The 49,473-nt window shown below is 74.1% G+C and carries 46 protein-coding genes; 28 read left to right on the top strand and 18 right to left on the bottom strand.

Annotated elements, in window-relative coordinates:
* Nucleotides 1–198: 198 nt before the first annotated feature.
* Complete coding sequence (locus ACIA6B_RS31685) at nt 199–852, bottom strand: NADPH-dependent F420 reductase (RefSeq protein ID WP_396779029.1); 654 nt, start codon at nt 850–852, stop codon at nt 199–201.
* A gap of 139 nt (nt 853–991) precedes the next feature.
* Between ACIA6B_RS31685 and ACIA6B_RS31680 the strand changes: the two genes are divergently transcribed.
* Nucleotides 992–1,570 (top strand): TetR/AcrR family transcriptional regulator, encoded by a 579-nt coding sequence (locus tag ACIA6B_RS31680; RefSeq protein WP_396779027.1) that lies wholly within the window; start codon nt 992–994, stop codon nt 1,568–1,570.
* Nucleotides 1,571–1,615: 45 nt separating this feature from the next.
* Here the strand turns inward: ACIA6B_RS31680 and ACIA6B_RS31675 are convergent, their stop codons facing one another.
* A complete protein-coding gene (locus ACIA6B_RS31675) occupies nt 1,616–2,422 on the bottom strand; it encodes a hypothetical protein (RefSeq protein WP_396779025.1) in 807 nt (268 codons plus the stop codon).
* A 74-nt stretch (nt 2,423–2,496) separates the two neighbouring features.
* Here ACIA6B_RS31675 and ACIA6B_RS31670 point away from each other — a divergent pair, with 74 nt between their 5' ends.
* Both ACIA6B_RS31670 and ACIA6B_RS31665 read left to right on the top strand, forming a co-directional pair.
* Nucleotides 2,497–3,441, top strand: a complete 945-nt coding sequence (locus ACIA6B_RS31670; protein ID WP_396779023.1) for a Ppx/GppA phosphatase family protein — start codon at nt 2,497–2,499, stop codon at nt 3,439–3,441.
* 76 nt (nt 3,442–3,517) lie between these two features.
* Nucleotides 3,518–4,324 carry a sugar phosphate isomerase/epimerase family protein gene (locus ACIA6B_RS31665; protein ID WP_396779022.1) on the top strand — a complete coding sequence of 269 codons (807 nt, stop codon included), beginning with the start codon at nt 3,518–3,520 and terminating at the stop codon, nt 4,322–4,324.
* 21 nt (nt 4,325–4,345) lie between these two features.
* On the opposite strand, the gene ACIA6B_RS31660 is transcribed toward ACIA6B_RS31665, so the two are convergent.
* The 3 genes from ACIA6B_RS31660 to ACIA6B_RS31650 are packed head-to-tail and all read right to left on the bottom strand — an operon-like array spanning nt 4,346 to nt 6,372.
* Nucleotides 4,346–4,912, bottom strand: a complete 567-nt coding sequence (locus ACIA6B_RS31660) for a CGNR zinc finger domain-containing protein (RefSeq protein WP_107160407.1) — start codon at nt 4,910–4,912, stop codon at nt 4,346–4,348.
* A 19-nt stretch (nt 4,913–4,931) separates the two neighbouring features.
* Nucleotides 4,932–6,098: a glutathionylspermidine synthase family protein gene (locus tag ACIA6B_RS31655; protein WP_396779020.1), complete on the bottom strand. Its 1,167-nt coding sequence runs from the start codon at nt 6,096–6,098 to the stop codon at nt 4,932–4,934.
* Nucleotide 6,099: 1 nt separating this feature from the next.
* Nucleotides 6,100–6,372 (bottom strand): hypothetical protein, encoded by a 273-nt coding sequence (locus ACIA6B_RS31650; RefSeq protein ID WP_281938321.1) that lies wholly within the window; start codon nt 6,370–6,372, stop codon nt 6,100–6,102.
* A gap of 130 nt (nt 6,373–6,502) precedes the next feature.
* Here ACIA6B_RS31650 and ACIA6B_RS31645 point away from each other — a divergent pair, with 130 nt between their 5' ends.
* A complete protein-coding gene (locus ACIA6B_RS31645) occupies nt 6,503–7,423 on the top strand; it encodes a proline dehydrogenase family protein (protein WP_396779018.1) in 921 nt (306 codons plus the stop codon).
* Nucleotide 7,424: 1 nt separating this feature from the next.
* Here ACIA6B_RS31645 and ACIA6B_RS31640 read toward each other — a convergent pair whose 3' ends face one another.
* Entirely contained in the window at nt 7,425–7,829 is a 405-nt protein-coding gene (locus tag ACIA6B_RS31640; protein WP_396779017.1) for a VOC family protein, read from the bottom strand.
* Between the two features lie 77 nt (nt 7,830–7,906).
* Here ACIA6B_RS31640 and ACIA6B_RS31635 point away from each other — a divergent pair, with 77 nt between their 5' ends.
* The 11 genes from ACIA6B_RS31635 (at nt 7,907) to ACIA6B_RS31585 (ending at nt 18,090) form a co-directional block, all read left to right on the top strand.
* Entirely contained in the window at nt 7,907–8,701 is a 795-nt protein-coding gene (locus ACIA6B_RS31635; protein WP_396779015.1) for an alpha/beta fold hydrolase, read from the top strand.
* Complete coding sequence (locus ACIA6B_RS31630) at nt 8,694–9,263, top strand: WHG domain-containing protein (RefSeq protein WP_357298334.1); 570 nt, start codon at nt 8,694–8,696, stop codon at nt 9,261–9,263. Before ACIA6B_RS31635 ends, ACIA6B_RS31630 begins: the two co-directional genes overlap by 8 nt.
* Nucleotides 9,260–9,595 carry a YrdB family protein gene (locus ACIA6B_RS31625; protein WP_396779013.1) on the top strand — a complete coding sequence of 112 codons (336 nt, stop codon included), beginning with the start codon at nt 9,260–9,262 and terminating at the stop codon, nt 9,593–9,595. Before ACIA6B_RS31630 ends, ACIA6B_RS31625 begins: the two co-directional genes overlap by 4 nt.
* 669 nt (nt 9,596–10,264) lie before the next feature.
* On the top strand, nt 10,265–11,533 hold the full coding sequence (locus ACIA6B_RS31620) for a hypothetical protein (protein WP_396779012.1): 1,269 nt from the start codon (nt 10,265–10,267) through the stop codon (nt 11,531–11,533).
* Between the two features lie 49 nt (nt 11,534–11,582).
* Nucleotides 11,583–12,980, top strand: a complete 1,398-nt coding sequence (locus ACIA6B_RS31615; RefSeq protein ID WP_396779010.1) for an efflux RND transporter periplasmic adaptor subunit — start codon at nt 11,583–11,585, stop codon at nt 12,978–12,980.
* The gene (locus tag ACIA6B_RS31610; protein ID WP_396779008.1) at nt 12,977–13,834 is read left to right on the top strand and encodes an ABC transporter ATP-binding protein; all 858 of its coding nucleotides are present in this window, start codon (nt 12,977–12,979) and stop codon (nt 13,832–13,834) included. Before ACIA6B_RS31615 ends, ACIA6B_RS31610 begins: the two co-directional genes overlap by 4 nt.
* Nucleotides 13,831–15,015, top strand: coding sequence for an ABC transporter permease (locus ACIA6B_RS31605; RefSeq protein WP_107162558.1), 1,185 nt, complete (start codon nt 13,831–13,833; stop codon nt 15,013–15,015). The genes ACIA6B_RS31610 and ACIA6B_RS31605 overlap by 4 nt, the downstream gene beginning before the upstream one ends.
* Before the next feature lie 191 nt (nt 15,016–15,206).
* Nucleotides 15,207–15,416, top strand: coding sequence for a helix-turn-helix domain-containing protein (locus ACIA6B_RS31600; RefSeq protein ID WP_013288759.1), 210 nt, complete (start codon nt 15,207–15,209; stop codon nt 15,414–15,416).
* Nucleotides 15,417–15,635: 219 nt separating this feature from the next.
* Nucleotides 15,636–15,737 carry a 30S ribosomal protein bS22 gene (locus tag ACIA6B_RS31595; RefSeq protein WP_007465623.1) on the top strand — a complete coding sequence of 34 codons (102 nt, stop codon included), beginning with the start codon at nt 15,636–15,638 and terminating at the stop codon, nt 15,735–15,737.
* A 119-nt stretch (nt 15,738–15,856) separates the two neighbouring features.
* Nucleotides 15,857–16,930 (top strand): NAD-dependent epimerase/dehydratase family protein, encoded by a 1,074-nt coding sequence (locus ACIA6B_RS31590; RefSeq protein ID WP_396779006.1) that lies wholly within the window; start codon nt 15,857–15,859, stop codon nt 16,928–16,930.
* A 302-nt stretch (nt 16,931–17,232) separates the two neighbouring features.
* Nucleotides 17,233–18,090 carry a lysophospholipid acyltransferase family protein gene (locus ACIA6B_RS31585; RefSeq protein WP_281938619.1) on the top strand — a complete coding sequence of 286 codons (858 nt, stop codon included), beginning with the start codon at nt 17,233–17,235 and terminating at the stop codon, nt 18,088–18,090.
* Nucleotides 18,091–18,098: 8 nt separating this feature from the next.
* On the opposite strand, the gene ACIA6B_RS31580 is transcribed toward ACIA6B_RS31585, so the two are convergent.
* The 3 genes from ACIA6B_RS31580 to ACIA6B_RS31570 all read right to left on the bottom strand — a co-directional run bounded on the left by ACIA6B_RS31580 (nt 18,099) and on the right by ACIA6B_RS31570 (nt 21,200).
* Complete coding sequence (locus ACIA6B_RS31580) at nt 18,099–18,974, bottom strand: HAD family hydrolase (RefSeq protein WP_396779004.1); 876 nt, start codon at nt 18,972–18,974, stop codon at nt 18,099–18,101.
* 102 nt (nt 18,975–19,076) lie between these two features.
* Nucleotides 19,077–19,937 (bottom strand): DUF5667 domain-containing protein, encoded by an 861-nt coding sequence (locus ACIA6B_RS31575; protein ID WP_396779002.1) that lies wholly within the window; start codon nt 19,935–19,937, stop codon nt 19,077–19,079.
* Between the two features lie 291 nt (nt 19,938–20,228).
* Nucleotides 20,229–21,200, bottom strand: a complete 972-nt coding sequence (locus ACIA6B_RS31570) for an ECF subfamily RNA polymerase sigma factor, BldN family (protein WP_396779000.1) — start codon at nt 21,198–21,200, stop codon at nt 20,229–20,231.
* A gap of 558 nt (nt 21,201–21,758) precedes the next feature.
* Here ACIA6B_RS31570 and ACIA6B_RS31565 point away from each other — a divergent pair.
* Genes ACIA6B_RS31565 through ACIA6B_RS31555 form a run of 3 tightly spaced genes read left to right on the top strand, consistent with a single transcriptional unit; the run spans nt 21,759 to nt 24,290 of the window.
* Nucleotides 21,759–23,381, top strand: a complete 1,623-nt coding sequence (locus ACIA6B_RS31565) for an AMP-binding protein (protein WP_396778998.1) — start codon at nt 21,759–21,761, stop codon at nt 23,379–23,381.
* Nucleotides 23,371–23,625: a glutaredoxin family protein gene (locus ACIA6B_RS31560; protein ID WP_396778996.1), complete on the top strand. Its 255-nt coding sequence runs from the start codon at nt 23,371–23,373 to the stop codon at nt 23,623–23,625. The genes ACIA6B_RS31565 and ACIA6B_RS31560 overlap by 11 nt, the downstream gene beginning before the upstream one ends.
* Before the next feature lie 14 nt (nt 23,626–23,639).
* The gene (locus ACIA6B_RS31555; RefSeq protein ID WP_396778994.1) at nt 23,640–24,290 is read left to right on the top strand and encodes an HAD family hydrolase; all 651 of its coding nucleotides are present in this window, start codon (nt 23,640–23,642) and stop codon (nt 24,288–24,290) included.
* Nucleotides 24,291–24,300: 10 nt separating this feature from the next.
* Here the strand turns inward: ACIA6B_RS31555 and ACIA6B_RS31550 are convergent, their stop codons facing one another.
* Together ACIA6B_RS31550 and ACIA6B_RS31545 are read right to left on the bottom strand one after the other, a co-directional pair.
* Nucleotides 24,301–24,957, bottom strand: coding sequence for a LuxR C-terminal-related transcriptional regulator (locus ACIA6B_RS31550; RefSeq protein WP_396779033.1), 657 nt, complete (start codon nt 24,955–24,957; stop codon nt 24,301–24,303).
* 115 nt (nt 24,958–25,072) lie between these two features.
* Nucleotides 25,073–26,377, bottom strand: coding sequence for a sensor histidine kinase (locus tag ACIA6B_RS31545; RefSeq protein ID WP_396778992.1), 1,305 nt, complete (start codon nt 26,375–26,377; stop codon nt 25,073–25,075).
* Between the two features lie 389 nt (nt 26,378–26,766).
* Here ACIA6B_RS31545 and ACIA6B_RS31540 point away from each other — a divergent pair, with 389 nt between their 5' ends.
* From ACIA6B_RS31540 to hemB, 5 genes are read left to right on the top strand one after another with little or no spacing between them, the layout of a single operon-like run.
* Nucleotides 26,767–27,537: a redox-sensing transcriptional repressor Rex gene (locus tag ACIA6B_RS31540; RefSeq protein ID WP_396778990.1), complete on the top strand. Its 771-nt coding sequence runs from the start codon at nt 26,767–26,769 to the stop codon at nt 27,535–27,537.
* On the top strand, nt 27,534–28,907 hold the full coding sequence (locus tag ACIA6B_RS31535; RefSeq protein WP_396778988.1) for a glutamyl-tRNA reductase: 1,374 nt from the start codon (nt 27,534–27,536) through the stop codon (nt 28,905–28,907). Before ACIA6B_RS31540 ends, ACIA6B_RS31535 begins: the two co-directional genes overlap by 4 nt.
* A complete protein-coding gene (gene hemC / locus ACIA6B_RS31530; protein WP_396778986.1) occupies nt 28,904–29,872 on the top strand; it encodes a hydroxymethylbilane synthase in 969 nt (322 codons plus the stop codon). The genes ACIA6B_RS31535 and hemC overlap by 4 nt, the downstream gene beginning before the upstream one ends.
* The gene (locus ACIA6B_RS31525; RefSeq protein ID WP_396778984.1) at nt 29,869–31,449 is read left to right on the top strand and encodes a uroporphyrinogen-III synthase; all 1,581 of its coding nucleotides are present in this window, start codon (nt 29,869–29,871) and stop codon (nt 31,447–31,449) included. The genes hemC and ACIA6B_RS31525 overlap by 4 nt, the downstream gene beginning before the upstream one ends.
* Nucleotides 31,450–31,463: 14 nt before the next feature.
* Nucleotides 31,464–32,447 (top strand): porphobilinogen synthase, encoded by a 984-nt coding sequence (gene hemB / locus ACIA6B_RS31520; protein WP_396778982.1) that lies wholly within the window; start codon nt 31,464–31,466, stop codon nt 32,445–32,447.
* Here the strand turns inward: hemB and ACIA6B_RS31515 are convergent.
* Entirely contained in the window at nt 32,441–33,019 is a 579-nt protein-coding gene (locus ACIA6B_RS31515) for an NADPH-dependent FMN reductase (protein WP_396778980.1), read from the bottom strand. The genes hemB and ACIA6B_RS31515 overlap by 7 nt on opposite strands.
* Before the next feature lie 57 nt (nt 33,020–33,076).
* Here ACIA6B_RS31515 and ACIA6B_RS31510 point away from each other — a divergent pair, with 57 nt between their 5' ends.
* Both ACIA6B_RS31510 and ACIA6B_RS31505 read left to right on the top strand, forming a co-directional pair.
* A complete protein-coding gene (locus ACIA6B_RS31510) occupies nt 33,077–33,424 on the top strand; it encodes a MerR family transcriptional regulator (RefSeq protein WP_396778978.1) in 348 nt (115 codons plus the stop codon).
* Between the two features lie 684 nt (nt 33,425–34,108).
* Entirely contained in the window at nt 34,109–34,756 is a 648-nt protein-coding gene (locus ACIA6B_RS31505; RefSeq protein WP_396778976.1) for a multiprotein-bridging factor 1 family protein, read from the top strand.
* A gap of 23 nt (nt 34,757–34,779) precedes the next feature.
* Here the strand turns inward: ACIA6B_RS31505 and ACIA6B_RS31500 are convergent, their stop codons facing one another.
* From ACIA6B_RS31500 to ACIA6B_RS31490, 3 genes are all read right to left on the bottom strand, one after another.
* The gene (locus ACIA6B_RS31500) at nt 34,780–38,052 is read right to left on the bottom strand and encodes a lamin tail domain-containing protein (RefSeq protein ID WP_396778974.1); all 3,273 of its coding nucleotides are present in this window, start codon (nt 38,050–38,052) and stop codon (nt 34,780–34,782) included.
* A gap of 94 nt (nt 38,053–38,146) precedes the next feature.
* Nucleotides 38,147–39,163, bottom strand: a complete 1,017-nt coding sequence (locus ACIA6B_RS31495; RefSeq protein WP_396779032.1) for a GNAT family N-acetyltransferase — start codon at nt 39,161–39,163, stop codon at nt 38,147–38,149.
* A gap of 72 nt (nt 39,164–39,235) precedes the next feature.
* Nucleotides 39,236–40,648, bottom strand: a complete 1,413-nt coding sequence (locus ACIA6B_RS31490) for a lytic murein transglycosylase (protein ID WP_396779030.1) — start codon at nt 40,646–40,648, stop codon at nt 39,236–39,238.
* 56 nt (nt 40,649–40,704) lie between these two features.
* Here ACIA6B_RS31490 and ACIA6B_RS31485 point away from each other — a divergent pair, with 56 nt between their 5' ends.
* Together ACIA6B_RS31485 and ACIA6B_RS31480 are read left to right on the top strand one after the other, a co-directional pair.
* Nucleotides 40,705–40,926 (top strand): zinc ribbon domain-containing protein, encoded by a 222-nt coding sequence (locus ACIA6B_RS31485; protein ID WP_396778972.1) that lies wholly within the window; start codon nt 40,705–40,707, stop codon nt 40,924–40,926.
* A 125-nt stretch (nt 40,927–41,051) separates the two neighbouring features.
* Nucleotides 41,052–43,862, top strand: a complete 2,811-nt coding sequence (locus ACIA6B_RS31480) for an ATP-binding protein (RefSeq protein ID WP_396778970.1) — start codon at nt 41,052–41,054, stop codon at nt 43,860–43,862.
* 270 nt (nt 43,863–44,132) lie between these two features.
* On the opposite strand, the gene ACIA6B_RS31475 is transcribed toward ACIA6B_RS31480, so the two are convergent.
* Together ACIA6B_RS31475 and ACIA6B_RS31470 are read right to left on the bottom strand one after the other, a co-directional pair.
* The gene (locus tag ACIA6B_RS31475) at nt 44,133–44,675 is read right to left on the bottom strand and encodes a phospholipase (RefSeq protein WP_396778968.1); all 543 of its coding nucleotides are present in this window, start codon (nt 44,673–44,675) and stop codon (nt 44,133–44,135) included.
* 175 nt (nt 44,676–44,850) lie between these two features.
* Complete coding sequence (locus ACIA6B_RS31470) at nt 44,851–46,509, bottom strand: glycoside hydrolase family 10 protein (protein ID WP_396778966.1); 1,659 nt, start codon at nt 46,507–46,509, stop codon at nt 44,851–44,853.
* Nucleotides 46,510–46,804: 295 nt separating this feature from the next.
* Here ACIA6B_RS31470 and ACIA6B_RS31465 point away from each other — a divergent pair, with 295 nt between their 5' ends.
* Nucleotides 46,805–48,301, top strand: coding sequence for an APC family permease (locus tag ACIA6B_RS31465; RefSeq protein ID WP_396778964.1), 1,497 nt, complete (start codon nt 46,805–46,807; stop codon nt 48,299–48,301).
* 90 nt (nt 48,302–48,391) lie between these two features.
* Here ACIA6B_RS31465 and ACIA6B_RS31460 read toward each other — a convergent pair whose 3' ends face one another.
* Nucleotides 48,392–49,288: a glycoside hydrolase family 43 protein gene (locus ACIA6B_RS31460; RefSeq protein WP_396778962.1), complete on the bottom strand. Its 897-nt coding sequence runs from the start codon at nt 49,286–49,288 to the stop codon at nt 48,392–48,394.
* Between the last annotated feature and the right edge of the window lie 185 nt (nt 49,289–49,473).

Raw genomic sequence — 49,473 nt, 5'->3', positions numbered from 1 at the left:
CTGAAGGGGTTGAAGCAGGTCGACGGCTGGCAGGACATGCCGCTGACCAAGGCCGCACAGACGGTGCAGGTGTCGGCCTACCCGGACGCGTACGCCCAGTGGGAGAAGCAGGCCACCGACCTGGTCAACCAGCACTGGACCAAGTAAGACACCACGAAGGCCGGCACCCCGAACCGGGGCGCCGGCCTTCGCGTGCGCTCAGCGCACGACCTTCACGTTGAACAGCGGCGTGCCCAGTCGGCCGTAGAGACGCAGCCAGATCGGTAGCAGCATCTCGGTGCCCCGCGCCGTGGTGATGTCACCCAGGTCGAGCACGTCGGTGTGGCCGAAGCTGGTGAGCAGTTCGGTGACGACGCCCTTGGCGTCGGCGTCGTCGCCCGACACGAAGACCGTGTGGTCGCCGTCGGCGAGCTGCTTGGGGTGGGCCATCAGGTCGGCGGTGAGCGTGTTGAGCGCCTTCACCACCCGGGTACGCGGGAACGCCCGTTGGATCCGTTCGCCGAGCGAGTCGTCGTTGAGCACCGAGAGGGTGGGCGGGAAGCCCTGGCTGAAGTCGAGGGGGTTGGCGATGTCGAGCAGGATCTTGCCGGCCAGGTTCTCCGCGCCCGCCGCGTCGAGGGCGGGGAGGGATCCGTCGCCGTTGGTGGCGTTCACGACCAGGTCCGCCCCGGCGGCGGCGTCGGCGTGCCCGGCCAGGGCGATCCCCGGATGACCGCTGGCCCACTCGCCCCAACTCCCGGCCCGGGTGGTGGCGACATCCCGGGTGCCGACGGTCACCTCGTGGCCCAGCTCGGCGGCGCGGGCGGCGACGGCCCGGCCCACCATGCCGGTGCCCAGTACTGCGATGCGCATTCGAATCCGTCCTCCGGTATCGGCCGAGCTTCGCGGAACGTGCTCGGTGCGACCGAGACTAACAGACAGGTCTGTCTACTGACAGGCCCGAGGAGACGTACCTGTCTGTAGACTCGGCGGCGCAGAACGAGGAGGAACCATGGCCCGCACCCCCGCCGGCGCTGCCCGGGAACGCATCCTGGAGACCGCGTTCCGGCTGTTCTACGCGTACGGGCCGCGCGGCGTCGGCGTCGACACCGTCATCGCCGAGTCGGGCGTCGCCAAGGCCACGCTCTACAAGCACTTCCCGCGTAAGGACGACCTGGTGCTGGCGTACCTGGACAAGGTCGACCTGGCCTGGTCGGCGGCGCTGCGGGCGGCGGCGGAGGCCGCCGGGGCCGACCCGCGCGAGCAGCTCGTCGGCATGTTCGACGCGCTCGGCGGAGCCTGCCGCCGGGAGGGCTACCACGGTTGCGCGTTCATCAACACCGCTGCGGAGACGCCGGCCGGCAGCCCGGTGCACGCCCGCACCGTGGCGCACAAGAACGCGGTCCGGGACTGGGTGGCCGACCTGGCCCGGCAGGCCGGCGCGGCCGAGCCGGAGTCGCTGGCCCGCCAGCTCACCCTGCTGCTCGACGGCGGCCTGGCCGGCGGCGTCCTCGACGGCGATCCGGCGATCGCCGACGCGGCGAAGCGGAGCGCCCGCGCCCTGATCGACGCGGCGCTCCCGAAGCGTTAAGCGGGGGCCCCTGCTCTACCGGAGGCGTTGAGAAGGGGCCCTTCCTTACTCGCTCGCCGGGTGGGGGGCGATCTGGCCCTGACGGTGGCGGGCGGCGCACAGCTCGACCAGCTTCGCGTACGCGGGGGCGCCGATCAGCGCGGTCAGCTCCGGGCCGTAGGAGACGTACATCGGCTCCGCGCCGACGTGCGCGTCCGTGGAGGAGGTGCACCACCAGTCCAGGTCGTGCCCGCCCGCGCCCCAGCCGCGCCTGTCGAACTCGGCAAGCGTGGAGATGAGCACCTTGGTGTTGTCCGGCCGCTTGTGCCACTCCTGGTCCCGGCGGACCGGCAGTTGCCAGCAGACGTCGGGCTTGTACTCCAACGGGTGCACGCCGTCGCGCAGCGCCTGGGCGTGCAGCGCGCAGCCGCCGCCGGCCGGGAAGTCGGCGTCGTTGAGGAACACGCAGGGCGCGTCCACATCCCGGGTGGCGGTGCGCCGGGCCGGCGTCTTGCCGTCGACCGTGTCGTTCTCGGTCCAGTTCTTGAAGCCGCGACGGAAGTGCTGCCAGGTCTCCGGCGTGAGCCGCTTGACGGCCGCCCGCACCCGCTTCTCGTCGTCGGCGTCGGTGAAGAACGCGCCGTGCGAGCAGCACCCGTCCGCGGCCCGCCCGGCGACGATGCCGTGGCAGCCCTGACCGAAGATGCACGTCCAGCGGGAGAGCAGCCAGGTCAGGTCGGCGCGGACGACGTGCTTCGGGTCGGCCGGGTCGACGAACTCGATCCACTCCCGGGGGAAGTCCAGCCCGACCTCGCGGCTGCGCGGGTCATCCGGGTCGTCCACCAGCACGCGAAGCTCGATCTGCCCTGTCACCCGGACCAGCGTACGCGTGCTCTCTCCGCCCGGCCGGCGAGCCGACGAAACGTGTTGCCCCTAGGGTCTTTCCCATGCGACTGGGTGTCCTCGACGTCGGTTCCAACACGGTGCACCTCCTGGTGGTCGACGCCCACCACGGCGCGCACCCCTGGCCGGCGCACTCCGAGAAGGTGGTGCTGCGGTTGGCCGAGCAGATCGGCCCGGACGGCGCGTTGACCGACGCGGGCGCGGACGGGCTGGTCAAGGCGGTCGGCATGGCGCGGGCGGCGGCCGACGGGCTGGGCGCCGAGGACCTGTTGGCGTTCGCCACCAGCGCGGTCCGGGACGCCACCAACGCGGGCGAGGTGCTGGCCCGGGTCCGCGACGAGACCGGCGTACGGCTGGAGGTGCTCTCCGGCGCGGACGAGGCGCGGATGACGTTCCTCGCGGTGCGGCGGTGGTTCGGGTGGTCCGCCGGCCGGCTGCTGGCGATGGACATCGGCGGCGGCTCGCTGGAGCTGGCCGCCGGCATCGACGAGCATCCGGAGGTCGCGGTCTCGCTGCCGCTCGGCGCGGGCCGGCTCAGCCGGGAGCGGCTGGCGGTCGATCCGGCCGGTCTGCTGCCGCCGTCCGCCGAGGCCGTGGAGGGGCTGCGGGAGTACGTGGACGCGCAGCTCGACCCGGTGGTGAAGCAGTTGACCGAGGTCGGCTGGGAGCGTCCGGTGGCGACCTCGAAGACGTTCCGCACGCTGGCCCGGCTGGCCGGGGCCGCGCCGTCCGGCGCCGGTCTCTGGGCCCGGCGCAGCCTGACCCGCACCGGGCTGCGGCAGGTGCTCGGCTTCGTCCGGCACATCCCGCCGGCCCACCTGCCGGAGCTGGAGGGGGTCAGCGCGCAGCGGGCCCACCAGCTCCTCGCCGGTGCGGTGGTGGCCGAGGCGGTGATGCGCCGGCTCGACGTCGACAGCCTGGACATCTGCCCGTGGGCGTTGCGGGAGGGAGTCATCCTGCGTCGGCTGGATCAGCTCGCGCCGATGTGATCCGGGGCGCTCGCTTCGGGCGCTTTGCGGGTGCTCGTCCCGATGCCTCCTGGCGGGGGCGGCTACCCTGAGGGGTGTGACTTCCCGCGTGCCGGTGCTCCTGTCCACGTCCTCGGTCTTTCCCGAACGGACCGCGGCGGCGTTCCAGCTCGCCGCCGCGCTCGGCTACGACGGCGTCGAGGTGATGGTCTGGACGGACCCGGTGAGCCAGGACGCGGGCGCGCTGCGCGGCCTCGCCGAGCACTACGGCATCCCGGTGCTCTCGGTGCACGCGCCGTGCCTGCTGGTCACCCAGCGGGTGTGGAGCGCCGACCCGTGGGAGCGACTGCGCCGGGCCGCCGAGCTGGCCGAGACGCTGGAGGCGCCGACCGTGGTGGTGCACCCGCCGTTCACCTGGCAGCGTGACTACGCGCGGACGTTCGGCGACGGGTTGGCGGCCACCGCGGAGCGGTTCGGCGGGCTGCGGTTCGCGGTGGAGAACATGTTCCCGGTGCGGATGGCCGGGCGGCAGTTCGTGCCGTACGTGCCGGGCTGGGACCCGACCGACACCGGGTACGCCGCCTACACGCTGGACCTGTCGCACTGCGCGGCCTCGCACACCGACGCGTTGGCCATGGCCGACCGGATGGGCGCCGGGCTGGCGCACGTGCACCTGGGTGACGGCACCGGCGAGGGGCGGGACGAACACCTGGTGCCCGGCCGGGGCGGTCAGCCCTGCGCGGAGCTGCTCCGTTCACTGGCCGGGCGCGGCTTCACCGGCTCGGTCGCGGTGGAGGTGACCACCCGGGGCGCGAAGAGCCGCGCGGTCCGCGAGGCGGATCTGCGCGAGGCGCTGGAGTTCGCCCGCGCGAACCTGACCGCCCCCTCCCCGGTCGACGCCTGACCTGACCCGCGTCGGTGGGTGTCAGCTCACCGGGGCGAGCGGCTGGGCCGGCACCGGCTGCTCGCCGACCGCGGCGCGCTTGCGGGCCCGGTGCGCCGCCACGTGCGAGCGGGTGGCGCAGCGCTCCGAGCAGAACCGCCGGCAGCAGTTCGACGAGGTGTCCAGGTAGACGTTGCCGCAGCGCTCGTCCGCGCAGACGCCGAACCGGGCGCTGCCGTACTCGCAGAGCCAGACCGACAGTCCCCAGACCGCGCCGGCCAGGTATTCGGCGGAGACCGACGCGCCCCGGCTGGTCACGTGCATGTGCCAGTCGGAGGAGTCGTGCCCGGAGATGCGGGGCTGCACCGGGAACGCCTCCAGCAGCGCGTTCAGCTCCGTGACCGCGTCGGCGTCGCGCCCCGACGTGCCGTACTCGAAGACGTCCCGGAGGCGCTTCTGCGCCCGCCGGAAGATCGCCAGGTCCCGTTCCGCGACCTCGTCGCGCATCCAGGCGTTCTCGTCCGGGAAGAGGGCCCGCAGGCCGTCCAGGTCGTCCAGCCGGGCGTTGACGAGCTCGACCCCGGTCCGGGCGTACGCGTCGAAGTTCACGGGACCAACGGTAGACGACTCAGCGCGGACGCGGCGCGTCGATGTAGTGGGGTAGAAACCGCGCGTAACCGTCTGTGATGAGGCTCTCGCTTTCGCGTACGCCCACGCCGGCCGAACCGCCGTCCACGACCCAGCTTCCGAGCACCACGTGGTTGCCGTCGAACTGGGGCAACGCGCGGAACTCCTGGAAGCAGAAGCCCTCGTCACCGTAGATCCCCGGGTTGGTGATCTCGGTGTCGCCGGTCACGATGCGTACCGATCCGCCCTCGCGACCGAGCAACGGCTTGGCCACGTACTCGGTCATCCCGCGAGGCGAGTCCAGGTACGCCGGCAGCAGCAGCTCGTGCCCGGGGTACAGCTCCCAGAGCACGGCCAGCAGCGCCTTGTTCGACAGCAGCAGCTTCCAGGCCGGCTCGATCCAGGTGGTCGGCGTGCCCGGGTCCAGCGCCGGCGGCCCGTACGGCTCGGCGAGCATCCACTCCCAGGGGTAGAGCTTGAAGCAGGTGGTGATCGGTCGGTCGTCGCCGTCGACGAAGCGCCGCCCGTCCCAGCCGACCCGCTGGATCGGCATGAGCGTCACGTCCAGCCCCGCCTGGCGGGCCGTCTCGGCGAGGTAGCCGGCGGTGATCTGGTCCTCGCCCGACTCCTCCTCGTTCGACCAGAGCACGTGCACGCGCGGGTCGTGCAGCCCGGCACCGATCTTGGCCCACGCGCCGACCAGCCGTTCGTGCAGGCTGTTCCACTGGTCCGCGTCCGGGTGGGTGTGCTCCAGCCAGTACCACTGCACGATGCTGGCCTCGACCAGCGCGGTCGGGGTGTCCGCGTTGTACTCCAGCATCTTCGGCGGCCAGCTGCCGTCGTAGGCGAGGTCGAAGCGGCCGTAGAGCGTCGGCGGGGCCTCCCGCAGCGAGCGGGCGACCGCCTCGGCGGCCCACTCCGGGATGCCGAACTCGGCGTGGCGGCGGCGGGCCACCACGTGCTCGGCGGCGGCCACCGACATCCGGTGCAGCTCCTCGGTCGCCTCCTCCAGCCGGAGCACCTCGTCAAGCGTGAACGCGTACGCGGCGGTCTCGTCCCAGTACGACATGATCTCGCCGTCGGGCAGCTCGGTGTCGACGTACACCAGGCCCTGGGCCCGGATGGTGTCGTCCCAGTCGGGGCGCGGCGTGCTGGCCTCGCGGCGCACGTCAGCCGCCGCAGGAGGCGAGGAAGGTGCCGAAGCCGCCGCGGTCGGGCAGCGCGGCGGTGGTCGGGGCGGCGTCGCCGCGTGCGGCGGCCGGCGCGGGGACCCGCAGCGCCACCGCGACGGTGTCACCGCCCCCGCCGGCCGGCCCGAGGGCGCAGTCGTCATCGTCGTCGTCGTAGCCGTTGTTGCAGCCGGAGAGCGCGAGCGCCAGTGCGGTCAGCGCGCCGAGCTGCACGGTGGCGGAGCGGAGCCGGCGGCGGGGGTGTCGTTCCACGTGAACGTTGTAGCTGATCGTCGCCAGTTCGTGTGATCGGCGGGGCCCCTGTTGTCGCCGGGGGTGACAACAGGGGCCCCGCCTCGCACGTGCCCGGCGCGGGTGTGGGGGTGGGCGTTACGCTCGGCTCATGCTCCGTTCCGTCATCCTCGCCGCCTCCCGGTCATCCCAGGTGGAGCGGCTCGTCGCGACGGCCCCGTTCACCCGGGACGTCGTCCGCCGGTTCGTCGCCGGCGCCGGCACCGACGACGCGTTGCGCGCGACCCGCGCACTCGTCGGCGACGGCCAAGCGGTCACCCTCGACTACCTGGGCGAGGACACCACCACCCCGGAGCAGGCGAACGCCACCCGGGACGAGTACCTCACCCTGCTGCGCCAGCTCGGCGCCGCCGGCCTCACCCCGGCCGCCGAGGTCAGCGTGAAGCTGTCCGCGCTCGGCCAGGCGTTCGACGAGCAGTTCGCGTACGACAACGCGCGGCAGATCTGCGTGGCGGCCGACGCGGCCGGCACCACTGTCACGCTGGACATGGAGGACCACACCACCACCGACTCGACGCTTGACGTGCTGGCCAAGCTGCGCAAGGACCACCCGTCGACAGGCGCGGTGCTCCAGGCGTACCTGCGGCGGACCGAGTCGGACTGCCGCGAGCTGGCCGCCGCCGGGTCCCGGGTGCGGTTGTGCAAGGGCGCGTACAAGGAGCCGGAGTCGGTGGCGTACCAGTCCGCCCGCGAGGTGGACAAGTCGTACGTGCGCTGCATGAACGTGCTGATGGCGGGCGACGGTTACCCGATGCTCGCCACCCACGACCCGCGCCTGATCGCGATCGGCGAGGATCGGGCCCGCTGGTTCGACCGCGACCCGGGCCGGTTCGAGTTCCAGATGCTCTACGGCATCCGCCCGGAGGAGCAGCAGCGCCTGGTCGGCGAGGGCTACACGGTGCGTACCTACGTCCCCTACGGCGACCAGTGGTACGGCTACCTGATGCGCCGGCTGGCCGAGCGCCCGGCCAACCTGGCGTTTTTCGGCCGTGCGGTGATGTCGAAGAAGTGAGTCAGTCGTTCGACCAGGTCCGGGTGCAGAGCACGAGGCGGTAGCCGTCCGGGTCGGCGAACGTGATCCCCCACCTGTCCCAGTACGGGCCGGCGGAGACCCTGGTCCCGCCGGCCCGTTCGAGTCTCGTCACCAGACCGTCCTCCACCGGGCCGTCGAGGTAGAGCACGAACAGGTCCTCCTCGGTGGGACGGGGTTCGACGGTCAGCGTCGCGCCGCCCACCAGTTCCAGGTGCCAGGCCGCGCCGGGCCGGCCGAGCATCACCAGGTCGTGCTCGCCCGGCCCGTCGGCCGCGCCCCGGTAGAGCACGTCCAGGCCCAGGCCGTCGGACCAGAACCGGACGGCTGCGGCCAGGTCGCGGCTGGGCCGCGCCAGGCGTACGTGGGTGTCGGCGGAGATCGGCATGTCGGTGATCGTCCGACCTCAGGTCGGGTTGAGGTCAAGCCTTGACGCGTAAAGCTAATGCTATTAGCTTTAAGGCTATGACAGTTAGCCAGATGGTGCGGGACGGCGGGACGATCGCGTTCGAGGTGCACGGCGCAGGGCCGCTGGTGGTGCTCGCGCACGGCATGGGGGAGAACCGGGCGGCGTTCCGGCACCTGGTCCCGCTGCTGGTGGCGGCCGGCTACCGGGTCGCGTCGATCGACGTCCGCGGGCACGGCGACTCCAGCCCGCACTGGCCCACGTACGCCCCGGCCGAGGTCGGTGGCGACCTGCTCGCCGTGGTGCGCGAGGTGGGCGGCGGGCCGGCCACGCTTGTCGGCAGCTCGTCCAGCGGTGCGGCGGTGGTCTTCGCCGCCGCCGACGCGCCGGAGCTGGTCAGTGGCATCGTGCAGATCAGCCCGTTCGTGAGCCGGCCGAAGCCGAACCCGGTGATGCGCGCGCTCCAGGCCGCCGTGCTGCGCAGTCCACGACTGTTCGGGATGTTCCACCGCACGCTCTTCCCCTGCGGGCGGCCGGCCGACGACGCCGCGTACCGGAAGGAACTGGTCGCCAGGCTGCGCGGCCGGATGGACGCGGTCCGCGGCGTGGTCGCGCCGGTCGACCCGCACTGGACCGCGCGGGCCCGCGAGGTGCGGCAGCCGGTGCTGGTGCTGATGGGCACGAAGGACCCGGACTTCCCCGACCCCGGCGCCGAGGCGCGGGCCGCCCGCCGGCAGTTCGCCGTCGCCGAGGCGCGCATGATCGCCGACTCCGGCCACTACCCGCACGCCGACCAGCCCGACGCCACCGCCGCCGACCTGGTCGAGTTCCTGGCGGTGACCGCGCGTGCCTAGGGCCGGCCTGACCCCGGCGACGGTGGTCCGGGAGGCCGCCGTGCTGGCCGACGAGGTCGGTCACGACCGGCTCACCCTGGCCGCGCTCGCCGGCCGGCTCGGCGTCGCGCTGCCCAGCCTCTACAAGCACGTGCGGGGCGTGGACGCGCTGCACCAGAAGCTCGCCGTGCTCGCCACCACCGAGATCGCCGACGTGCTGACCAGTGCCGCCGCGGGCCGGGCCGGCGACGACGCGCTGCGCGCGGTCGCCACCGCCTACCGGGGGTACGCCCGGCGGCACCCCGGCCGCTACCCGGCCACCCAGCGCGCGCCCGACCCGGCCGACCCCGAGCACCTGGCCGCCGCCGAACGCGCGGTCGACGCGATCTTCGCGATCCTGCGCGGGTACGGCATCGACGGGGACGCCGCCGTCGACGCCACCCGGATGTTCCGGGCCACCGTGCACGGGTTCGTCACGTTGGAGGCCGCGGGCGGCTTCGGGCTGCCCCGGGACGTCGACCGTTCGTTCGACCGGATGATCGACGGGCTCGACCTCGCGTACCGCGGCTGGCGGTCCCGGTGAGGGCCGCGCTGCTGGTCGGCATCTTCCTGCTGGAGCTGGCGCTGCTGGCCGCCGCCGGCCTCTGGGGCTGCACGCTCGACGCCGGCTGGCCGGTGCGGCTGCTCGCCGGCCTGAGCGCGCCGCTGATCCTGGCCCTGGTCTGGGGGCTGTTCTGCTCGCCCCGGGCCACCGTGCCGCTGCCCGCCGCGGCCAAGCTCGGCGCCCAGGCCACCTGCTTCCTGGCCGGCGGAACGCTGCTGGCCCTGACCGGGCACCCCGTCGCCGGCGCGGCGCTGGTGCTGTTCTGGTCCCTTACCAAAACGCTCCTGACCCGCGCCGGCACCCCCATCTGACCGCCCCTCCCGCCCGGTGCGGCGGATCTTGGTACGAGGACGCCCTCGGAGGGGCGGATCGGTACCAAGATCTCGGTGAATCCAGGCCGGACGCGCTGCCGGGATCTGGTGCGGGGCGGCACGAAGGGATTACTTGCAGGACTCTTTCCCGGAACGCCCGATTGGTCGTACCCTTCGCCGGTGACCGACGGCGACGAGGAGCCTCCCGGCCGGGCAGCCGACGGCGACGATCCGTACGTCGGGAACGACGACGCGGGGCAGCACCCTGGCACCGATGTCGACGAGGCGGTGCCGCGCCCGGCCCCGGCAGCGCAGACCCCGACGGACGACCCGTCCCCGACGGACGACCCGTCCCCGACGGACGACCCGTCCCCGCCGGACCCGGCCGCATCCCGACCGGCCGCGTCCGGCCCCGCCGGGACGGCAGCCCTGCCTGTGCCGAACCCCGTCAGTGCGGCTGCGAAGCCGGCCGCCGCGGACCTGATCCCGACCCCCACCGCCCCGGCGTCAACCGTGCCGGAGTCGCCGGACACGGCAGCGCCTGCCCCGGCACCGGTAACCCGTGGGTCGCCCGACACAGCGCCGACCGGCCCGGCACCGACGGTGCCAACGATCACCCCGCCAACGATCACCCCGCCAACGACGACCGGGTCGGCCGTCGTACCCGCCGTGCCCGCCCCCACCCCGCCGACCGGGACGCGGCGGCGGTGGCCGCTCTGGACGGTGCTCGGGCTGGCCCTGGGGCTGGTCGCGGGCGCGGTGCCCGGCGTACTCCTGCGGCAGCTCGCGCCGGACGCGGCCGGCCAGCAGACGGCGGGCCGGGAGGCGCCCGGTACGGCGGCCGAGCGGCAACTCGCCGCGCGGATGGTCGCGCAGCTCGACCGGCAGGGCAGCGCGCTGCTGCGCGGCGACCAGGCCGGCTTCCTCGCCGTGGCGGAGCCGAGCGCGCGGCCGGCGCTCACCCGGCGGTACGCGGCGCTGCGGGCGCTCCGGGTCACGACGTGGCGGCCCGGCACCGAGCGGGTGCCGGTGGCGGTGGACGGGCAGCCCGGTCAGTGGCGGCTGACCGTGACGGTGGGCTATTGCTTCGTGGTGCCGGGTTGCGCGCCGAGCACGGCGGAGCTGGGCACCCGGTGGCGGCTGGTGGGGGAGGAGCCACGGCTGGTGGCGGTGGAACCGTCCCGGACGGACCCGACCGGCGTACGCCCGTGGGAGGTGGACGACCTGGCGGTGGCGGTCGGTGAGCGGGCGCTGGTGGCCACCACGCCGGCCCAGCGGGCCAAGCTGCCCGGCCTGCTCGCCCGCGCCGAGGCCGCCGCCCGGGCGGCCGACCGGTACGCGGTCGGCCCGGCGCCGGACCGGTACCTGGTCTACTACGCCGGCCGGGCCGAGTGGCAGCGCTGGTACGGCGGTGGGCGGCCGAAGTGGACCGCCGGTTACGCGGTGGGTGTCGGCGGTGGCCGCCACGACGTCGTGCTCAACGCGCAGAGCCTCGCCCCGACCGGCGTCGACGACCTGCTCCGGCACGAGTTGACGCACGCCGCCTCGCTGCCCGACCAGGGCTACGCGGACCGCGGGGACTGGTGGCTGGTGGAGGGGCTGGCCGAGTACGCCGGCGCGGACGGCCAGCCGGTGGACCGCTACGAGGGGCTGCCCGAGGTGCGCAAGCTGCTCCGGGGCGGGTGGTCCGGCCGGCTGGACGCGGTGGCGCCGGCCGACGACGCGACCGACGACCGGGTCGGCGGCGCCTACGGCGTCGGGTACCTGGCGGTGCGCCACCTGGTCGACAGGTACGGCGAGCAGCGGGTGCTGGACTTCTTCCGGGCCGTGGTGCACCAGCGCCGCACCCCGGACGAGGCCGCCGACGAGGTGTTCGGCGATCCGTGGCCGGCGCTGCACGACGACTGCGTCGCCTACGTCCGGTCGGCGGCCGGCTGAGCGGCGACCCGACGCGCCGACGCGTCGACCCCGGTCGACGGGTCGTAGCATGGGCCGGGTGGCCCGCACTCCCTCGCCGCGGCTGCCCGCGGCCCGCCGCCCCCGTCTCGTCACCGCCCTCCTCGCCGCCGTCGCGCTGACCGGCACCACCGCCGCCAGGTGCGGCGACGACACCCCCGCGGTCAGCGTCGCCGCCGTGGGGCGCGCGCCGGTCACCGAGGTGATCGACGCGCCGGCCACGGTGTCCGCGCGGGCCGCGGCGACGCTCACCGCCCCCGCCGACGGCACGGTGGCCGTCCTGAAGGTCCAGCCCGGACAGCGGGTCACCCGGGGCCAGGTGCTCGCGGTGATCGACTCGCCGTCCGCGCGGGAGCGCCTCGCCCGGGCGCGGGACGCGCTGCGCGCCGCGAAGCGGGCCGGTCGGGGTGTCGGCGTCGGCGACCTGGGCGGTAACCGGCGCGGCACCGACCGCGCCGCCGACGAGGCGTTCGCCGCCGCGCGGGCCGCCGCCGGCAAGGTCGGCGACCCGCAGGCCCGGGCCGCGCTGCTGCTCCAGGTCGAGTCCGCGCAGCGGCAGTACGCGTCGGCCGCCCGCGCCGCCGACCGCGCGGTCGCCGCCGTGCAGCGCGGCGTGGCGGGCCTGAACAGCGCCGTCGGCGCGTTGTCGGCCGCGCAGCGCCTCCAGGCCCAGCAGGCGTACGACCTGGCGAAGTCGACCGTCGACGCGTTGACGCTGCGCGCCCCGATCGCCGGCGTGGTGCAGCCGGGCGGCACCCGGGCGGCGACGCCGACCGACCTGGCCGGGTTGCTCGGCGCGGCCGGCGGCGCGGGGGTGCCCGGCCTCGACCCGTCGGCGTTGGGCGCGGCCGGGTCGGGTGGCGGCCCGCCGGCCGGGGTCGACGACGCGGTGCCGGCCGGTGGCCGGGTCACCGCCGGCACGCCGGTGCTCACCGTGGTGGACATCGGCCGGTTGGGCCTGCTCGCCGAGGTGGACGAGACGGACGTGCTGCTGGTCCGCGCCGGGGTGCCCGCCTCGGTCGAGCTGGACGCGGTGACCGGCGCGACGTACGAGGCGACGGTCCGTTCGGTCGACGTGCTGCCCACCAGTTCCGCCCGGGGCGGCGTCACCTACCGGGTCCGGCTCGACCTCGGCCCCGGCCGACTCGGCGAGGAGGCCGCCCCGGCGCCCCGTCCGGGCATGAACGCGGTGGTCCGGCTCCGGGTCCGGGAGGCGACGGACGCGGTGGCGGTGCCGGCCTCGGCGGTCTTCTCCGCCGACGGGCGGGACGCGGTCTGGGTGCTGCGGGGCGGTCGGGCGGACCGGGTGCCGGTGACCGTCGGCGTGCAGGGGCAGGATCTGGTGCAGATCGTCGACGGGGTCCGGGCCGGCGACCGGGTCGTGGTGCGCGGCGCCGACCAGGTGCGCGACGGCCAGGAGCTGCCGTGACCGTCGCCGCGGTCGAGGCGGTCGACGTCTCGCGGGCGTACGAGCTGGACGGGGTGTCGGTGTCCGCGCTGCGCGGTGTGTCGCTCACCATCGACCAGGGCGAGTACGTGGCGGTGATCGGGCCCTCCGGCTCCGGCAAGTCCACGCTGATGCACCTGCTGGGCGGGCTGGACCGGCCCACCGGCGGCCGGTTGGTGATCGGTGGCCGGGACGTGGCCACGCTGACCGCGCCGGAGCTGGCGACGCTGCGCAACGAGACGATCGGCTTCGTCTTCCAGGCGTTCCACCTGCTGGCCCGGACGTCCGCGGTGGACAACGTGGCGCTGCCGCTCGTCTACCGGGGCGTCGGGGCGCGGCAGCGGCGGGAACGGGCGGCGGCGATGCTGGGCCGGGTCGGGCTGGGGCACCGCCTGCACCACCGGCCGAACCAGCTCTCCGGGGGCGAGCAGCAGCGGGTGGCGATCGCCCGGGCGCTTGTCACCGAGCCGGCGGTGCTGCTCGCCGACGAGCCCACCGGCAACCTGGACAGCGTCACCGGCGAGGCGGTGCTGGAGCTGCTGGAGCGGTTGAACGCGGAGTCCGGGGTGGCGCTGGTGATGGTGACGCACGACCAGGAGGTGGCGGCCCGCGCACGTCGGCGCATCGCGGTCCGGGACGGGCTGATCCGGTCCGACACCGCTCATGATCGACCGGGGTCGGCCGACCCGGACGGACCTGCGACACTGGATCCCGCTCCCAGCGCGGAGCCCCGGTCCGCGTCCGGACGTGGCCCGGGGCACCCGTCCGGTGGCTCCGGTGGCGCCACCGGAGCCACCGGACGCCTTCCGCGTGCCGGCGACGGGGCGGCCCGGTGAGGGTGGCCGAGGCGTGGCGGGTGGCGCTGGACGCGCTGCGCGCCAACCGGATGCGCAGCCTGCTGACCATGCTCGGCGTGATCATCGGGGTCGCCTCGGTGGTGATCCTGGTGGCCATCGGCACCGGCACCAAGCGGCAGGTCGAGCAGCAGGTCGAGGGGCTCGGCTCGAACCTGCTGCTGGTGGTGCCCGGAAAGATCGAGGTGGGCACCGCGCCGGTGGTGTCGCCGCTGGACCTCAAGGACGTCGACGCCGTCTCCCGGGTGGTCGGCGATCCCGGCCGGGTGGCCGTGACGGTGGCCTCCGGCGCGACCGCGCGGGCCGGCAACCGGTCCGACTTCACCACCGTGCAGGGCGTGCTGGAGACCACCCCGTCGGTGTTCACCCGGTCGCTGGCCCGGGGCCGCTACCTGTCCGGGGCCGACGTGGACACCAGTCGCCGGGTGGCGGTGCTCGGCGCGTCGGTGGCCCGGACGCTCTTCCCCGACCGTGATCCGCTCGGCCAGCAGGTCACGCTGGCCGGCGTACGGTTCCGGGTGATCGGCGTCTTCGCCCCGCTCGGGCAGAGCCTCGGCGTGGACCGGGACGACGAGGTGCACGTCCCGGTGACCGCCGCGCAGCGGTTGTGGGGCACCCAGCGGATCGACGGCATCGCGGTCAAGGCGCCGGACCGGGAGCGGATCGACCAGCTCGGCGAGCGGATCGTCGCGGAGCTGTCCCGCCGGCACCCGGACACCGAGTTCAGCGCCGTCACCCAGCAGCAGATCCTCGGCGTGCTCGGCGACATCCTGGGCGTGCTCACCGGCGTGCTGGCCGCGATCGCCGGCATCTCGCTGCTGGTCGGCGGCGTCGGCGTCTCCAACATCATGCTGGTCTCGGTACGCGAGCGCACCCGCGAGATCGGCCTGCGCAAGGCGGTCGGCGCCCGGCCCCGGGACATCGGCGTGCAGTTCCTGCTGGAGGCGGTGCTGCTCACCTCGATCGGTGGCCTGACCGGGATGGCGCTCGGGGTGGGCACCGCGCTGCTTGTCGACGCGTTCTCCCCGATCCCGGCCGCGATCACCTGGTGGTCGCTGGCGCTGGCGTTCGGCGTCTCCGCGGCGGTGGGCATCGTGTTCGGCGTGGTGCCGGCGCAGCGGGCCGGCCGGCTCGATCCGGTGGTGGCGTTGCGCGCCGAGTAGGCGATCCGGACGCCCCACCCGTCCGGGCGAAAAAGCCCCGGCGGACGCCCGTCCGGCCATGATCAAAGGACGGAAGGGATCGCGCAGGTCACAGCCGTCCCGCTACCGTACTCATTACACGCGCGTCGCTCGTCGAGGCGGAAGCACCTGCCCGGTGGCACGCGCCGGGCACGGGAATGGGTCGGTGAGCCATGGCCGGGTCGCAGTCCGACGCACGGCTGTCGGATGTCAGGTTCCTGACCGTCGCCGAGGTGGCAACGGTCATGCGGGTCTCCAAGATGACGGTCTACCGTCTCGTGCACAGCGGTGAGCTGACCGCGGTGCGGGTCGGTCGGTCGTTCCGGGTGCCCGAGCACGCCGTGCACGAATATCTCCGGGGCGCGTTCCAGGAGTCCGCCTGAGCCCTCGGCGACGCCCGCCGAGTGCGACGAAAAGGGGCATCGACGGGGGCGCGTTGGTCCTGCTGACGCACTCCGGCTACCCTGGAGCCCGACCGTGATCGCTCCTGGTGTGCCCGGCCCACCACGCTGGTCCGGTCCGTTGTCCGCAAGCGGGCACGGCGCCACCGCGTTGGTGGTGCCTCCCGGTCCGCCCCGCACGTTGCATCGAAAGGCTGTCGTATGGGCTCGGTGGTCAAGAAGCGCCGCAAGCGCATGGCTAAGAAGAAGCACCGCAAGCTGCTGCGCAAGACCCGCGTCCAGCGTCGCCGTCTCGGCAAGTGACCGGGGCCGGGCGCTGACCCGGCACCGGCACCACTTGCTAACTGTCGACCCTCGGAGGCTCAGGTGATCAGGCCGCGGACGTTCCGGCTCGATCCTGCCTGCCGCGCAAGGCGCACGACATGACCCCCGGTGGCACCTCCGGTGCCCCGGGGGTCGTCGTCGTCACCGGGGTCGGCCGATTCCTCGGCGCCAACCTCGCCGCCCGGCTCGCCGCCGACCCACACATCGAGCGGGTCATCGGCGTCGACCCGGCCCCGCCGAACCCCGAGCTGGCCGACCTGCTCTCCGACGTCGAGCTGGTCCGGCTCGACCTCGACTCGCTCGGCGGTCTCCTGATCGACCTCGACGTCGACGCCGTGGCGCACCTGGCGCTGGTCACCGCGCCCGACCCGCAGCACGGCGGTCGGGCGGCGATGAAGGAACAGAACGTCATCGGCACCATGCAGCTGCTCGCCGCCGCCCAGCGCGCGCCGCGCCTGCGCCGGCTGGTGGTCCGCTCGTCGACCGCCGCGTACGGGGTGTCGTTCCGCGACCCGGCCGTCTTCACCGAGGAGACCGAGCCGCGTGAGGTGCCGCGCGGCGGGTTCGGCCGCGACATCCTCGACATCGAGGGGTACGTTCGCGGCTTCCGCCGCCGCCGGCCCGACGTCACCGCCACCGTGCTGCGCTTCGCGCCGTTCATCGGCTACACGGCCGACACCACGCTCACCCGCTACTTCGCGCAGCCGGTGGTGCCCACCATCTTCGGCCGTGACCCGCGCCTGCAGTTCCTGCACATCGACGACGCGCTGACGGTGCTGCACCGGTCGGTCGCCGAGGAGCACCCGGGGACGTTCAACGTGGCCGGTCCGGGCGTGCTGTCGCTGTCCCAGGCCATCCGCCGGGCCGGCCGGGTGGCCGTGCCGGTGCTGGAACCGGGCCTGGCCGGGGTGGCCGCGGTCGCCCGCACCCTGGGCTTCGGCCGGTACGGCCTGGACCAGGTCGACCTCTTCGTGCACGGTCGGGTGGTGGACACCACCCGGCTGGAGCGCGAGTTCGGCTTCACCCCCCGCTCGACCGCCGCCGCCTTCGACGACTTCGTCCGCGCCCACCACGGCGGGGTGGTGGTGACCCGCGACCAGCTCGCCGCCGCCGAGCACCTGGTGCTGGAGAGCATCCGTCAGGTCCGCTCGACCGTCCGGGAGCGCTCGTGAGCAGCACACCGGAGCGGTGGGACGCCCGCTTCGACGTACCCCCGACCGGGCCCGGACCGGACGCGGAGCCGGCGCGGCGCAACGGGCACCGGCCGGTCGCGGCGCCGGCCGCCCGACCGCCCGCGCCCCCGGAGTCGGCCGACGAGCCGGACACCTCCGCCGACGAGCCGACCACCCGCCCGGTCGCGAAGAAGACCGTCGCGAAGAAGACCCTGGCGAAGAAGACCGTCGCGAAGAAGACGATCGCCAAGAAGGCCGTGCCGGAGAGCGCGACCCCCGGGCACGGCCCGACCGGGCCGGCGGTGGGCGACCGGCCCGGGGACCAGTGGGACCGTCGGGTCGCGCGGGGGCTCGCGTTCCTGCGCCGCCGGCTCGCCGGTGACTACGAGGTGGACGAGTTCGGCTTCGACCCGGACCTCACCGACGCGGTCTTCCACCCGCTGGTCCGGGTGCTCTACCGGGACTGGTTCCGCACCGAGGTGGGTGGCCTGGAGCACGTGCCGGCCGAGGGCGCCGGCCTGGTGGTGGGCAACCACTCCGGCACCGTGGCGCTGGACGCGCTGATCCTCTCCGCGGCGCTGCACGACCGGCATCCGAGCCACCGCTACCTTCGCCTGCTCGGCGCCGACCTGGTCTTCCGGATGCCGGTGGTGTCCGAGCTGGCCCGCAAGACCGGCGGCACGGTCGCCTGCAACCCGGACGCCGAACGGCTGCTCGGCAACGGCGAGCTGGTCGGCGTGTTCCCGGAGGGCTTCAAGGGCATCGGCAAGCTCTACTCCGACCGCTACAAACTCCAGCGCTTCGGCCGGGGCGGCTTCGTCTCCGCCGCGCTGCGTACCGGCACGCCGATCGTGCCGGTGGCCATCGTCGGCGGCGAGGAGATCTACCCGATGCTCGCCGACATCAAGCCGCTCGCCCGGCTGCTCAAGCTTCCGTACTTCCCGGTGACGCCGACGTTTCCCTGGCTGGGCCCGCTGGGCATGGTGCCGCTGCCGAGCAAGTGGCTGATCGAGTTCTGCCCGCCGATCCCGACCGCGCACCTGCGGGACTCCGCGGACGATCCGCTTGTCGTGTTCAACCTCGCCGACCAGGTGCGGGAGACCATCCAGCAGACGCTGCACAAGCTGCTCGAACGCCGTCCGGACCCGTTCGGCCCCTGAGCGCCGGGTCAGGCGCGCTGGCGGCGACGGTGCAGGGCCAGCCCGGCGGTCACCGCGCCGGCGAGCAGCCCGGCGGCGGCGGTCGAGGGCACGGCGATGCGGACGGCCCGACGGCCGGTGCGGAAGTCACGGACCTCCCAGCCCCGCTCCCGGGCCCGCCGCGACAGCGCCGGGTCGGGGTTGACCGCGACCGCGCGGCCCACCGCGGACAGCATCGGCAGATCGTTGGCCGAGTCGCTGTAGGCCGCGCAGCGGGCCAGGTCCAGCCCTTCCACGGCGGCGAGCTGGGTGACCGCCTCCGCCTTCGCCGGCCCGTGCATCAGATCGCCGACCAGTCGGCCGGTGTACGCCCCGTCGACCACCTCGGCCACCGTGCCGATCGCGCCGGTCAGGCCGAGTCGGGCCGCGATCACCCGGCCGATCTCCACCGGGGCGGCGCTGACCAGCCAGACCCGCTCGCCCGCGTCGAGGTGACGCTGGGCCAGCCGGCGGGTGCCGGCCCAGATGCGCGGTGCCATCAGCTCGTCGAAGATCTCCTCGGTGAGCCGCTCCACGTCGTCGACCCGCCAGCCCTGCACGAAGGCGAGCGCGGCCTCCTTGGCCTGGGACATGGTCCCGGCGTGCTCGGTGGCGAGCAGCCGGAACCGGGCCTGCTGCCAGGCGAACCGGGCCAGGTCACCGGCGGTGAAGTAGTTCCGGGCGGCCAGCCCGCGGGCGAACCAGTAGATCGACGCGCCCTGCATCATCGTGTTGTCCACGTCGAAGAACGCGGCGGCCGTCGGGGCCGGCGCGATCGTGGTCGCGGGTGCCGCCGGGGTCTCCGCCCAACCGGCGGTGTGCCCGTGGACGTCGGTGCTGACCGTCACCTTGCCGGACCCGGTCACGGCGACCTCCCTCCCTCGACGACCCCGGTACGCGTGCCGCGTCCACCGTATCCGCCGTCTCGTGACGGTCGGGTGTCCGTCGGGAGAAGTGTGGCCGCGCGCTCAGCGTTCGCCGGGGCAGGTGGTCGGCGCCGGCCCGAGCGTGTCGCTGGCGGTCGGCGCGGGCAGCCCGCAGGCGATCGTCTCGCGCAGCGCGTCGGCACGTCGGCCGGCGGCGTCGAGCAGGGCCAGCGAGCGACGGGTGCGGTCCCGGTCGGCGTGGTCGGGCCGGGCGAGCAGGCCGCTGACCACCCGGCGCTGACCGGCGAGGAACGTGTCCACGGCGTCCAGCGCGGTCGGGTCGGAGCGTTGCGCGGCCACCGTGGTCAGCAGGCGTACGCCCTGGCGGGTGTCCGCGTCCATGTCGTCCAGGACGGCGCTGAAGCCGAGCCGGTCGTCGCGGACCGTGGCGGCCTCGTCGAGCCGGGTCCGGGCGAAGTCGAGGAAGAGCTGACCGCGGCTGATGTCCGAGCTGGCCAGGGCGAGCTGGGCACGTTCGGTGGAGCGCTTCATGCCGTACAGCGCGTCGCCGGGCAGCGCGTTCTCGCTGGCGGCGGAGATGCCGGAGAGGGCGATCGCGCCGGCGGCCACGCCGACCAGGATCGCGCCCCGGGCCCGCGCCCGGCGGCCGGTGATGGCGGGCAGCAGCGCGCCGAGCCCGCCGGTGCTGGCGCCGGCGTCGGTGGTGGCGGGGACGCCCTCACGTTCGGCGGTGGCCACCAGCATCGCGCGCAGGCCGGTGCGGAAGTCGGCGTCCACCTCGACGGTGGGCCGCTCGACGGTGAGCCGGCGGGTCACTCCCACGAGCGCGGTGAGTTCGCCGTCGGCGCGGGACCGGACGTGGTGTCGGCGTCCGCCGTTGGCCTCGTCGAGGAGCTGCGCGAAGCGCTCGGCTCGCCGACCGGAGAAGAGGTCGCTGTCCACTGCGGGCACCCCCTCTCGCTGGTCACGGCCGGGCGGCCGTCGTCGTCACCAGCGACCCGTGGCAGCATGTGGCCGAGTGCCGACCGGGACGGCCGACCTGACCCGCCGGACCGGGTGGGCCCGGGGGACGCCGGGACAACCACTGGTCGCACCCGGAGAAACGGTTCGCGCCGGTCGCCGGTTACGGGCCGTTCGGGGGCGAAATAACCGGGTGTGACGGGGGTCGCGGGCGGGCCGGGGCGCGCGTCAGCCACCGGCGTCGGGCCGGTGGCGGGACGGGGATGCGGCGGGTCAGGCCTGGAAGCCGTCGGGCAGCAGCCGGGCCAGCGCCCGTACCGCCCGGTACTGAAGCGCCTTGATGGCGCCCTCGTTCTTGCCCATGGCACGGGCCGTCTCGGCGACCGAGAAGCCCTGGAGGAACCGGAGCACGATGCACTCCTGCTGCTCCGGGTTGAGCTGCTTGACGGCGGTGAGCAGGGCGACGTTGGTGATGTGCTCGACCACCGCCGCCTCCGGGCTGCCCTCCGGGCCGCGGTCCTCCCGGTCGGCGTCGAGGACGTCGCCGGTGGTCACCTCCAGCCGGTAGCGCCCGGACTTGAAGTGGTCGGCGACCAGGTTGCGGGCGATGGTGACCAGCCAGGCGCCCAGGTCACGCCCCTGCCAGGTGAAGCTGCCGATGCGTTTGAGGGCCCGCAGGAACGTGTCGGAGGTGAGGTCCTCGGCGAGTTGGCGGTTGCCGACCCGGAAGTAGACGAACCGGAAGACGGTGTCGACGTACCGGTCGTAGATCAGGCCGAACGCCTCGGACTCGCCGGCCTGCGCCCGCTCGACGAGCGTCCAGACCTCGGTGGCCGGGTCGGACGGATCGGGGCGGCTCGGAAAGCCGGTGGCCGGCGTGGCGGCGGGGACGGCCGGCAGCACCGCGGTGTCGCCGACGGTCACCACCGGCAGCACCGCGGTCTCGGCGGCGGGGGGCTCGGCGCTGGTCGCCGCGTCACCGCGGCGGGCCTGGGCCGGCGGGACGGCCGGGCGGGGCGGGGCGCCGACGCGCCCGGCCGCGGGTTTCGCGTTGCCGCCGGGGGCCGCCGGGCGCAGCGGCGCCTCGTTGCCGTGGTGCGCGCGGCTGCGGGTCCGTCGGCTCTCGCCGCTCAGCGCGAGCAGGCTGTCCACGCGTGGCGCGGGCTCGACGCGCTCGTTGAGCGGGTTCCGCTGGGTCGGGCCGGTCACCCCGGCCGGCCGTTCCGCGTAACCGAACGTGGTCACCGTGCCTCCCCGGTCCAGATGGGCAGCGACCTCGCCGGGCGCCGGTGCGGCGCTGCGGGGCCGGGCGCGACCCGGTGGGGCGCGGCCGGTGCGGGACGTGTCGGCGGGCGGCACGTCCCGTTGAGGTGCTGGTCCAATGCGCTCACGGGCACGGGGGCCTCCTCGGGCTGAGGGGTGTCGACTCACGGCAAATGGGTGAGCCGACCCGAGTGATGATAGGCCCAACGTCACCCGCGCGTGGCAAGTCCGTTACACAGAGCGGAAGTATTTCCCGCGTGGTCGTACTCCTGCCGGACCGGTTGTCCGTCGCTCCTGGTTGACTTTCGTGCGGCAACCTGGTCCGCAGTGGAAGCCCAGGTCGAGGCGGATTTTTCGGCCGCCCGGCGTGTCGTGAGCGTGGTTCGTGAACCCGTCTCCAGTCACGCCTCCGCAGCTCGCGAAGATCACGCTCCCATGCATGGGAATTGCGTCCACTGTCAATCGCGGTCTCACCCGGCGGACCCGGGCGGCACTCGGGGGCATGGTCCGGCGCACCCCGCTGTGCCAGACTCAGCCACCGTGCAGGACGCCGCCGACAGCACCTCGCCGAACCTCGCCGACCGCCTCCGCCGGGCCGCCACCGACCACGGCGGCCGGGTCGCGTTGCACTGGCGCGACACCACGCTCACCTGGTCCGCGCTGGACGCCGCGGTCACCGCCACCGCCCACGCGCTGTCCGCCGCCACGCCGTCGGCGGACCGGACGCCACACCCGCCCCGGGTGGCGATCGGCTTCGGCAACACCCCCGACTTCGTGGTCACCTACCTGGCCACGCTCCGCGCCGGCCTGGTCGCCGTGCCGGTCAACCCCGCGCTGACCGGCCGGGAACTGCGGCACGTGCTCGCCGACTCCGGCGCCGCCGTCCTGGTCGGCGCCGCCGACGTGACCGCCCGGGTGGACCCCGCCGACCTGCCCGCGCTGCGCGCGGTGCACACCGTCCCGCCGGTCGCCGCCGACGACGCCCCGGCGCGGTTCCCGACGCGGGACGGGGACGACCTCGCCGTACTGCTCTACACCTCGGGCACCGAGGGCCGGCCCAAGGGCGCGATGCTGTCGCACCGGGCGCTGGCCGCCAACCACGCCCAGGCCGACCGGATCCACCCCCCGGTGGTCGGCCCCGACGACACCGTGCTGCTGGCGCTGCCGCTGTTCCACGCGTACGGGCTGAACGCCGGGCTCGGGGCGGTGCTGCGCCACGGCGCCACCGGCGTGCTCGTCGACGAGGCCGGCCCGACCGGGGCGCTCGACGAGATCGCCCGGCACCGGGTGAGCGTGCTGCTCGGCGTACCGTCGATGTTCCTGACCTGGGCCGACGCGGCCGGCGACCCGGGCGCGGCGCTGGCCGGGGTGCGGGTCGCGGTGTGCGGCGCGGCGCCGCTGCCGCCGCCCGTCGGGGCGCGTTTCACCGAGCTGACCGGGCATCCGGTGCACGTCGGCTACGGGCTCACCGAGACCGCGCCGGTGCTCACCTCCACGCTTGTCGGCGGTGAGCCGAAGCCCGGCTCGATCGGCCGCCCGCTGCCCGGCGTCGAGCTGCGCCTGGTCGGGTCCGACGGCGACGAGCTGTGGCGCGACGGGGTGCCCACCGCCGAGACCGACGACGACGGGATGGACCTCACCGACGACCCGGTCGGCACCGACCCCGGTCAGATCGTGGTGCGTGGCGCGAACCTGTTCGCCGGCTACTGGCCCGACGGGCGGGGCGGGCCCGGCCCGGACGGCTGGTGGGCCACCGGCGACGTGGCGTACGCCGACGGCGACGGCGACCTGTTCCTGGTCGACCGGCTCGGCGAGCTGATCCTGGTCAACGGCTTCAACGTCTACCCGCACGAGGTCGAGTCGGTGCTCCAGGCGCACCCCGGGGTGGCCGAGTCGGCGGTACTGGGCGTGCCGCACCCGCGGACCGGCGAGACTGTGCGGGCGTACGTGGTGCGCGCGGCCGGGGTGACGGCGGCGGAGCTGCTCGCCCACTGCGCGCGTAACCTGGCCCGGTTCAAGTGCCCGACCGCCGTCGAGTTCGTCGACGCGCTGCCGTACTCGGCGATCGGGAAGGTCCGCAAGACCGAGCTGCGCCCGGTGCCCGTGGTGCCGTCGCCGGCACCGCCGACCGAGACCCGCACGGAGGTACCCGATGTCCAGTGACCCGCGGCTCATCCTGATCACCCGGCCCGGCTGCCACCTCTGCGAGGACGCGAAGGCGGCGCTCGACCGGGTGGTGGCGGTCACCGGCGACCGCTGGGTGGAGAAGGACGTGACCGGCGACGTCGAGCTGGAACGCGACTACGGCGACCGGCTGCCGGTGGTGCTGCTCGACGGCAAGGAGCACGGGTACTGGCGGGTCGAGGAGAACCGGCTGCTGCGGGACCTGACCACCCCGCAACTGTGAACTATGGTGCTCGGGTGACGGCTACGCGGCGCCACCTGGTGTGGGACTGGAACGGCACCCTGCTCGACGACCTCGACCTGGTGGTGCGCGCCACCAACGTGGCCTTCGCCAGCGCCGGCGGTCCGGCGGTCAGCGCGGACGAGCACCGGGTGCGGTTCCGCCGGCCGATCGCCGACTACTACGCGGAGATGCTCGGCCGGGCGGTCGACGCCGAGGCGTTCGGCGCGCTCGACCGGATCTTCCACGACGCGTACCGGGCCGGGCTGACCAGTTGCGCGCTGGCCGCCGACGCCACCGCCGCGATCGCCGCCTGGCCGGGCAGCCAGTCGCTGCTGTCCATGTGGTTCCACGACGAGCTGGTGCCCACCGTGCACACGTACGGACTGACCCCGCACTTCAGCCGGGTGGACGGGCTGCGCGCCGCGGTCGGCGGCGGGCCCAAGGCCGAGTGGCTGGAGAAGCACCTCGCCGAGCTGGGGCTGGCCGGCGCCGACGTGGTGCTGATCGGTGACTCGCTCGACGACGCCGACGCGGCCACCTCGGTCGGCGGCGCGGCCGTCCTCTACACCGGCGGCCTCTCCGACCCGGCCCGGCTGCGCGCCAGCGGTCACCCGACCGCCGACACCCTCACCGAGGCGGTCACGCTGGCCCGCGCGCTGCCCTGAGCCGGCGCGGTCAGGCGCGGAGGTGGGCCAGGACGGCCAGCACGCGGCGGTGGTGGGTGGTGGCGTCCGGCGGCAGGTCGAGCTTGGTGAAGATGTTGCGGACGTGCTTCTCCACCGCGCCGTCGCTCACCACCAGGGCGCGGGCGATGGCGGTGTTGGAGCGGCCCTCGGCCATCAGCGCCAGCACCTCGCGCTCGCGCGGGGTCAGCGCGGCCAACGGGTCGTCGCGCCGCCGTCGCACCAGCAGTTGGCTGATCACCTCCGGGTCCAGCACGGTGCCGCCGGCGGCCACCCGGGCCAGCCCGTCCAGGAACTCGTCGATCGCGGCCACCCGGTCCTTGAGCAGGTAGCCGATGCCGCCGCCGGCGCCGCCTGCGGTGTCCAGCAGATCGTCGGCGTACGACACCTCGACGTACTGGGACAGCACCAGGATCGGCGTGCCCGGCACCCGGCGACGGGCCTCCACCGCGGCGCGCAGCCCCTCGTCGGTGTGCGACGGCGGCATCCGCACGTCCACCACCGAGACGTCCGGCCGGTGCGCCACCACGGCGTCGACAAGCGCGTCCCCGTCGCCGACGGCGGCCACCACCTGGTGCCCGAAGTCGGTCAGCAGCCGGATCAGCCCCTCCCGGAGCAGCACGGCGTCATCCGCGATCACCACCCGCATGGGTCCGGTGTCTACCACGTCCGGGTCCCACCGCGCGGCCTCGCCCCGGTGCGGCGGGTCGCCGACGGACGTCACCGGGGCGGTTCGGCGGGTCGCCGGGCCGGGTGGCGGGCGGTCACCGGGGCAGCTCGGCGTGGATCCGGGTCGGGCCGCCGGCCGGGCTGTCCACCTCCAGCGTGCCGCCGGCCGCCCGGACCCGGTCGGCGATGCCGCTGAGCCCGTGCCCCTTGGCCAGGTGCGCGCCGCCGATCCCGTCGTCGGCGACGGTGATCTCCAGGCGGCCCACCTTCCGGGTCACCTCCACCCGGCAGGCGTCGGCCCGGCTGTGCTTCGCGACGTTGGTCAGCGCCTCGGCCACCACGAAGTAGGCGGTGCTCTCCAGGCCCGGGTCGAGCCGGCCGTCGGTGGTGCCCAGGTCGTCGTCGACGAGCAGCTCGGTCGGCGCCAGCGCCCGGGCGGCGAGTGCGGCGAGCGCGCTGGGCAGCCCCCGGTCGACCAGGATCGGCGGCGCGATGCCCCGGGAGAGCGCGCGCAGCTCGTCGAGCGTCTCCCGGGTCTGGGCGACCGCCTCGTCAAGCGTGCGCCGGGCCGCCTCCGGGTCGGCGGCGAGCTGGTGGCGGGCCCGGCCCAGGTCCATCGCGAGCCGGACCAGGCGCTGCTGCGGCCCGTCGTGGATGTCCCGCTCCAACCGGCGCAACGCGGACGCCTCGGCCGAGGCGGCGGCCCGCTTCTGCTCCTCCAGCGTGACGATCCGCTGCCGCATCTCGGCCACGCCGGTGAGCAGCGAGTACGCCAGGCCGCCCTGGATCCGGGCCAGGGTACGGGCCACCAGCGGGAGAGTGAGGAGCGCGAACAGGCCGATGGCGGTGTTCAGCGCGATCCGCGCGCCGGCCCCGTCGCCCATGCCGAGGAGCTGGCTGAGGTCCTGTTGGTCCGGCCCGCGCGGGATGGCCCAGTCGTACCCGCCGTAGAGCGTGCCGGTCACCGCCAGCGCCCACCAGACCACCATCAGCACGAACGTGGGCAGGGTCACCAGGAGCCGCAGGAACGCGTGCAGCAGGTCGAGCCAGGACTGCGGGTCGCGGATCGGGGTGAACACCCGCCGCCAGAACCGGGCGCCGCGCCCCGGGGTCAGGTAGACCGGGCGGACCCGGGGCCGGCCGAGCACGCCGGGGAGCCGGAGCCGTTCCAGGTCGGCCAGCCCGCGCGCCGCGTAGAGCACGCCGGCCAGGACCGGCAGGCCGAGCGTGGTGACCAGCAGGCCGACGCTGAGTGAGATCCCCGCCACGGCGAGCACGAACCCGAGGATCGCCAGCGGCAGGCTGAAGAGCACGTAGCCGGTGTCGTGGGCGAGCCGCCGGAGCAGGCTCCGGACGGGCGAGGAGGGAACGGGTGCGGTGGCCAACGGCGCGGCGGTCATGGTTCGAGGCTATGGGCGCGACCCCGGCCGGCCCATCCCGTACGCCGGCCGGTCGGGGGTGGGGTTCTCCCCACCCGGCACGTGAGAAGCGCCTCGCCGGGTTGGCTGCGGAGCGTTACCGCACGCACGCGATTGGTCAGAGAAGTCGGGATTGAGCAATAATCGCCTCGCGCCACCGAGGAGCGCGGTTGATCGATCTTGTAGGAATGGAGGGGCAGGTGGAGCCGCATCGCGAGTCATCAAGATCGCGATTTGTGCACCTGTTCACAAGCGCCTACTCTGTAGTTCCGACGCGCCCTGCTAGCACAGCCGGCAACATCGGTCGCCAGCGGGAGTCCCGAAACGGCCGGCCCCCGTCGCCGGTCGAGGATCGCACCGCACGGAGTCTCATGAGTCAGCACCGTCCCCCTGGCGCGCCCGGCCGCACCGGTGCCGTACCGGCGCTTCCGGACCTGCCCGAGGCGACCGTGTCCCGGCTCCCGGAATACCTGCGTGCGCTGCACGCGCTCGCCGAAGCCGGCCACGAGACCGTGTCCAGCGAGGGCCTGGCCAGCGCCGTCGGCGTCAACTCCGCCAAGCTCCGCAAGGATCTGTCGCACCTCGGCTCGTACGGCACCCGCGGTGTCGGCTACGACGTCGCGCTGCTGATCGACCAGATCGAGTCGGTGCTCGGGCTCACCCAGTGCCGGGCCGTCGCGCTGGTCGGCGTGGGTAATCTCGGTCACGCCCTGGCCGGCTACGACGGCTTCGCCAGCCGCGGCTTCCGGATCGCCGCGCTGCTCGACGCCGACCCGTCCCGCGTCGGCGAGCGGATAAACGGACTGGTCGTCCGGCACGTCGACGAGTTGTCCCGGGTGGTCGCCGAGGAGACCATCTCGATCGGCGTGATCGCCACCCCGGCGTCGGCCGCCCAGGCGGTCGCCGACGAGCTGGTCGCCGTCGGCGTGACGAGCATCCTCAACTTCGCGCCGTGCGTACTCTCGGTCCCGGAAGGGGTCGACGTGCGCAAGGTCGACCTGGCGATCGAGCTGCAGATCCTGTCCTTCCACGAGCACCGCAAGGCGTCGCTGACCGCGCTGCCCACCACCGGCGGGTCCGCGCTCACCGCCCTGCCCGGCGGGCTCGCGACCACCGACACCCAGGAGGCGATCGGCACGTGAAACTGCTCGTCGTCGGCGCGTCCTACCGCACCGCCCCGGTCGCCGTCCTGGAGCAACTGGCCGTCCCACCCGCGGATCTCACCCGCACGCTGGACCGGCTGGTCGCCCAGCCGTACGTCGCCGAGGCCGTGCTGGTCTCCACCTGCAACCGGGTGGAGGTCTACGCCGCCGTCGCCGGCTTCCACGGTGGGCTCGGCGACATCTGCGCGGTCCTGGCCGAGCAGGCCGACTGCCCGCCGGCGGCGCTCGCGCCGCACCTGTACGTGCACTACGACGCCGCCGCCGTGGACCACGTCTTCCGGGTCGCCGCCGGGCTGGACTCCATGGTGGTCGGCGAGGCGCAGATCCTCGGTCAGCTCCGCGACGCCTACCACTTCGCCGGCGGCGCCGACTCCGCCGGCCGGCTGCTGCACGAGCTGATGCAGCAGGCGCTGCGGGTCGGCAAGCGGGCCCACGCCGAGACCAACATCGACCGGGCCGGGCAGAGCGTGGTCACCGCCGCGCTCGACCTCGCCGCCGGCCTGCTCGACAGCGACCTGACCGGCCGACCCGCCATGGTGGTCGGCGCCGGGGCGATGGGTTCGCTGAGCGTGGCCACGCTGTCCCGGCTGGGCGCCGGCCCGCTCACCGTCACCAACCGGGGGGCCGCCCGCGCGGTCCGGCTCGCCGAGTCGTACGGCGCCACCGCCGTGCCGATGGCCGAACTGGTCGACGCGCTCTCCACGGTGGACACCGTGGTCGCCGCCACCGCCGCCGCCGAGCCGGTGCTCACCCGCGACGTGGTGACCCGGGCGCTGGCCCGCCGCGACGCCGGCCGGGGCCCGCTGGTCCTGCTCGACCTGGCCGTCCCGCGCGACGTCGAGGCCGGCGTCGCCGAGCTGCCCGGCGTCGAGGTGATCGACATCGACCGGATGGCCGCCGTCCTCGCCGACGGGCCGGCCGCCGCCGACGCCGCCGAGGTGGCCCGCATCGTCGCCGGTGAGGTCGAGGCGTTCCTGACCTGGCTGCGCGGCGCCGACGTGGCGCCCACCGTGGCCGCGCTGCGCGGGCGCGCCGACGACGTGGTCACCGCCGAGCTGCGCCGGCTCGGCCAGCGCCGCCCCGACCTCAGCGACGACCAGCGCGCCGAGGTGGCCCGCACCGTGCACCGGGTCGTGCAGCGACTGCTGCACCAGCCGACCGTACGGGTCCGCCAGCTCGCCGCCGAGCCCGGCGGCGACCAGTACGCGGCCCTGCTGCGCGAGCTGTTCGACCTGGAGGTGCCACAGACGTCCCCGGTCGACACCGTTCCCGACGTGGTCGCCACCGACACCGACGGCCGGCCGTCCTTCGACGCGGCCGACGTCCCGCCCACCGGAGGTGCGCGATGACCGCCCCCCTGCGCCTCGGCACCCGGGGCAGCGTCCTGGCGCTGGCCCAGTCCGGCCACGTCGCCGAGGCCCTCACCGCGGCCACCGGCCGCCCGGTCGAGCTGGTCGAGGTGGTGACCGCCGGGGACCGCTCCACCGCCCCGGTGCAGCGGCTCGGCGTCGGCGTCTTCGTCTCCGCGCTGCGGGACGCGCTGACCGCCGGTGAGATCGACTTCGCCGTCCACTCGTACAAGGACCTGCCCACCGCGGCGGCGCCCGGCCTGCACATCGCGGCCGTGCCGCCCCGGGAGGACCCGCGGGACGCGTTGGTCGCCACCGGCGGCCGGACGCTCGCCGAGCTGCCGCCCGGCGCGCTGATCGGCACCGGCGCGCTGCGCCGGATCGCCCAGTTGCACGCGCTGGGCATGCAGTTCGAGGTCACCCCGATCCGGGGCAACATCGACACCCGGCTCGGCCGGGTGCTCGGCCCGGACGCCGACCTCGACGCCGTCGTGCTGGCCCGGGCCGGGCTCACCCGGATCGGCCGCGCCGACGTCATCACCGAGACGCTCGACCCGATGCTCATGCTGCCCGCGCCCGCCCAGGGCGCGTTGGCCGTCGAGTGCCGGGGCGACGACCACGACCTGGTCGAGCTGCTCGCGCGGCTCGACCACGCACCGTCCCGCGCCGCGGTCACCGCGGAACGGGCGCTGCTGGCCACCCTGGAGGCCGGGTGCAGCGCACCGGTGGCCGCCTACGGCGAACTCGCCGAGGGTGAGACCGGTGAGGAGATCTACCTGCGCGGTGCGGTGATCAGCCCGGACGGTTCCCGTGACCTCCGACTGTCCCGCACCGGAACGCCCGCCGACGCGGCGGAGATCGGCAAGGCACTCGCCGCCGAACTCCTCGAACTCGGCGCCGACTCGATCCTCGGCCAAGAAGGACACGCCGGCCCGGGGACCCAGCAACTTGGGAGCACAGAATGACCCGCACCCGTAAGCCCGTAGGCCGGATCGCTTTCGTCGGGGCCGGCCCCGGCGACCCGGGCCTGCTGACCCGCCGGGCGCTCGACGCCCTGGTCGAGGCCGACCACGTGGTGTACGACCGGGGAGTCCCCGAGTCGCTGCTGACCCACGTCCGCGCCCAGGCCCGGCCCGACGCCGAGTTCAGCCCCGCCGAGGGTGTGCCCGGCGACGTGGCGAAGGTGCTGATCTCCGCGGCCCGCTCCGGGCAGAACGCCGTGCACCTGGTGGCCGGTGACCCGTTCGGCCACGACTCGGTGGTCAAGGAGGTGCAGGCGGTGGCGCGTACCGCCGCGCACTTCGAGGTGGTGCCGGGCGTCGGCCAGGCCGAGGGCGTCGCCACCTACGCGGGCGTCCCGCTGCCCGGCGTGCGCACCGCCGCCGACGTCGAGGACGTCAACACGCTGGACTTCGACGCGCTCGCCACGGCGGTGGGCCGGGGTTCGCTGGCGCTGGCCGTGGACGCCGGTGACCTGGCCGCCGTCCGGGACGGGCTGCTGGCCGCCGGCGTCGACGGCGCCACCGGGGTCGGGGTGACCGGCGACGGCACCGGCGAGACGCAGTACACCACCACGTCGACCGTGGACTCGTTCGTCGCGGCGGCGCTCGGCTTCACCGGCCGCGTCGTGCTCACCGTCGGCGCGGGCGTCACCGACCGCGACAAGCTGAGCTGGTGGGAGAACCGCCCGCTGTACGGCTGGAAGGTGCTGGTGCCCCGCACCAAGGAGCAGGCCGGCGCGATGAGCGCGCGGCTGCGCGCGTACGGGGCGATTCCGTGCGAGGTGCCGACCATCGCGGTCGAGCCGCCGCGTACCCCGGCCCAGATGGAGCGGGCGGTCAAGGGCCTGGTCGACGGCCGGTATGCCTGGGTGATCTTCACCTCGGTGAACGCGGTCCGGGCGGTCTGGGAGAAGTTCGGCGAGCACGGGCTGGACGCCCGGCACTTCGGCGGCGTCAAGATCGCCTGCATCGGCGAGGCGACCGCCGACGCGGTGCGCGCGTTCGGCATCCAGCCGGAGCTGGTCCCCGCCGGCGAGCAGTCCTCCGAGGGCCTGCTGGCCGAGTTCTCGCCGCACGACGAGATCCTCGACCCGGTCGGCCGGGTGCTGCTGCCGCGCGCCGACATCGCCACCGAGACGCTCGCGGCCGGGCTCACCGAGCGCGGCTGGGAGGTCGACGACGTCACCGCGTACCGCACCGTGCGCGCCGCGCCGCCGCCGGCCGAGATCCGCGACGCGATCAAGTCGGGCGGGTTCGACGCGGTGCTCTTCACCTCGTCCTCGACCGTCCGGAACCTGGTCGGCATCGCCGGGAAGCCGCACGCCCGTACCGTTGTTGCTGTCATCGGGCCCAAGACGGCGGAGACCGCGACGGAGTTCGGCCTGCGGGTCGACGTGCAGCCGCCGCACGCCTCGGTGCCCGACCTGGTGGAGGCGCTCGCCGCCTACGCCGTCGAGCTGCGCGAGAAGCTCGCCGCCATGCCGGCGAAGCAGCGCCGCGGCTCGAAGGTGCAGGGCCCGACCGCCCTGAGGTTCCGCTGACAGGAGGCACCCCCATGCCGTACCCCGAGATCCGGCCCCGCCGGCTGCGCCGCAACGCGGCCGTGCGGCGGCTGGTCGCCGAGACCCGCGTCGCCCCGGCCGAGCTGGTCGTGCCGATGTTCGTCAAGGAGGGGCTGACCGAGCCACGGGCCGTCGCGTCGCTGCCGGGGGTGCTCCAGCACTCCCGGGACTCGCTGCGCAAGGCGGCGGTCGAGGCGGTCCAGGCCGGGGTCGGCGGGATCATGCTGTTCGGGGTTCCGGCGACGCGGGACGAGACCGGCTCCGGCGGCCTCGACCCGGACGGCATCCTCAACGTCGCCATCCGGGACGTGCTCGCCGAGGTCGGCGACTCGACGGTGGTGATGGGCGACCTCTGCCTGGACGAGTTCACCTCGCACGGGCACTGCGGCCTGCTCACCCCGGACGGTGGCGTGGACAACGACGCCACGCTGGCCGCGTACGCCGAGATGGCGGTCGCCCAGGCCGACGCCGGGGTCCACGTGGTCGGGCCGTCCGGGATGATGGACGGGCAGGTCGGCGCGGTCCGCCGGGCCCTGGACGCCGCCGGGCACCAGGACGTCTCGGTGCTCGCGTACGCCGCGAAGTACGCCTCCGCCTTCTTCGGTCCGTTCCGGGACGCGGTGGAGTCGGCGCTGGACGGCGACCGGTGCACCTACCAGCAGGACCCGGCGAACCTGCGGGAGTCGCTGCGCGAGGTCGAGCTGGACGTAGCCGAGGGCGCCGACATGGTGATGGTCAAGCCGGCGCTGCCCTACCTCGACGTGGTGTCGGCGGTCCGCGCCGCGGTGGACGTCCCGGTCGCCGCCTACCAGGTCTCCGGGGAGTACGCCATGGTCGAGGCCGCCGCCGCCAACGGCTGGATCGACCGCGAGCGGACGATGCTGGAGACGCTCACCTCGATCCGCCGGGCCGGCGCGCAGATCATCCTCACCTACTGGGCGGTCGAGGCGGCCCAGCTCCTCCGTGAGCGTTACTGACCGTACGGTCGCTTCCGGCGGGCGGCGCGCAGCGCCTCGCCCCACCAGCCCACCTCGTCGAGCGTCGCGTCGGCGGCCCGCCCGAGCGGGCCGTCGTCGACGAGTCGGCCCTGCTGGTCGAGACGGTCCCACGGTGCGGTGAGCACGACGCCGGTGCGGGTGGTGGCGGCGTGCAGTTCGGCGAAGACCAGCCGGAGCTGCTCGACCGCGCGGATCCCGCCCGAGCCGGCGCCGTACGAGACGAACCCGACCGGCTTGGCCACCCACTCCCGGTGATGCCAGTCGATGGCGTTCTTCAGGGCCGCCGGGAAACTGTGGTTGTACTCCGGTGTGACCACGACGAAGGCGTCCGCGGCATCGAGGCGATCGGCGATCGGACTGGCCGGGTTGCCGCCGGGCGGTGTGTCAGCCAGCGGAAGCGGCACCTCGGCGAGATCGATCAGGTCGGTCCGGAAGCCGCCGCGACGGTCGGCGTGGTCGACGAACCAGTCGGCGATCAACCGTCCCATCCGGGGCCGGCGAACGCTGGCGACGAGCACGGCAAGGGTGAGTGGCAGTTCTTGCGTCGTCATGCGAGGGACGCTAAGACTTGAACAAATGTTGAAGTCAAGCCGTCCCGGGGGAGTGCCGTGAGCAGGCTGACGGTGGGCGAGGTGGCGCGGGAGGCCGGGGCCAGCGGCTCCGCGATCCGCTTCTACGAGCGGCAGGGCCTGATCACGGCCAGCCGGACCAGCGGTAACCAGCGCCGGTTCGGTCCCGATGCGGCGTGCCGGGTGCGGGTGGCCCGGGTGGCGCAGCGGATCGGCCTCAGCGTCGGTGAGATCCGGGACCTGCTCGCGGCGCTACCACCCGAGCCGGACCTCGCCGACTGGCAACGGCTGCACGACGGGCTCACCGCCGAGGCCGAGCGGCGCATCACCGAGCTGCACGCCGCGCTCGATGACATCCGCTCCGGCCGCCGACTCTGTGACCTGTGAGCTGCTGCCTCCCCCTCCCGTCTCGCCCTCCCGTCCCACCCTCCCGTCCCGCCCCCGCGCCCCCGCCCTCGCCTCCCGTGCCCCCGTGCCCCCGTGCCCCCGTGCCCCCCGTGCCTCGCGCTCGACCCCGCTTGGGTGCCCGGCCGCCCGCGTGCTGGCCCATGCCGGAGGCGGTGTCCACTCCGCTCGCTGTTTCCGAGGGATGTTCCAGAACTCCTCGATTACGCAGCGTAAATTCATCGCCGTCGTGTGCCATTTCCTTGCGTCGCCTTTGCTCTGCAGCCAATGAGGCATCGGCCACCTTCTGTGACTGTTGCCTTCATGGCTGCAGAGCAAAGGGAACGGCAGCCATACCCTAGACCGGCGGTAGTTCCGGTCTTTCGTCCGCTTTGAGCGCTTAACCGCTCCAGGAGCTTGTTGACTCAAGCGTTCGCCGTAACTCACCGTTATGTTTACTCTCTGTGTCGCCCGGGTGCGCAACTCATCGAGGTTGCGAAGCGACTGTCAACGCCGGCCGGCGGGTTTTCCACAGCGGGAAGGGCGGGGGTTGCCCGGATCCCGAGGAGGCGCGAGCGTGGCGGGGTGACAGAAACCGGCGACGGCTCACGCGAGATGGCCACCATGCCCGGCGCAGAGGAAGCAGCCACGGTGCCCGTCGAAGGCCACGTGCCGGAGGAAGGCCCCGTGCCGGAGGAAGGCCACGCGCCGGAGGAAGGCCACGCGCCGGAGAAAGACCACGCGCCGGAGGTAGGGCACGCGCCGGAGGTAGGGCACGGACCGGAGTCCGGCCGTGGGTCCGAGGAAGGCCCGCCGGCGCTGCTCACCGAGCCGTTCGACGTTCCGTTCCCGGCGGCGGGAATCGTCCGCGCGGTTCGCCGTCGTGCCGACGCCAGCCAGCGTGAGCTGGCCCGGTTCGCCCGCGTGCACCCGACCACCGTCGGGCGGATCGAGGCCGGCACGCTCGTGCCCAGCCTCGCCATGTTGTCGCGCGTTCTCGGCGTTGCCGGCTTCCGGCTGGTCGTCGTCGACGAGGCCGGCACGGTGCTCAAGCCGATGCGGGACCGGGCCGACCTGCGCGACGGTGCCGAGCGGCGTTACCCGTCCCACCTGGACGTGGTCACCGACCCGGAGCCGGGGGAGTGGTGGGCCGACCGGTACGGGCTGGCTCGGCCCCCGGAGACGTTCTACCGGGACCGCGCCGTCCGGGACGCGTTGCGACGCCGTAGTCAGTGGGAGGTGCGGGTGGCCAAGTACCGGAACGTGCCGCCCCCGCCCGACCCGCAGCGGCGCGGACACCGCGGCGGCCCGCCGCCCGGCTGGAGAGCCGGATGACGGGCCGCCGCGCGGAACACCGCTCAGTCGTCGTTCAGGATGGTCCCGACGCCGGACGGGTCGGTGAGCCGGAGCCCCGGCACGCCGGCCACGTACAGCGTGAGCTGCTCATCCGCCTCGCGCTTGCGGTCGCCGCGCACGGTGACCGGGAAAGCGAGCGAGGTGCGGCCGGCGGCCAGCACCCGGCAGCCGACGTACGGGTCGTAGTCCGCGCCGGCCTGGGCCGTGGTGCCGTAGGTGGCCGCGCAGAGCAGCGCCGGCTCGGAGAGCGGACGGGACACGGTGACGGTGAACGTCATCGTCGTGGTGCCCTTGTCGCCCTCCGTCACCGACGTGTCGGCCACCCGCAGCGCGGCGCGGGAGCGGAACCGGGCCACCGTCGGGTCGTGGTCGCTGGCGCCCCGGTCGCCCAGGTCCGCCGCCTCGGTGGGGTAGTCGGCGTTGATGTGCGCCGTCCGCACCTGCACCAGGTCGTCGTGCATCGGGTCGTTGACGAACATGTTGTCGAGCGTCTGCGCCTGCCCGCTGAACGTGTACGAGTACGCCGCCGCCGGGGCGTCCGCGACCAGGTCGTCCCAGAGGTTGTGCAGGCCGGCCTGGTAGAGCGGGGCGAGCTGGTCCGACGGGGTCGGGTTCTGCCCGGTCGCGATCGGGTCGTCCGGGCGCGGGAAGACGTTCAGGTCACCGCCGTAGACCACCCGGGCGTCCGGGTCGGTCGCCTCGACGGCCCGCACCAGCGCGGCCCCGTACGCGGCCTGCTCGCGACGCTGCCCGACCCGGCTGTCCGGCCCGGACGAGAAGTGGTTGGCGACCGCCCAGAGCGTGAAGTGCTCGCCCGAGCCGGGCGCGGCCCGCACGGTGAACCGGGCGAGCTGCGCCGCGCGAGTGTAGACATTGCTGCCGTCCACCCCGGTCGACCGGTCCACGTCGTCCGGCAGCACCGCGTTGAACGCCTTCGGGTTCTGCACGTCCGCGTTGGACGGCAGCGCCGCCGAGCGGTACTGCACGGTCGGCGCGGAACCCAGCAGCGGGTCGGTGGCGGTCGCCTGGGCCAGCGTCAGCCGATCCGTGCGGTAGAGGAACGCCGAGGCGATGCCCCGGGCGTCCGCACCGGTCCGGTCGTACGCGGCGGCGTAGGCCGGGCCGCCCGCTGCCGCCACGGCCAGCGCCAACTCCTGCACGGTGTCCGGCGCGCCGTCGGCGTTGTTGGTGTCGCCGCAGGCCAGGCTGCCGTCGACCACCGAGCAGATGTCCTGGTCCTCGGCCTCCTGCACCAGGATCAGGTCCGGGCTGTGCAGCGAGTTGACGATCTGGCGGGCCTGCGTGGCCAGCTTGGCGGCGTACGCCTCGGGGCTGGCCGGCACGTAGTCGAACGGCGGGCTGACCCCGGGGCATCCGCTGTTGCCGGCGAAGTCGCAGCCGTCGAACGGGTCGTCCCGGTAGTCGTACAGGTTCTCCACGTTGTAGGTGGCGACCGCGACCTCGCTGTTGCGGTCCGCCGGCCGCGGCGGGTTGTTCTCCGCCGGGTCCGCGCCGCCGGTCAGCGTGAGCTGCTCGGGCTGCACGCTGTACTTGCTGAACGCGTACGAGACGGAGCCGAAGGCGTCCTCGGTCAGGGTGTCGAACGTGCGCGCCTCGGGCAGCAGCGCGCCGGAGTCCCCGGCGGTCGCCTTCACCCCACCGGCGCCCAGCAGGACGCGCTGGTTGTTGCCGTTGTCGAAGAGCGTGCCCGGGATGTCGTCGAGCGGGTGCGCGTCCCGGAACACCCGGCGGGCGTACGGGTCGGACCGCTTCATGATCGGGTCCTCGCGGTCCAGCACGTAGATCTCGGAGTCCGCGGTGGAGGAGTAGATGTGCCGGGGCGCGGAGACGCCGCTGCCGGCGCGAACCCGCACCCGCTCGCCCTCGTGCCGCTCCCAGAACAGGTCGGCGGCGTCGGCCTCGGCCGGCGGGACCGCGTCGACCACCCGGACCGCGGTGTCCACGTCGAGCCCGGAGTCGAGCTTGCGGACCAGCGAGGCGCCGGAGAGCTGGGTCTGGTTGAAGTATTCGGAGACCCGGCCGCGCAGCACCACCTCGTCACCGACCGTCGGGGCGTAGCCGCCGATCAGCGTGGTGAACGAGCCCATGAAGACGAAGATGCCGTCCGAGGTGAGCGGGTCGCCGTCCTCGCTGCCGAGCCGGCTCTGGAGGTAGAAGCCCCACTGGTCGGCCCCGGCCGAGGTGCGGGTCAGCGACTTGCCGGTGATCACGCCGCGCACGTCGTACAGCGTGGTGCTGGTGCCGTTGCCGGTGGCCGGCGCGAACGGCGACCGGTCGGTGCGACCGCTCTCGTCGTCGGCGGTGGGACCCTGCACCTCACCCACCGACAGCACGCTTGTCGCCTGCACGGCGAGCGTGCAGGTGGCGGTGCCGCCCTCGGCGTCCGTCGAGGTCACGGTGACCGTGTAGGCGCCGGCCGGCAGGCCGGTCGCGGTCAGCGTGGCGGTGGCGGTGCCGCCGGTCGCGGTCGCCGGCGAGAACGCGGTACGGCTGATCGAGCCGCTCGCCGGCGACGGCACGACCGAGGTGACCGCCAGGTCGGTGATCGTGTCGTCGACGTCGGTCGCGGTCACCTCGCGGGTGGCGGTGGCGCCCGCCTCCAGAGTCAGCGCGCCGCCGCAGGTCAGCGTCGCCGGCCGGTCGACCGGGCCGCCGCCGTCGACGGTGTGGCTGCCCAGCCCGTCGAACGTGTCGGTGGCGTAGCCGGCCCACTGGACTGCCGGGTCGAACGGGTCGCCCGGGTCGGTGTCGCCGGCGCTCACCGAGGGCAGCCGGCGCAGCGTGTTGTCGGCGGTGCTGGTGAGCCCGCTGCCCCACTCGGTGCCCGGGTCCACGCCCACCTGGCCGATGGAGTCGACCACCGTCTCGCCCCTGCGCAGCACGATCGCGTCGTCGCCGTTGAACAGCGCGCCGCCGTACGTCTGGTCGGCCTGGGCGAGGATCGCCGGCGCGGCCGACGCGGCGGCGAAAACGAACACGTCCCCGGCGGCGACGGTGCCGGTCAGGGCCACGTTCGTCGAGGTGCTGGCGCCGTTGAAGAAGAGCTGGAGCTGGTAGCCGCCGGCGGTCAGGTCGACCGGCGCGCCGGTGCCGTTGAACAGCTCGACGGCCTTGTTGTTGGACGACCCCTCGACGTATTCGGAGATGAACAGGTCGGTGGGCGCGGCGCTGGCCGCGGGGGGTGCGATCCCGATGGCCGTGACGGACACGGCCGCGGTGGTCGCGAGCGCGGCTAAGGTGCGGCGCGGGCGCATGGAGCCTCCACGATGGGTGGGCGGGAACTAACGCACGTTAAGGGTCGCGGCGGGCCGGCGTCCATCCCCCGGGCAGCCGTTTGGTGAACAGGCGTCAGCGGTGGGGGTCCAGCCGGTGCACCAGCTCGGCGACGTCCACGCCGTACTCGCACCAGTCGCGGTCGGGTTGGTAGCCCAGCTCCGCGTTGACCTTCAGCATCGACTCGTTGGCCTGCGCGTTCCAGGTCTGCACCTCGGTCAGCTCGGGCTCGGCCGAACGCAGCTCCAGCAGCATCCGCGCCTTGATGGCCCGGTCGATGCCGTAGCCGCGGTGGTCCCGGACCACGATGGTGTCGTACTGGTCGGCCCGGGTCGGGTGCTGCGCCGGCACCACCACCTCGGTCAGCCCGGCCACCTCTCCGGTCTGTTCGTGCAGTGCCAGCACGATGTACGGCTTCATGCCCCGCCGGTGCAGCGTGGCGAGGCTGTCGCGGAGCCGCTCCGGATCGTAGGAGCTGGGGCGCAGCTCGCCGTCGTCGGCGTCGCGCACCTCGGCCTTGGCCCGCGCGTACGGCTCGATCAGCTCGTCCGGCGGCCCGCCGGGGCAGAACTCGACGTGGTAGCCCGCGCCCACCTCGGCGGCCATCTCGGTCAGCGCCGGCCAGTCCACCGCGCCCAGGTCGAGCACGCTGCGGGTCTCGACGTACTCCCGGGTGAAACCGAGCGCCTCGTAGAACGCGACGGCCGGGGTGCCGCCGACCACCTCCACGCCGATCGACTGGAAGCCCTCGTCCCAGACCCGGCGGGCGGCCACCCGCACCAGCTCACGGCCGATTCCGGTGCGGCGCAGCTTCGGATGCACCAGCACCTCCAGCACGCCGATGCCGCCGAGCAGCAGCACGTGCACGTGCCCGACGATCGCACCGGGCGTGCCGTCCGGCGCCGGGTCGTCCTGGGCGACCCAGGAGATCCGTCGCTCGCCGGGCATCACCTCGGAGAGGTACTCCCGCAGGGAGTTCGCCTGCCAGGGCGGATCCTGGGGCAGATCAGCCGCCAGGACCGCGTTCAGCGTGTCCAGCAGCGACGCGATCTCGGCGGACGACGCGGTCCGAGGGTCCCACTCGCGCACCATCACCCGTACAGCTTGCCGTCAACCGCAGCTAGACGGAAGGGTTGAGTCCGCGAATGTACGCGCGCCGTCACGTCACGTGCCGCTGCGCCGCCCGTACTCGTCGGCCTTGGTGAACACGTCCTGCGCGTACCGGCGAACGTCGTTGTAGGAGAGGATGGCGCCCCACCAGTCGCCGGGAATGGTCATGTTCCGACCGCCCTTGCACAGGTACTCGCCGGCGGCGAGCGCCGCGTCGTCGATGTCGTGCGGGTTCTTCACCCCGTCGTTGTCGGCGTCCGCGCCGATCTCCTGCCAGGTGCTGGGAATGAACTGCATCGGGCCGAGCGCCCGGTCGAACTCCTTGTCACCGTCGAGCAGGCCCTGGTCGGTGTCGAGGATCCGGGAACGGCCGCCCTGCCCGTCGAGCCGCGCGCCGAGGATCTCCGGCACGGCCACCCCGTTCGCGCCCAGCCTGGCCTGGTTGGCCGAGCCGTGCCCGGATTCCACGAAGCCGATCGCGGCGAGCGTGGTCCAGCTCAGTTGGCAACTGCGGTGGGTCTGCGCCAACACCAGCTCGGCGTAGCCGTACGCCTGGAGCGCCACGGTCGGGATGTCGGTGGCGCGGCCGACCCGCTGCGCCCAACCGGCCAGCGCGTCGGCCGGGCGACCGCCGGGCAGGACCGGGTTGGCGGTCGGCCCGCCCGGCAGCGGCGTGCCGGTCGGCCCGACGGTGCCGGGCAGGCCGGTCGGGCCGGTGGGCGGCGTCCCGGTCAGCCCCGGCACGGCGCCGGTCTGCGGCACGTCGTAGACCGGGGGAGCGCTGGTGGCCTCGACCGCGACCGGCTCGGGCTTGCGGACGGCCGCCGGCACGAGCACCGCGCCGGCCGCGACGGCGGCCCCGACCAGGACGAGCAGGAACAGCGCGGGCAACGCGGTGCGCCCGCTGGGCCGGCGTGACCAGTCGCGGGTGGCGCGGACCGCGCCCGCGGCGAGCTGTCCCGGCCGGACCGGGCCGGCGTGCGCGAACGGAATCCGCCGTCGCCGGCCGCCGGCCGCCGGCACTCCGGGCTCCGCTGTGGACGCGGCCCCGATGACCGGCGCGGCGCCCGGATCCGACGTCGCCCCCGCCGCGGCCGTCGCCTCGGACTCGGAGTTCGCCTCGGACGCGGAGGCCGCCGCCTCGGACCCGGAGTTCGCCCCGGTCGCGGAGTTCGCCCCGGTCGTGGGCGTCACGTCGAGGTCTGGCGTCACCTCGGGGGCGGGCGTCGCGTCGGGGGCGGGCGTCGCGTCGGGGGCGGGCGTCACCTCGGGGGTGGGTGTCGCGTCGGGTGGGGGCGTCGCCTCCGCCGCCCCGCCGGGCTTCCCGGTGGAATCCGCGGGCGGAGCCGGCTTCGCAGGTGGGGCGGGCTCGCCGCGCCGTGGGCCGGGAACCCGCCCGGCGCCGCCGTCAGGCGGCGCGGCGGGTCGCAGGGGCCGGGCCGTCGCTCGCCGTTCGCCGTCCACCACCCGTTGAGTATCACCCATCCGTGCGACGACGTCAGGCCCGGCCGTACGCTGTACGCATGCCCCGGTACGAATTCCGTTGCCGCGCCTGCGGTGACACCTTCGAGGTCAACCGCCCGATGGCCGAGGCCGCCCGGCCCGCCGCCTGCCCGCAGGGCCACGCCGACACGGTGAAGCTGCTCTCCACCGTGGCCTTCACCGGCCGGGGTGGCTCCGGCCCGGCCGGCGGGGCACCCGCTTCCGCCGGCGGGGGCTGCTGCGGCGGCGCCTGCGGCTGCTGATCCCCGTCGGGCGTTCTTCGCCGGTGGGAACTTTTGGTCGGAATCCGCCTACCCGTTCTCACGATGCGTGACGGCGCGGTCATAGGGCAGCATGAACCCGACGTCAGCGGGGGGAGGTTCGACGCATGTCGCCACCGATCCACCTCCCCAGCGGGTGGGTGACCTTCGTCTTCACCGACATCGAAGGCTCGACCCGGATGGCCCGGATGCTCGGCCCGGTCTACCGTCCGGTGCTGCGGGAGCATCGCCGGCTGCTGCGCGACACGCTCGCCGGCACGGACGGGTCGGAGCTGCTGACCGAGGGCGACTCGTTCTTCCTCGCCTTCCCGGACGCGGCCGCCGCCGTACGCGCCTGCCTGACCGCGCAACGCGCGCTCGCCAGCCACGACTGGCCCAACGCCGACGCCGTACCCCGGGTCCGGATGGGCCTGCACACCGGCTACGCCGAACCCCGCGACGGCGAGTACGCCAGTCCGGAGGTGCATCGGGCGGCCCGGGTGGCCGCCGCCGCGCACGGCGGTCAGGTGCTCTGCTCGGCGGCCACCGCCCGGCACGCGGATCCGCTGCCGGACGGCGCGTCGCTGCTGGATCTCGGCCTGCACCGGCTGCGCGGGTTCGACGACCGGGAACGGCTGTTCCAGCTCGTCGCGCCCGGTCTGGAGCGGCGGTTCCCGCGTCCGCGTACCGCCGACGCGGCGGCGCACAACCTGCCCACCCAGGTCACCTCGTTCGTCGGCCGGCACTTCGAGCGGGCCGAGCTGGGGCGGCTGGTCGAGGCGTACCGGCTGGTGACCGTGCTCGGCGCGGGCGGCGCGGGCAAGACCCGGCTGGCCGTGGAGCTGGCCTCCGGAATCGTCGAGGACTACCCGGACGGCGTCTGGTTCGTCGACATCGCCGCGGTGACCGACCCGGGTCTGGTCGCGTTCGAGATCGCCGCCGTGCTCGGCCTCCGCCCGGAGCCGGGCCGGCCGATGGTCGACACCCTGGTCGAGTACGCCGCCCCTCGCCGGATGCTGGTGGTGCTGGACACCTGCGACGCCCAGCCGGCCGCGTCGGCCGAGGTGATCTCCCGGCTGCTGGCCGGTGGCCGGGGGGTGCGGGTGCTGGCGACCAGCCGGGAATCGTTCGGCGTACCCGGTGAGGTGGTGTGGCGGATCCCGCCGCTGTCGGTCGACGAGGTGCCCGACGGCGGCGCGAGCGACGCGGTGGCCCTGCTGCTGGACCGGACCGCGGCGGCCCGGGGCGGCCGGCCGCCGGCGGAGACCGAGCAGGCCGACCTGCGCCGGGTGGTGCGCCGGCTGGACGGGTTGCCGCTCGCCATCGAGCTGGCCGCGGCGCGGCTGCGGGTGCTCTCGGCCGGGCAGTTGGCCGAGCGGCTCGACGACATGCTGGGCACGCTGGACGCCGGGCGCGAGTCGGCGGAGCCGCCCCCGGTCGAGGCCGGTTGGAGCGGCAACCAGCAGGACACCGTGGACCTGGTGGCCGCCGCGACCGGGGCGGCCCCGCCGACGCCGGCGACCCGGGCGGTGCAACGGTCGGCCAGCGAGCGGCACCTGACCATCCAGGCCACGGTGACCTGGTCGTACCGGACGCTGGGCGCGCGCTCGTCCCGGCTGCTGCGCTGGATGGCGGTCTTCGCCGGCCCGGTGGACCTGCCGACCGTGCAGTGGCTGCTGGACGAGGATCCGCTGGACCCGCTGTCGGTGCTTGTCGACAAGTCGATGGTGCTGGCCGAGCCGCACGCGTCGGGCAGCACCTACCGGATGCTGGACCCGATCCGGGCGTACGCGGCCCGCCGGCTGATCGAGACCGGTGAGGAGCAGAGCGCCCGGGACCGGCACGTCGCCTGGTGCCGGCACGCGCTGGACCGGGCGCACCTGGGTCCGGACGGCCGGCCGGTGACGCTCTCCCTGTACGCGCTGGACCCGCTGGCCGGGGAACTGCGGGCCGCGTTGCGCTGGTGCGCCACCGGTGGCAGCGCCCGGTCGGGGCTGCACCTGGCCGGCGGGCTGGACCAGTGGTGGCGGGAGCGTGGCCTGGCCCGGGAGGGGCGACTCTGGCTGTTCCGGCTCTACGGCCGGATCGCCGAGACGGGCGAGGACATCCCGGAGGCCGAGCTGGCCGCCGCGTACCACATGCACTCGCTGCACGCCGGCGCGGACGGGGAGTTCGCCGAGGAGCTGCGCTACTCGCAGCGGGCCGAGGCCGCCGCCCGGCAGGCCGGTGACCTGGGCCTGCTGGCGCGGGTGCTGGCCGGCCGCGCCGCGCCGCTCGTGGACATGGGCCAGTTCGCCGAGGCGGAGCGGATCTGCCGCGAGGTGATCGACTGGGCCTACGCGCAGGACGTGGTCGGCGACGCGCTGCTCGCCGTCTACAACCTCGCCGAGTTGCTCTGGCGCCGGGGCGCGTTGGACGAGGCGGCCGAGGTGCTCGGCGCGGCGCGCCCGGTGGAGGCGACCCGCCCGGTGGAGCGGGGCCGCCGCTCGGTGGACATGCTGCTCGGCATGGTGGCGCTGGCCCGGGGTGATCTGGTCGCGGCGCACGAGCACCTGCTGGTGGCGTTGCGGTCCCGGATGAGTCACGGCTACCTGGGTCGGGCCTGCGACACGGTGAACGCGATCGCGGTGCGCTGCGCGCTGGCCGGGGACGCGGTGGCCGCGGCCCGGCTCTTCGGCGCGGCCCAGGCCACCCGGGCGAGCCTGCGCGCCACCCCGGGCATCTACGAGCCGTACTGGCTGGCCCGGCAGGCGGAGCTGCGCCGAACTCTGGGCGACGAGGCGTTCGACGCGGCGTACGGCGCGGGGGCGGGCCTGCGGTTGGACGAGGCGGCGGCGCTGGCGCTGCACATCGAGCATCCGGATCTGTCGGCCGACTCGCTCTGGTTCGGCCCACCCACCCCCCGCCCGGCCGCCGAACCCCGCAGCACCACAGGCTGACCCCCCACCCCCACCCCCACCCTCCCCACGCACCCACGCCCGCCCCCACCCACGCCCGCCCCCCTTGTTTGCAGATTCACGGAAAGAGTGGCTATTGCGGCCCGGATGGCCACTCTTTCCGTGAAAGCGTGCGCGCCCGGGGGTGGGGGTGGGTGGGACGGGGTGGGTGGGGCGGCGTGCGGTGGGGCGGCGTGCGGTGGGGCGGCGTGGGGTGGGGCGGCGTGGGGTGGGGCGCCCGGGGTGGGTGGGCGTGGGGCGGGGTGGGTGGGGTCAGTTGCGGGTGGCGGCGCGGCGTTCCGCGTCGGCCTTCATCTTCGCGGCGCGGTCGAGGTCGACCTGCTGCACGGCGGCGACCGAGCCGAACACGCTGACCGCCTGGTAGTAGGTCCAGGCCAAGCTGTAGCAGGCGGGCCGGACCACCGAGTTGTAGGTGGCGCAGACCCGCTTCAGGTCCTCGTAGAACGCGCTGTCCAGGCGGGACTTGTTGGCGGAGAAGATGCCCATGGCCTTGTGGTTGCGGTAGCCGAAGTCGTGCCGGTAGCAGGAGAGGTTGAACGTGAAGCCGAGCGGGTTGTCCGGGCTGGACGAGCAGTAGTCGGTGGACCAGTCGAAGCCGTACTCGGTCCAGGGGGCCCGGTTGAGCCGGGCGCTGTTCCAGGCGTTGTAGCTGGAAGCGCTGGTCTGGGTCCAGCTGGACAGCACCGACAGCTTCTGCTGGGTGCTGACCGCGGCGACGGCCGGTGAGGCCAGGCCGAGCGTGGTGAGCAGGGCGATCACGCCGGTGGCGAGCGTGGTGGCGAGGCGACGGGACACGGGGACCTCCGCGGGATGGGCGTCGGGACGGGCGCTCCGGGATCAACCGGAATTCGAGAAGTGTCGATCAATGCGGTGACGGCGGGGGATGGCTCGGAAGGCTGCTTGCTGACATCCGCCCAAACAGACGAATGCCCCCGGGTCGCGGTGGCGGTCCGGGGGCATTCGCGGCGGGTCAGCGGACGAAGCGCGGCGGGCTGGCCGGGCTCTCGTTCGCCAGGCGGTCCAGCGCGGTCACGTGGTAGGTGTAGCGCTTGCCGTCGACCGCCGTGGTGTCCACCCAGGACTGCACGTCACCGTCGGTGGCCCGGACGGTGCCGACCAGGTGGGACGCGTCGGCGAAGTCGCAGCGCCCGGCCAGGCCGGTGCCGTCGAACCGGTAGATCGCGTACGAGGTGGCGGTGCCGAGCGGGCCCTTGCCGTCGGCGGGCTGCCGCCAGCTCAGCCGTACCCCGTCCGCCTCCCGCTGGGCCCGGGTGACCACCGGGAACAGCAGCGGCTTGTGCGGCAGGTGCGTCATGGTGGGCACCAGCGCGGGGCGCGAGTAGTGCTCGGCCGCGTAGATGTCGGTGGCGCCGAGTCGGTTGGCCCGGACCTGCACCGCGGAGAAGTGCACGTTTCCGAGCACCTCCGGGTACGACCGGTTGAGCGTGAGGTGGTCGGACAGTTCGCGCGGGTTCATCCAGAACGACCCGTACGCCGGCTCGCCGCTCTTGTAGTCGGCCTGGCCGATGTAGAGCTGGACCCTGGTGCCGCGCACCTGCTCGGCCCACCACGGCACCAGCCGGGCGTAGTCGGCGGCCGGGTACTGGCCGATGTACCAGTAGAGCTGCGGCACCACGTAGTCGATCCACTCCTCCTTGATCCACTTACGGGTGTCGGCGGAGATGATGTCGTACGACTGCGAGCCGGTGGTGTCCGAGCCGTTCGGGTCGGCCGAGGCGTTGCGCCAGATCCCGAACGGGCTGGCCCCGAACTTCACCCACGGCTTGGCCGCCTTGATCTTGGCGCTCATCTCCTGCATCAGCAGGTTGATGTTGTCCCGCCGCCAGTCGGCCTTGTCCGTGAAGCCCCTGTTGTACTGCGCGAACGTGGCGTCGTCGGGCACCTGGTAGGTGCCGCTCGGGTACGGGTAGAAGTAGTCGTCGAAGTGCACGCCGTCGATGTCGTACCGGTTGACCGCGTCCATCATCGCGGTCTGGACGAACTCGCGGACCGCCGGGATGCCGGGGTTGTAGTAAAGCCGGCTGCCGGCGACGCCGGCCGGCGGGTAGGCGAACACCCAGTCCGGGTGCGCCCGGGCCGGGCTGTCCGGGGCGAGCTGCGACAGGTCGGCGCCGGCCCCACCGGGGGCCGGCATGGAGACGCGGTACGGGTTGAACCAGGCGTGGAACTCCAGGTTCCGCTTGTGCGACTCGGCGACCAGGAAGGCCAGCGGGTCCCAGCCCGGGTTCTTGCCGCGTACCCCGGTCAGGTATTCCGACCACGGCTCGTACGGCGACGGCCAGAACGCGTCGGCGGTCGGACGGACCTGGACCACGACGGCGTTGTGGTTGAGCTTCTGGGCCAGGTCGAGCCAGCCCAGGTATTCGGCCTTCTGCTTGGCGACCTGGTCCGGCGCGGTCCAGGAGTCCTTGCTGGGCCAGTCGATGTTCGTCACGGAGGCGATCCACATGGCCCGGAACTGCCGCTTGGGGGTGGCCGGGTTCGTGACGCAGTCGGTGGAATCGGTGGTTGTCGTCTCGTTCGGCGCGGCGTGCGCCGGGGTGCCGGCGACCAGCGCGCCGAGCAGCGCCACGGCCAGCGCGGCGGCTCTGAGCGGAGTTGCCTTCATGCGGTGCGGTCCCTTCGTCGGGTCCGGGGGGACGGGCGACGCCGCCGCGGTCGGCAAGATTCGCCGTGCGACGTGCGTCACGAGTAGGAAACTTTCATCAATCCCGATCCGGCGCAAGACCCTGGACCGGATCGATGCCGGCCCTGCCGGAACGGGCCACGGGTGAGCCGGCCCACGCCGCCGCATCGTGACCATTCCGACACCTCCCGTACCGGATTGGGGACCGGAACCGCTGGGTAGCTTGGCCGGTCACGGACCGCCGACCACGGTGGTCGCACCGTTGGGGAGGTGATCCATGTCAGTCCTGCGGACCAAGCCGATCCAGGACGTCATCGCCCAGGGCGACGCCGACGGCGAAGACGGCAAGCCGGGGCTGCGCCGCCGGCTCGGGCCCGTCGACCTGATGGGCTTCGGCATCGGGATCGTGATCGGCACCGGGATCTTCACGCTGACCGGCGTGGAGGCGAAGAACAGCGCGGGTCCGGGCGTGGTGATCTCCTTCGGCATCGCCGGCCTGGTCGCGCTGCTCGCCGCGCTCTGCTACGCCGAGCTGGCCTCCAGCGTGCCGACCGCCGGCAGCGCCTACACCTACGCGTACGCGACCATGGGCGAGATCGTCGCCTGGATCATCGGCTGGGACCTGCTGCTGGAGTTCTCACTCGGCGCGGCGGTGGTGGCCCGGGGCTGGTCCGGCTATCTCACCGACCTGTTCGGCCTGCCCAGCGCCTGGTTCGCCGAGGAGGGCAGCATCGTCAACCTCGGCGCGATCGGCATCGTGCTGCTGCTCGGCGTGGTGGCCATCGTCGGCATCCGCGAGTCCGCCCGGGTCACCAACGTGCTGGTGCTGGTGAAGGTGGCGATCTGTGCCTTCGTCATCATCGCCGGCCTGTTCTTCGTGAAGGCGGCCAACCTCACCCCGTTCATCCCGTCCGCCGAGCCGGCCGGCGCCGGTGACGACGGCATCAAGCAGCCGGTGACGCAGCTCCTGTTCGGGCTGGAGCCGTCCGTGTTCGGCTTCGTCGGGGTGCTCACCGCCGCCGCGGTGGTGTTCTTCGCGTACACCGGGTTCGAGGCCGTGGCGAACCTGGGTGAGGAGACCCGCAAGCCCAAGCGCGACCTGCCGCTCGGTCTGCTCGGCACGCTTGTCATCTCCACCGCGCTGTACATCGGTGTCTCGCTGGTCGTGGTCGGCATGGTGAAGTACACCGAGATCGACGAGGGCGCGCCGATCGCGTCCGCGTTCCGGGCGGTCGGCGCCGGCTGGGCCGCGGTGCTCGTCTCCATCGCCGCCGTCGCGGGCCTGACCAGCGTCATCCTGGTCGACCTGGTGGCCATGGGCCGGATCGGCTTCGCCATCGCCCGCGACGGGCTCATCCCGCCGTCGATCGCCAAGGTGCACCCGCGCTGGGGCACCCCGTACCGGATCGCCGCGATCATGACGGTGGTGGTGGCGCTGCTCGCCGGCTTCCTGCCGCTCTCCGCGCTGGCCGACCTGGTCAGCATCGGCGCGCTCTGCGCGTTCATGCTGGTCGCCATCGCGGTGCCGATCCTGCGCAGGCGGCGCCCCGACCTGGAGCGGCCGTTCAAGGTGCCGTTCTCGCCGGTGCTGCCGATCGTCACGGCGGTGGCCTGCCTCTACCTCAGCCTCAACCTGTCGGTGGAGACCTGGGTGCGGTTCCTGATCTGGATGGCGCTCGGCGGGATCATCTACTTCGGCTACGGGCACCGCAAGAACCGGCTGGCCCGCCGCGAGCACGCGGAGGACACTCCCGAGCCCGCCCCCACCCCCTGAGGGCGGAGTTGTAAGGCGGGGGCCCCGCTTAACACTCAGGTGTTAAGCGGGCCCCCGCCTCTACCGAAAAAGTTAAGCGGGGGCCCCGCCTTACCGCTGCACCTCGCGGAGCGGGCCGCGCACCGACGGCTTGCCGTCGGTCCAGACCAGCTCGTTCAGCCAGATCTGGCGGCCCGGGTCGGTGGTGCCCTCCTGACCCGGCGGCCACGCGTGGTAGAGCAGCCAGGTGCGGCCGTCCTGCTCGACGATCGAGGCGTGCCCCGGCCCGGTCGCCACGTCGTTGCTCTTCAGGATCGGGTTCTCCGGCGCCTTCACGCACGGGCCGGTCGGGCTCTCGCAGACCGCGTACCCCTCGGCGTAGACGTCCCTGTCGTAGGCGTTCGCGGCGAAGAACAGGAACAGCTTCCCGTCGTGCCGGTGGAAGAACGGCCCCTCGATCAGGGTGCCCTCCCACGGCTCGGTCTGCTTCAGCAGCTTCGTGGCCGGGCCGGTCAGCCGCAGCCCGTCCGGCGTCAGGCGCTGCGACCAGAGCCAGGTGTCCACGCCGATCGCGTTGCCGTCGTTCTTCCACAGCAGCCAGAGACTGCCGTCGGTGTCCCGGAACGGGCTGGCGTCGATCGAGCCACCCAGCTCCGGCTGGCAGACCAGCGGCTTGTCGGAGTCGTCCAGGTACGGCCCGAGCGGCGTGCCGGCCACCGCCCGGCCCAGGCACTGCCGGCCGGAGGCGCGGTCGGCGACGGTGTAGTAGAGGACGAACCGGTCCGGGGCGGGCTGGATCGCCTCCGGCGCCCACGTCTTGCCGGCGTCCGCCCAGTCCGGCAGCTCGGGCAGCGCGTCACCGGCCGCGGTCCACTCGACCAGGTCGGGCGAGGTGAGCACCGGGACGTTCTGGCCACCGGCGTTGGTGTGGAACAGGTACCAGGTGTCGCCGACCTTGATCGCCTGCGGGTCGGGAGCGTCGGTCCGGACGACCGGGTTGGTGAACACGCGTGCGCCCTCCGGCGTACTCGACGGGGTGGAGCCGCCGCCACAACCGGCGACGAGCAGCGCGGCGAGCAGCGGGGGGGGGGGGGGGGGGGGGGGGGGGGGGGCGGGGGGGGGGGGGGGGGGGGGGGGGCGGGGGGCGGGGGGGGGGGGGGGGCGGGGGGGGGGGGGGGGGGGGGGGGCGGGGC

The organism is Micromonospora sp. NPDC051141, from assembly GCF_044455765.1.
Classification (GTDB): Bacteria; Actinomycetota; Actinomycetes; order Mycobacteriales; family Micromonosporaceae; genus Micromonospora.
Note: the sequence above shows the minus strand (reverse complement) of the source record. Positions and strands in the feature narration are given on the sequence as shown.

Bases quoted from the DNA above. Each gene is read 5' to 3' on its own strand.
- ACIA6B_RS31685 (WP_396779029.1), bottom strand. From the start codon at position 852: ATGCGCATCGCAGTACTGGGCACCGGCATGGTGGGCCGGGCCGTCGCC.
- ACIA6B_RS31680 (WP_396779027.1), top strand. From the start codon at position 992: ATGGCCCGCACCCCCGCCGGCGCTGCCCGGGAACGCATCCTGGAGACC.
- ACIA6B_RS31670 (WP_396779023.1), top strand. From the start codon at position 2,497: ATGCGACTGGGTGTCCTCGACGTCGGTTCCAACACGGTGCACCTCCTG.
- ACIA6B_RS31645 (WP_396779018.1), top strand. From the start codon at position 6,503: ATGCTCCGTTCCGTCATCCTCGCCGCCTCCCGGTCATCCCAGGTGGAG.
- ACIA6B_RS31640 (WP_396779017.1), bottom strand. From the start codon at position 7,829: ATGCCGATCTCCGCCGACACCCACGTACGCCTGGCGCGGCCCAGCCGC.
- ACIA6B_RS31635 (WP_396779015.1), top strand. From the start codon at position 7,907: ATGACAGTTAGCCAGATGGTGCGGGACGGCGGGACGATCGCGTTCGAG.
- ACIA6B_RS31615 (WP_396779010.1), top strand. From the start codon at position 11,583: ATGGGCCGGGTGGCCCGCACTCCCTCGCCGCGGCTGCCCGCGGCCCGC.
- ACIA6B_RS31600 (WP_013288759.1), top strand. From the start codon at position 15,207: ATGGCCGGGTCGCAGTCCGACGCACGGCTGTCGGATGTCAGGTTCCTG.
- ACIA6B_RS31595 (WP_007465623.1), top strand. From the start codon at position 15,636: ATGGGCTCGGTGGTCAAGAAGCGCCGCAAGCGCATGGCTAAGAAGAAG.
- ACIA6B_RS31590 (WP_396779006.1), top strand. From the start codon at position 15,857: ATGACCCCCGGTGGCACCTCCGGTGCCCCGGGGGTCGTCGTCGTCACC.
- ACIA6B_RS31560 (WP_396778996.1), top strand. From the start codon at position 23,371: ATGTCCAGTGACCCGCGGCTCATCCTGATCACCCGGCCCGGCTGCCAC.
- ACIA6B_RS31550 (WP_396779033.1), bottom strand. From the start codon at position 24,957: ATGCGGGTGGTGATCGCGGATGACGCCGTGCTGCTCCGGGAGGGGCTG.
- ACIA6B_RS31545 (WP_396778992.1), bottom strand. From the start codon at position 26,377: ATGACCGCCGCGCCGTTGGCCACCGCACCCGTTCCCTCCTCGCCCGTC.
- ACIA6B_RS31540 (WP_396778990.1), top strand. From the start codon at position 26,767: ATGAGTCAGCACCGTCCCCCTGGCGCGCCCGGCCGCACCGGTGCCGTA.
- hemC (WP_396778986.1), top strand. From the start codon at position 28,904: ATGACCGCCCCCCTGCGCCTCGGCACCCGGGGCAGCGTCCTGGCGCTG.
- ACIA6B_RS31525 (WP_396778984.1), top strand. From the start codon at position 29,869: ATGACCCGCACCCGTAAGCCCGTAGGCCGGATCGCTTTCGTCGGGGCC.
- hemB (WP_396778982.1), top strand. From the start codon at position 31,464: ATGCCGTACCCCGAGATCCGGCCCCGCCGGCTGCGCCGCAACGCGGCC.
- ACIA6B_RS31515 (WP_396778980.1), bottom strand. From the start codon at position 33,019: ATGACGACGCAAGAACTGCCACTCACCCTTGCCGTGCTCGTCGCCAGC.
- ACIA6B_RS31500 (WP_396778974.1), bottom strand. From the start codon at position 38,052: ATGCGCCCGCGCCGCACCTTAGCCGCGCTCGCGACCACCGCGGCCGTG.
- ACIA6B_RS31495 (WP_396779032.1), bottom strand. From the start codon at position 39,163: ATGGTGCGCGAGTGGGACCCTCGGACCGCGTCGTCCGCCGAGATCGCG.
- ACIA6B_RS31485 (WP_396778972.1), top strand. From the start codon at position 40,705: ATGCCCCGGTACGAATTCCGTTGCCGCGCCTGCGGTGACACCTTCGAG.
- ACIA6B_RS31480 (WP_396778970.1), top strand. From the start codon at position 41,052: ATGTCGCCACCGATCCACCTCCCCAGCGGGTGGGTGACCTTCGTCTTC.
- ACIA6B_RS31470 (WP_396778966.1), bottom strand. From the start codon at position 46,509: ATGAAGGCAACTCCGCTCAGAGCCGCCGCGCTGGCCGTGGCGCTGCTC.
- ACIA6B_RS31465 (WP_396778964.1), top strand. From the start codon at position 46,805: ATGTCAGTCCTGCGGACCAAGCCGATCCAGGACGTCATCGCCCAGGGC.